Source organism: Blastococcus sp. SYSU DS0539 (genome assembly GCF_054050855.1).
Map to the genome: position 1 here is coordinate 57,672 of NZ_JBJHAF010000006.1, position 56,970 is coordinate 114,641.

Genomic DNA, 56,970 nt, shown 5'->3' on the forward strand with positions numbered 1-56,970 from the left:
CCACGGCCATCTTCGAGAGGCTCGGACTCGTGCCGGAGCTGGAGGCAGCAGGTGCGGTCCCGAACAGCATCGACCTCTGGACCCGGTACGGATGGATCCGACCGCCCGACGAAGGGGTCCACGGTTACAGCATCCGACGCAGCGTCCTGGACCCCATTCTCCGGAAGGCGGCCGCTGGGACGCCGGGAGTCGAGCTCCGGCTCGGTGTCAAGGCGACGCAGCTCATCCGGGAGGGAGGTCGCGTACGGGGTGTCCGGGGCATGGACCACACCGGCGCAGAGCAGGAGTTCAGCAGCCACGTCGTGGTGGGTGCGGACGGGCGGCACTCCCCCGTGGCTTCGTGGGCCGGGGTGCCGGTGAAGGAGAAGAGGCACGGGCGTTTCATCTACTTCGCCTCGTTCGAGGACCTCGGTCTCACCCGCGCCTCACGATCCCTGATGTGGTTCACGGACCCCGACGTCGCATACGTCTTTCCCAATGACGGCGGGATCACCGTCCTCGCCGTCATGCTGACGACGGACAAGCTGGCCGATTTCCGCCGGGACATCGACGGCAGCTTCCGCCGCTTCTTCGCGCACCTTCCGGATGCACCCGATCTGGACCAGGCTCGGCGGGTGTCCGACTACGTCGGTGTTCCGCACTACCCGGACGTGAGCAGGAAAGCGGGAACACCAGGCCTCGCCCTGGTCGGTGACGCTGCCCTCACGACCGACTACCTGTGGGGGGTCGGTTGCGGTTGGGCGCTCGAATCCGCTGCGTGGCTCGCGGACGAGATGGGTCCGGTCCTGAGCCGACCAGCTCCCGGAACCGTGGACGTCGACCGCGCGCTCCAGCGATACGCCCGCAGGCACCACCATGCATTGGCCGCGCACCACTTCTTCATCGCCGATCTCGCGGGCGGACGGGTGCTGAATCCCCTCGAGCGCCTGATGTTCGCCGCCGCCGCGCACGACGAACAGCTGGCGTCGAGCCTGGCCCACTACGGGGGAAGGCTGGTGACGCCCTGGGCAGTTCCTGAGCCCCGCCAATATCGCCCGTAGCCTGCGTGTGCAGATCGGCGCCTCCAGGACGACACGAGCCAGCACCGGCGCCATCCGATAGGGACACGTAGGACCACTCCGGCCCGCCGACGCGCCGCCACGTCGCCGTCACGAGCCGCGCCTCGGAGCACCGGTTGCCGCCTGGGTGTCGTGGCGGGGTTCGGCGGCCAGAACCTCGCTCGGCACCGATTCGCGTGTGCGCTGGTCCGGTCGCTTGGCCGGCCTAGAACTGGACGCGGAATGAGGTGCAGAGCGGTTGCGGGGACGGCGATCCCGCGTGGAGGCTGCTGGTACGTCCACGTGAGAGGGGTGCGCCGTGCCGGCACCGACCGATGCCCAGCTGTTCGACCTCGGAGACCTGCACCTGCAGAGCGGCGCGACCCTGCGGGGGGCGCAACTGGCCTACACGACCTACGGCACGCTCAACGAGGACAAGTCGAACGTCATCGTCCATCCCACCTGGTTCAGTGCCTGGCACGACGCCAACGAGTGGTCGATCGGCCCGGGGCGGGCCTGTGATCCCGACAAGTACTTCATCGTCGTCCCGAACCAGCTCAACAACGGCCTGTCCACGTCACCGAGCAACACCCCACCGCCGTTCGACGGACCGCACTTCCCCGCGGTCACCTTCCACGACCAGATCGAGGCGCAGCACCGGCTGCTCACGCAGAAGTGGGGCATCGAGTCCGTCGAGCTCGTCCTGGGCTCGTCGATGGGAGCAGGTCAGACCTACCAGTGGGCGGTCAGCCACCCGGAGATGGTCAAGCGCGCTGCACCGATCGTCGGGTCGAGCCGGACGAGCGAGCACAATCAGGTCTTCCTGAAGAGCCTGCGCGCCGCGCTCAGCCTCGATCCCGCGTTCCGGGGCGGCAACTACTCCCCCGACGCGCTGCCCACCGAGGGGCTGCGCGCCTTCGCCCGCATCTACGCCGGGTGGGGGCTCTCGCAGGCCTTCTACTGGAATCGGGAGTACCGGGCAATGGGCTACTCCTCGCTCGAGGACTTCCTCGTCGGCTTCTGGGAGGGCTTCTGGCTCGACGACCGGGACCCGAACAACCTGCTGGCCATGCTGTGGACCTGGGAGAACGGCGATGTCGGACGGACGCCGGGGTTCGACGGCGACACCGAAGCCGCCCTGCGCTCCATCCGGTGCCCGGTGGTGGCCATGCCCGCCCGCACGGATCTCTACTTCCCGCCCGAGGACGAGCAGTGGGCCGCCCGGTTCATCCCGCAGGGCGAGGTCCGCGTCATCGACACCACGTGGGGTCACTTCGGCGGCCTGGGCCTCAACCCCGCCGACAACGACTTCATCGACGAGCAGCTGCGGGAGCTGCTCGGCCGGCCGGTGTGACCGGCGAGCCGGCCGGGCACCCGGCCGACGACGTCCGCGCTCAGCCGGACGACGGCGACCGCTCCTCCGCGAGGCGGTCGGCGAACAGCGGCGGCAGGTAGCGCAGCATCAGGGTCGACCACACCACGTGGGTGAGCATCGGCGCCTGGATTCCTCCGGTGATCCTGCGCTGCACCGCGAAGAGCAGGCCCATCGGGACGCTCGCCAGCACGAGCGCCGGGTTGCGGGTGGCCGTGGTGGCCAGGCCGTACACCGCGGTCGACGCCAGCACCGGCCGGTCCGCGCCCGCCGCCGCGTAGAGCGCGCCGCGGAAGAAGACCTCCTCGGCCACGCCGTTGGCCAGCGTGGTGGTGAGCACCAGTGGGTTCGACCCCTGGTCGGCGTAGCGGAGCACCGAGCCGATCGCCCGCTCCATCACCGGGATCCGCCGGGCGACCAGCGCCGCGGCGTAGAAGGCCCCGAAGGCGCCGACCCCCGAGACGACCGGCGTGAGCACCGGCCGGCGCAGCCGGTCCCCGGGCCCGAACATCCGTCCCAGGTGCAACGGCCCGGACGCCAGCCCCCCGACCACCCAGGTGCCGGCAACCCCGAGCGTCAGCCCGTAGAACCGTGGCGAGCCCGGCGGCGTCGACAGCGACACGCCCAGCAGAGACGCACCGGTCACCGCGACGGCGCCGGTGACCCGCCGGCGGCGGCGGAAGGCCGCGTCGCTCTCCCAGTGGTCGCGCGGGACGCTCCGCAGCAGCGGCCCGGCCGCCCGCTCGATCCTCGCCCGCAGCCCCCGGAGCGCGCCGCGGGTCACCGCCGCGCTCCGCGGCTCAGCCATCCGCCGCGCCGCTCCCCGACCTGCTGCCGGCGTTCCCGCGCCCGCTCGACGAGGGCGGTCATGACCATCTCGTCGTAGCCCATGGGCTCGAACGGGACGACCGAGCGGATGGCGTCGTCGGTGACGATGACCTCGATGGCCATCGAGTCGATCAGCGAGCGGCCGGTGGCGACGTCCACGTCGGTGACCAGGGCCAGCCAGCGCGAGGACAGCTGCGGGCTGAGCAGCGGCACGGGGACGACGAACAGGTGCCGGTTCTGGAGGTGGGCCACCCGGGTGAGCATCTGCAGGTAGCTGAGCACCTCCGGTCCGCCCACCTCGAACACCCGCCCCGCGGCCTGCGGTGCGTCGAGGACGCCCACCAGGTACCGGACGACGTCGGCGACCGCGATGGGCTGGGTCCGTGTGCTGACCCACCGGGGAGTGACCATGGCGGGCAGATGGGCCACCAGTTGGCGGGTCATCTCCCACGACACCCCGCCGTGGCCCACCACGATCCCCGCGCGCAGCACCGTCACCGGCAGACCGGTGCCGCCCAGGAGCCGCTCGACCTCGCGGCGGCTGCGCAGGTGCCGCGACAGCCGGTCGTCGTCCCGGCCGAGGCCGCCGAGGTAGACGATCCGGCCGACCCCCGCCGCGGCGGCAGCCCGGGCGAAGGCGCGCGCCGCGTCGGCGTCCTTGCGCTCGAAGTCCCGGTCGCCCAGGGAGTGCACGAGGTAGTAGGCGACCTCGCAGCCCTCGAGCGCCGCCCGCAACGATGCCTCGTCGCCGACGTCGCCCGACACGGGCGTGCCGGCCCGCCGGTAGCTCTCCGGGCGTCGGGTCATCGCCCGGACGTCGTGGCCCGCCTCGTCCAGCGCGGTGGCCAGCCGGCTGCCCACGAACCCCGACGCGCCCGTGACCAGGATCCTCACCGGCCCAGGGTGGCCCGGGGAAGCGGCGGGCGCGACCCGGACGCCGCCGAGGGACCGACGGGCTCCAGCCGCGCTGCACCGCCCGGCGGCCAGGGATGACACGATCGCCGGCGCCCGGGTGGTGGCCGGTGGCGAGCGGGTGCAGGTCGACGGGCTCGGTGGCACGACCTTCTACGCACCGACGCTGTTGGCCGACGTGACGCCGGAGATGCTCATCTCCCGCGAGGAGACCTTCGGCCCCATCGCCGCGGTCACCCCGTTCGACGACGAGGACGAGGTCGTCGCCCGGGCGAGCGACGCCGAGTACGGCCTCGCCGCGTACGTGTACACCAACGACCTGTCGACGGCGATCCGGGTCACCGAGAAGCTGCGCTTCGGGATGGTCGGGATCAACGACATCAACCCCACGTCCGCCGCCGCTCCGTTCGGCGGGGTCAAGGCCAGCGGGCTGGGCCGCGAGGGCGGGTACGAGGGCATCGACGAGTACCTCGACACCAAGCTCGTCGGCATCTCGATCTAGTCACCGCTCCCGGCCGCGGCGCGCTCAGGCCGCGGCGGCCCGCTCCAGGGCGCGTCTCGTGAGGAGCCGGGCCAGGTGCCGCCGGTACTCGGCGTCGGCGTGCATGTCGGCCCCTGGCGACGTCCCCTGGTCGGCGAGCTCGGCGGCCTCGGCGATCGATGCCCCGCCGGCGAGCGCCTCCTCGGTCGCCGTCGCGCGGAGCACGGTGCCCGCCATGTTGGCCAGCGCCACCCGTCCGTCGACCGCGGCCGCTGCCACGATCGGCCAGTCGTTCTCCCGCCGGGTGAACTTCTCGTAGGCCCATCCGGTGGAGCCGGTGCGCGGCACCCTCAGCTCGACGACCATCTCGTCGGGCGACATGGCCGTCTCGAAGAAGCCGGTCCAGAAGTCGGTCAGCGGCACCTCGCGGCGTCCACCGGGACCCTGCAGGACCACGGTGCCACCGAGGGCGAGCAGGGCGGTGGGCAGGTCGGACGCCGGGTCGCTGTGCGCCGTGGTGCCCCCGATCGTGCCGCGGTGCCGGACCTGCGGGTCGCCCACCCGGCCGGCGACGTGCGGCAGGATCGGCACCTCGGCCCGGGCGACGTCGTCGCGCTCCAGCTCGAAGTGGCGGGTGCACGCCCCGATCGCCACCTCGTCGCCCTCGACCCGCACGTAGGACAGGTCGGCGATCTGGCCGATGTCGATCAGCACGCTCGGGACGGCCAGCCGCAGCTTCATGAGCGGCAGCAGCGAGTGGCCACCGGCGAGCAGCTTGGCGTCCTCACCGTGCTCGGCCAGGGCGGCCAGCGCCTCGTCCACCGAGCGGACCTTCACGTAGTCGAACGACGACGGGATCACTCCCCCACCTCCTTGCTGCTCGGCGAGCCCTGAACCCGGGATGCTGCGCTCATCGACGTCGCGGACCCGGTCATGCCTGCGCCTCCTGGGCCTGCGGGACCTGGCCGGCGACCGGACCGGCCTGTGCTGCCACTCGGACGGCGCGGACGATGTTGTGGTAGCCGGTGCAGCGGCAGAGGTTGCCCTCCAGCCCCTCCCGGACCTCCCGGTCAGTGGGGTCGGGGTTGTCGGCCAGCACGCCGACGGCGGCCATCACCATGCCGGAGGTGCAGAAGCCGCACTGCAGCCCGTGCTCGGCCCGGAACGCCGCCTGCACGGGGTGCAGCTCGCCGTCCGGACCGGCCAGCCCCTCCAGGGTCGTGACCTGGGCCCCGTCGGTCTGGGCGGCCAGCACGGTGCAGCTCTTCACCGACAGCCCGTCGACGATGACGGTGCAGGCCCCGCAGGACGTGGTGTCGCAGCCGATGTTGGTGGCTGTCAGCCCGCAGGTCTCCCGGAGGTAGTGCGCGAGGAGCAACCGCGGCTCGACCTCGTCGGTGCGCTGCCTGCCGTTGACGGTGATCGAGACCTGCATCAGTTGCCTCCCTGCTGCGCCTGCTGGATCGCCCGGAACACCCGCATGGGGGTGGTGGGCATGTCGATGTGCCGGACGCCGAGATGGGCCACGGCGTCGATGACGGCGTTCTGCACCGCCGGGGTGGCGCCGATGGTTCCCGCTTCGCCGATGCCCTTGGCCCCCAGCGGGTTCATCGGCGTCGGAGTGGCCATGTCGACCAGCTCGAAGCTGGGCAGCTCGGTGGCCGAGATGAAGGGGTAGTCGGCCAGCGTCGAGGTGGTCGGGTTGCCGTCCTCGTCGTAGAGCACCTCCTCCAGCAGCGCCTGGGCGACGCCCTGGGCGTAGCCGCCGTGCCGCTGGCCCTCCGCGAGCAGCGGGTTGAGGATCGTGCCGGCGTCGTCGACGGCGATCAGCCGCGTGACCTCGGCCTTGCCGGACTCGACGTCCACCTCGGCCACCACCACGTGGGCTCCGAAGGGGAACGTCGGGGCGGCGGCGGTGAACCTCGTCTGCACCAGCAACTGCTCGTCGGCGGCCAGCTCGGCGAAGGTGACCACCGCCCCCGGGGTGCCCCGGACGGCGAGCCCGGCGAGGCCCAGGTCGACGACGAGGTCCGCGGGATCGACTTCCAGCTTCTGCGCGGCCCGCGCCCGGGCCAGGTCGATCAGCTCTCCGGCTGCCTGGTGCACCGCCGCCCCGCCCTGCTGCAGGCTGCGGGAGCCCATGGTGCCGCCGCCCTGCGGGACCCGGTCGGTGTCGCCGTGCACCACGGTGATCTTCTCGACGGGGATGCCGAGCTGGTCGCTGGCGATCATCGCCCACGCGGTGGCGTGCCCCTGGCCGTGCGGCGAGGTGCCGGTGAGGACCGTGGCCGTGCCGTCCGGGTGGACCTCGAGCCCGGCGGCCTCCCCCGTGCCGGCACCGTTGTCGGCCCCGGTGATCTCCACGTAGACCGACATCCCGATGCCCAGCTGGCGCACGTCGCCGCGCTCGCGCCGCCGGGCCTGCTCGGCCCGCAGCTCGGCGTAGCCGGCCGCCTCCAGCGCCTTGTCCAGGGCCACGACGTAGTCGCCGTTGTCGTAGACCGCCCCCATCGGCGTGGTGTGCGGCTCGCTGAAGGCCGGCAGCAGGTTCTTCCGGCGCACCTCGGCGGGGTCCATCCCGATCTCGGCGGCGAACCGGTCGACCGCCCGCTCCAGGGCCGCCGTCGCCTCGGGCCGCCCGGCGCCCCGGTAGGCGCCGATGGAGGTCGTCGTGGTCGCCAGAGCGCGCGCCTGGGCGTGGACCCGCGGGAAGCCGTAGACCCCCGGGGCCATCAGCATGGTGAACCTCGGCAGGGCCGTGCCGATTCGCGGATAGGCGCCGCAGTCCTGCTCCGCCACCAGGCTGTAGGCCTCGATGGTGCCGTCCCGGCGCCCGCCGATGGTGACCACCTGGTCCTGGGCCCGCCCGTGCAGCATGCCGATCAGGTTCTCCGACCGGCTCTCCGACCAGCGGACGGGCCGGCCGACGTGCCGGGCCATCCAGGCGACGAGGGCGTACTCCGGATCGGCACCGATCTTGGCCCCGAAACCGCCGCCGACGTCGGGGGTGATCAGGTGGATCAGGTCCGGGTCCATCTTCAGCCAGTCACCGAACTGACCCCGGGCCTGCTGGGCGCCCTGGTTGGTGCACCAGACGGTGACCCGGCCGTCGTCGCCCCAGGCGGCCGCGGCGGCCCGTGCTTCCAGCGGTACCGGGGCCACCCGCTGGTTGACCATCGGCTGGGTGACGACGACCTCGCAGCCGTCGAAGAAGTCCGCCGGCGCCGGTCCGCCGAAGCTGGCCATCACGTTGGTGCCCGCCTCGGGGAAGAGCAGCACCTCGTCCTTGGCCGCCTCGGCCGTGCCGATCACCGCGGGCAGCGGGTCGATGTCGACGGCGACCAGCTCGGCGGCGTCCTCGCCCTGATAGCGCTCCTCGGTGAGCACGACGGCGATCGGGTCGCCGACGAACCGGACCCGGTCCGACGCGAGCCACGGGCGCGTCATGGCCGGGTTGACGAAGGGGAACGGCGGTGGCAGCGGGATGAGGTCGGCGACGTCCTGCGCCGTCACGACCGCCACCACCCCGGGCGCCTCGAGGGCCGCGGAGGTGTCGACCGACAGCAACCGGCCGTGCGCGACGGTGGACCGCACGAACGTGGCATGGAGCGCTCCGGCGAGCCGCTCGTCGACGAGGTCATCGGTGTAGATCGCGCCCCGGGTGAGGAAGAGCGGATCCTCGGTGCGGACCACCCGGGTCCCCAGAATGCTCATGCGCCAGCCTTCCGTCGTCGCCAACGAGGACACTCAACCAGATCCTGTGGCGGTGACCACACATCTCGCGCCCGATGGAACACGGTCGGTCATGGAGGATGTCCCGCCAGTACGTGACACGGCTCGCGCCGTCGGGATGCCGCGGGCGACCGGAAGGCGGCCCGACACGCGCCACGGCCGCCGACCGGCTACGGCAGGTCCGTGCCGCGAAGCCGCTCCTGCTCGACCACCGCGGGAAGGTCCGCGAGCCGGTCGAGGCCCTGCAGCGGCCGCCGCATGCGGTGGTTGCCGGCCAGCCGGTCGCGGGTCCGGTCGAGGAAGGCCCAGTAGCCCGCGGTGTAGGGGCAGGCGTCCTCGCCGAGCCGCTTCTCCGGGTCGTAGCGGCAGCCGCCGCAGTAGTCGCTCATCCGGTCGATGTAGGCGCCGCCGGACGCGTAGGGCTTGGTGGCGAGCACCCCGCCGTCGGCGTGCAGGCTCATCTCGATGACGTTGGCGACCATCACCCACTCGTAGCCGTCCACGAAACTCTCGTGGAACCAGTCGGCCATCGCCGAGGGATCGATGCCGCGCTGCAGCGCGTAGTTGCCGAGCACCATCAGGCGCGGGATGTGGTGCACCCAGCCGTCCCGGCGCAGGTCGCCCAGGACGTCGGAGAGGCAGGCGGCGTCGACCGCGGTGTCGTCGAGGCCGGCCAGCCAGTCCGGCACCTCGCGGTGGGCGGCCAGGAAGTTCCGCTGCCGGAAGTCGCGGCCGAGGTGCCAGTACATGTGCCAGATGTAATCGCGCCAGCCCATGACCTGCCGGACGAAGCCCTCGACGCTGTTGAGCGGCAGCGGGTCGCCGTCGGCGACGGAGTCGCGGTAGCGCTGCTCGGCCCGGCCGACGACGTCGAGCGGGTCGAGCAGCCCGAGGTTGAGCGCGGGCGACAGCAGGGAGTGGGCCAGCCACCGCGACTCGCGCAACATCGCGTCCTCGTGCGGCCCGAACGCACCGAGGCGGGTGTCCAGGAAGTCGCCCAGCCGGCGCAGCGCCTCCCGGCGGGTCACCGGGAACAGCCGCGGACCGTCGTCCCCGACGAAGGACACGTCGCCGGCGGCCGCCCAGCGGTCCAGGTCGGCGCGCACCTCCGCGTCGATCTCGTCCTCCTCCGGCCACCACGCGGCGGGCGCCGGCGAGCGACCGTCGGCGGGCGGCGGCTGCCGGTTCTCGTCGTCGAGGTTCCAGCGGCCACCGACCGGGTGCGCGCCGTCCATGAGGACGTCGTGGCGCCGTCGGGCGTCGCGGTAGAAGTCCTCCATGAGCAGGCGCTGCCGCCCCCGGCCGGCAGCCCACGCCGCGAAGTCGGCCCGGGAGTTCACGAACCCGCGCGCGGAAGCCCGCGAGCTACGGGTTGCCGGGCCTCGGCGATTCCGGCGCGACAGCGCAGCGACGCCCCGGCTGAGCTCGTCCGACACCGGCCCTGCGCAGCAGGGCGTTGTCAGACGCCGGGAGGCCGGAGCACCATCTCGCTGCGGGGGTCACACGAACCACGTCTCACCCGGAGACACTCATGAAGCAGACCTCGAGCACGACATCCGCCGAGACAGAGGGACAGGCCCGGGCGCAGACGCTCGGGACGCTGACGATGGTGGCCGGAGCCCTGTTCGCTCTCGGCGCTCTGGTCAGCATGGCCGTCGAATGGGCCTGGCTCGCCATCCTCATCGGATTCCTCCTGCTGATCTACGTCGTCCCGCAACTGCACCGTGTGCAGTCGCCGGCCGATGGCTGGGCCGGCAGGGCGGGCAGCCTGCTGGTGGCTGCGGGCGCCGGGCTGGTCGTCGCCTTGGGCGCCGTCTTCCTCGTCCTGGAAGCAGTCGGCGATCCCGGCGAGCCCGCGTGGGCCGACGTGCTGTGGATGATCGGCTTCTTCGCATTCCTCATCGGCATCGTGCTCTTCGCTGTCGGCAGCGCCATCGGGAAGGTGCTCCCTCCCGGCGCCCCGTTGCTCATGCTCATCGGTCTCGTCGCCGCGGTAGCGATCGACATGGCCACCGGTGCCTTCTTCGAGGACGACGCGAGCACCACGGAATGGGGCTTCTACATCGGCGTCCCGTTGTTCGGGCTGGGCCTGGCATGGATGGGCTACGCCCTGAGGGACGCCTCGCCGAGGCCCCAGTCGGCGAACTGACCGACGTCGGGGGCCTGGCGGGTGCCGGTCCGGCAGACGGATTCCGCGGAGCTACCGGTCACGCCTGGCGCTGAGTGCCACGTGCCATCGGACAGCGCGCGCGTGTCCGCGCCGGGCCGACGGGTAGCGGGGGTGGATGCCGTCCGCGCCCGTGCCTCCCTCCGCCCCCGACGAGACCGTCGAGCTCGAGGCGGTGCTCGCCGAGGTCGCCGACCGATCGCGGCACCTCGCCGAGGAGGGCGAGGTCGAGGAGCAGCCCGAGGAGCTGCCCTCGGCCAAGTCCGCCCACTTCGCCCTGGCGCTCGCGGAGCTGGACGGGACGGAGCACGTGACCGGCGACGCCGATGTCGGCTTCGCGGTCCAGAGCGTGGTGAAGGTCTTCGCGCTCACGGCCGCCCTCCAGCTGGTGGGCGAGGACCTGTTCGACCGGGTGGGCCGCGAGCCGTCCGGCGACCCGTTCAACTCGCTGATCCAGCTCGAGCACGAGAAGGGGGTGCCGCGGAACCCGTTCATCAACGCCGGGGCACTGGTCATCTGCGACGTCCTGCTGGACGCAGCGGACGACCCGTTCGGCGCCGTCGCCGGCCTCCTCGGAGACCTGGTCGGCGAGGAGGCGGCGGTGAACAACACCGCGCTGGAGGCCGAGCGGGAGGGCAGTTCCCTCAACCGCGCCATGGGTCATCTGATGAGCTCGTTCGGGAATGTGCACCACCCCGTCGACGACGTCGTGGAGCTCTACGTCCGCCTCTGCTCCCTCACGGTCACCACGCGCACGCTGGCCCGCGCCGCCCGCTTCCTCGCCAACGACGGGGTCAACCCGCGGACCGGCGCGCCGGTGCTCTCCGAGCCCCTCGCCCGCCGGGTCAACGCGCTGATGCTGACCTGCGGCACCTACGACGCCGCGGGCCAGTTCGCCTACGACCTGGGGTTCCCGTGCAAGAGCGGGGTCGCCGGAGCGGTCATGGGCGACGTGACCGGGCGCTTCGGCGTGTGCGCGTGGTCGCCGCCGCTGGACGAAAAGGGCAACTCGCGAGCGGGACGGGCCGCGCTGCACCTGCTGTCGGAACGGCTCGACCTGTCGCTGCTGTGACCAACGGCGTCAGGCGCGTGCGGTGCGCGCCCGACGCCGCCTGCTCCCCCGGAAGACCTCGGGACCGTCAGGTACGCGCCGTCAGGCCCCGCCGCAGCTCGTCCATGGCCTGCGCGAGGCTGACCCGCGGCGCCCAGCCCCACGCCCGCGCGCGGTCGGTGCGGAGCTGCCCGGTCCAGGCCGGCTCGTCGGTCCACTCGGGCGCGACGCCGAGCGCGTCGGTCACCGTTCCGAGGTAGTCGCCCCAGGTCGCGGGCTCCCCCGCCACGATGACCGGCGTCGTGCTCCCGGCCACCGGACCCCGCTGCGGGTCGTCGGCGGTCGCGACGGCGCCCGTGGCGACGTCCGCGATCAAGGTCGCCAGGTCGTCGACGTGCACCCAGGGCCAGGTCTGCGCCGGATTGGCCCGGCGCTCCCCGTTCCGGACGGCCTGCGGTCGCAGCGTGTTCCAGACCGACGTGTCGCCGGCCCCCAGGATCGCCGGCGGGCGGACCAGCACGGTCGTGAGCCCGCCGATCTGCGCCAGCGCGGCGTCGGTGGCGTTCTTGGTGTCGGGGTAGTCGCCACTGCCCTCGGGGAGGAGAGCACCGTCCTCGGCCACGTCGCCGGTGCCGGCCGAGCGGTCGTAGACCCCGGCCGTGGACACGTGCACCAGCCGGGCGACGCCGGCGTCCCGGGCGGCCCGGGCGAGGACCGGTGTCCCCTCGGCGCCCACCCGGTGCTGCACCTCCCGGGGCGAGCCCATCGGGTGGACCGTCGTGACGACCGCGTCCGCGCCCCGGGTGACCGTCCGGGCGAAGTCCTCGTCGGCGAAGTCGCCGACGTGCTCGCTGACCCCGTCGAGCTCGGGCGCGCTGCCGGCGCGGCGGACGACGGCGCGCACCTGCGCCGACCGCTCGGCGAGGGCCCGGCACACCGCGGTGCCCACCAAGCCGTTCGCACCGGTCACCACGACGACGGGAGAGGAAGTGGCCATGCCGCCCACCCTGCCAGCGACCGCACGATGGCGCCCGCTGCGCGGGACCGCGCGGCGGCGGGGCGCTCCGGGGACCACCCGGCCGTGGGCAGGTCCGGGCGCTCGTCCGCGCCGACGCGTTGCGCTCCCAGTCCCTGGTGGAGACACCGGAATCCCGTACGAACCGGTGACGGGAATGCCGCCGCGGCGGCGCGGTGGGACGGTTGCGCCGGTGACGTGCCGCACCCGTCCCTGAGGCCCAGGAGCGTCGGTGGAGCTGCCGCGACTGCTGCTGGAGATGTCCGCGCTGCTCACGGTCGCCGTGCTGATGGGGCTGGTGGCCCGCCGGATGCGGGTGCCGCTGAGCGTCGTCCTCGTGGTGGTCGGCTTCCTGGCCGCCGCCGTGGGCCTCACGCCGGAGATGGGCCGGCTCGAGGGTGAGGCTTTCGAGGAGGTGGTGGTGGTCTTCATCTTCCTGCCGGTGCTGGTGTTCGCGGCCGCGCTGGGTATCGACCTGCGCGCCTTCGTCCGGAACCTCGGCGCCATCGTGGCCCTGGCGACCGTCGCCTTCCTCGAGTCCGCGGTGGTGGTAGGGCTGACCCTGCACTGGCTGCTCGGCACGGCGCTGGCGGTGGCCTTCCTCTTCGGCGCGTTGATCTCGGCCACCGCCCCGGTCGCCGTGGTGGCGGTGTTCCGGGAGGTCGGCGTCCCGCGCCGGCTCCTGGCGCTCGTGGAGGGGAGAGCCTGCTCAACGACGGTGTCGCGATCGTGCTCTTCGCGATCCTCGTCGAGGCGGCGACGGGCGGATCGGTGGGCGTTGCCGCCGGCGTCGTCGACTTCGTCGTCGTCTTCGGCGGCGGGGCGGTGACCGGCATCGTCCTCGGCCTGGCCGCTGCCGCCGTCCTGCCCTGGCTCGGCCGGCTGCCGGCAGCCGGGTTGTCGGTGGCGGCGGCCTACGGCTCCTTCGTCCTGGCCGACGCCGTCCTCGGGTTCCCCGGGGTCATGGTCACCGCGGCAGCCGGGATGGCGCTGGCGGGTCTCGCGCCCAGCCGCGCCTCCGCCGAGGTGCGCGAGATGTGGGAGGAGCTGTGGGAGGCGCTGGACTACGTCGCCAACGCGCTGCTGTTCCTCCTCATCGGCCTGGTCATCGGCCCGGCGCAGCTGCTCGACCACCTCGGCCCGATCGCGCTGGCCGCCGTCGTCGTTCTGGTCGCGCGCGCAGTGGCCGTGGTGCCGCTGGTCTGGCTGCTCGAACGGCTGGCCCACATCCCGCGGCTGGGCTGGCGCAACGAGGCCGTCCTCGTCTGGGGCGGGCTCCGCGGCGGCGTCGCGCTGGCGCTGGCGCTGGCCCTGCCGGAGGAACTGGCCGAGCGGGAGCTCCTCGTCGCCCTGACCGGCGGAGTGGTGCTGGCCACGCTCGTGCTCAACGCCACGTCCATCCGGTGGCTGGTGTCCCGGCTGGGCCTGGACCGGCCCAGCCGCGTGGACCGCTACCTCGTGGCGACCGCCCGCGTCTCGGCCATCGAGGCCGCGCGCAAGGAGATGGACGAGCTCGGGCTGGACCCCGATCCGCGGACCAGCGCCGACCTGGAGAGCCGCGAGCAGGCGGCGCACGAGGAGATGGCCGACCTGCAGGTGGCGGACGAGGAGGAGTACCGCATCATGGTCGGCCGGGGCCTGCACGTCGAACGCCGCACCTACCAGCGGCTCAGCGACGAGGGCCTCCTCCCCCCTGCCGTCACCCGGACGCTGCTGCACGAGGTGGACGACGAGATCGACGACTTGTCGCTGCATGCCGCGGGCCACCGGCTGGGCGCGACCCGCCGGGCTCCGTCCGGCCGCCTGGAGCGGGTCAGCCGGCGGGTGGCAGGCCTGCTCCCCGAACCGGCGGGGAGCGATCCCGACGAGCTCACCTACGCCGAGGCGACGGCCCGTCGGCTGGCGGCCCGCCGCACGGCGGACGCCCTCGAGCTCTTCGACGACCTACCGGCCATCCGGCGGGACACCGTCGCGCACGCGCGACGCACCTTCGCCGAGTGGGAGCAGCAGGCCGTCGCGGAGCTGGACGAGCTGGACACCCGCTCCGGGGAGGACGCCCGGGCCCTCCGCGTCCGGCAGGTGCACAGCCTCGCCACGGCGGCCTCCAGCCGGGAGCTCGTCGAGCTTGGTGGAGACCGGGCTGCTCCCCGAGCAGGTCCTGACCTCGACCGGAACGGCGCAGAGCGACCATCCCCGCTGACGGGTCCGTGTCCGGGAGGGTGGCGGGTCGGTCGAGCACGGGAGGAGGCGGCCCCGGGATCCGGGACCGCCTCCTCGGGCGCGCGATGTGCCGTGCGTCAGTGCGACGAGCAGGTGAGGTGGGCGAAGCCCTCCTGCGCCGCCTCGAACGGGTCGTACGACGGGTCCCCGAAGCGGGGGTCGTGCTCGACGACGTAGTACCGGGTGCTGCCGCCGGCCGCCCGGAAGATCGAGGAGAAGTCGATGTCCCCGCGCCCGACGATCTCGATCCGCCGGTCCAGCGCCTCGTTGAGATCCTTGACGTGGAAGAGCCGGATCCGGTTGCCGTACTGCTGGATGAGCTCGATCGGGTCGGCGCCGGCGAAGACCGCCCAGTACAGGTCGAGCTGCGACACGACGTGCCGCCGCTCGGTGTGCTGCATCAGGATGTCGAAAGCGGTGCGGTCACCGAACGTGGTCTCGAACTCCCAGTTGTGGTTGTGGACCATGAGCCACTGGCCGGCCCGGCGGGCCTGCGCACCGACCATGTCCAGGTACTCCGCGTAGGCGGTCCACTCCGCCTCGGTCGTGAGCTGCGGCGTGCCACCGGAGCCGAAGTACTTGACGCCCAGAACCCGGTTCTCCGCGAGGATCTGCCCGATGTCCGCCGGCTCGGCGTGCGTGCCGACGTCGACGTGCCGGCCCGAGGCCTTGAGCCCGTGCTCCCTGAGCAGCTCGGCGTACCGCTCGGCGGTGAACCCGCTCAGGGTGAACGGCTCGACGTTCCGGTAGCCCATCTCGCTGAGGCGGCGCAGCACCTCCACGTGGCGCGCCTGGGCGGCCGCGTCGGTGCCGAAGCCGATGTACTCGGCGAAGGTCCACAGCTGGATGGACACCGCCCTCGCCGGCACGGGCCGGTCGACGCAGTCGGAACTCCCCTTCCCCTCGGTGGTGGCCGGGGCTGCGCTCGCCGTGCCGACGAGCCCGAGGAACAGCACTGATGACAGGGCAGCGAACAACACGGCCCGCAGCGTGCGGCGCAGGCTTCTCGCCAGCTTCATGGGTTCCCCTCGAGTGGTGTGGCGGCGCGCGTCGTCCCACGCAGATCGCGGCATCGCCGTGCCGCGCGCCGCCACCGGCCGCACAGGCGTGCGGCGGCAGCAGCCCGCTCACCCGCGCTGAAATGCGAGCCAGGCCACAGAAGTTAGCAAGGGTTCCGCCCGTCCGGAAGCCGACGGTTCGTCGCCGACGGACACCCGTTGCGTAGCGGTCGATGACGGCGGTGGCGACCTTGTCCCTGTCGAAGGCGTTGACGTCGTCGAGGTCCGGCACGAGGTTGTCCGGAACGGGCCGCTGGCGCGTGAAGTCCTCGGCCGGAGCGCCCGGGGGCGGGCCGACCGGGGTGCTCCCGTGGATGGTCCGCGTGCCGGCGGTGTGCGTCACGGTTCGCCCTTCCTGCCCGGGCCCGCTCGTGGCTGCTGTGCACCGCGACGACGGGTCGCGGCTGCTCCGTGGTCCGGACGCCGGTGACGGCTCTCGGGGCCGATCGCATCCCGGCGGGTCGGACGGTCGTTCGTTCCGGTGCAGCGGTCGAGGGGCCGGCCCGCGCCCCGGGACCTCCCTCCGTGCGCGACTCCGCAGGACCGGGCGACGGCTCGGGAACCGCCGGACCGGGTGGCGACGTTCTCGAGGAAGCCGGCACACCGCCCTGGACGAGGAGCCCCATGACCACGCCGCTGCCGACCGGTTCCGCCGGCGCCCTGGACCTGCGGGCCGACGACGAGCTGTCGGTGCTGTTCTCGCTGGATCCCACGGTGCTCGCCGTCCTCGGTGGGGTGCTCGTCACGCTGCTGCTCATCGCCGCGCTCGCCGGGTGGCTGGTCCTCCGGCGGGTACGGCGCAGCCCGCTGGTGGCCCGGAGCCGGGAGCTCGCCGCGCGCGGCCGGGAACTGGGCATGCAGGGCGCCACCGCCGTCGCCGCGCGCCGGCTGCCGCCCGGGCAGCGGCGCACCTGCGCGGAGCTCCAGCTCGAGATCGCCCGCGCCCGTGATCGGCTGCGCCGCCAGGTGGCCGGCGCGCAGGCCGCCGGCGCGCACCTCGGTGAGGTACCGGACCTGCTGCCGTCGCTGGACGCCGAGGGCCGGCGGCTCGAGCAGCGCCTGCTGCAGTTCACGCTGGTTCCCGACCCGGACGACCGGGCCGCCCCGGAGCCGGCAGCCCGGGCCTACCTGGACACGGTCGCCGACGTCTGCGACGCGGTGCGCCAGGCGGAACAGGTGGCCGCGGCGGCCGGCACGCCGGTCACCGACGTCGCCGGCGCGGTCACCGCGCTGCGCGCGCACACCACCGCCTACCAGGAGCTCACCGCCCCGCCGGTCGCGCCTCCGCTGCCCTCGGTCCCGTCGCCGGAGGGGCCGGTGCGGCAGAGGACGCAGGGCTGATCGAACAGCCGGTGCGAGCCGCTGATCCGCGCACCGCAGGCTCCGGGATCAGGACTGCCAGCGCGCGCGCACGTCCTCGGCGAAGGCCGCGTACTCCCGGACCGGGAGGACCTCCTCGAGCGTGAGGTGGTGGCTCATCGGCAGGGCGCCCATCACGATCTGGTCCAGCTGGTCGTGCGACTCGACCTCCACGATGCCGATGACCCGGCGCTGCCCGGCGACCTTGTACAGGCTCTTGATGACGCCCGCCTCCATCGCACCGAGCGCCGCCTGGGTCTCCCGCTCCCACTCGTCCCAGAACTCGTCGCGGTCGAGCCGGGTGTGTTCGACGCGGAAGCTGACGTGGAACAGCATCGGGGCGCTCCTGGGGTCCGGCGGCGCCCGGGCCGGCGCCGCTGCAGTCGGGAACGGCCGACAGCGTGCCCGCACGTCGTCCGCCGGACAAGGCGTCGGAGCACCGAGCCGCCGGGCGAGCCGCTCGCGGGCACCGGTGCGGGGGGGGTGCGCGGACGCCGCCGACCTGGGTACGGTTGTGACCTCAGTCACAACGGCGTGTGGAGGTCGGACCATGACCGCGACCGAGCAGCGAACCGCCCCGGACCAGCGCAGCGACCCGTCCCGCCCGCAGCACGTCGATGTCCTCATCGTCGGGGCCGGCGTCTCGGGCATCGGCGCCGCCCACCACCTGCAGGAGCGCTTCCCCGAGAAGTCCTTCGTGCTCCTCGACGCGCAGGACAACCACGGCGGCACGTGGTGGACCCACCGGTACCCGGGCGTGCGGTCCGACAGCGACCTGTTCACCTACGGCTACCGGTTCAAGCCCTGGCGCGGCCCCTCCATCGCGGCGGGCGGGGAGATCCTGAACTACCTCGACGAGGTCATCGCCGAGGACGACCTGGCGCAGCACATCCGCTACCTGCACAAGGTGACCGCGGCCAGCTGGTCGACCGAGGACCGGCGGTGGACGGTGCAGGTCACCCGCACCGACACCGGGGAGGACCTGGAGTTCACCACCGACTTCCTGTGGATGTGCCAGGGCTACTACAACCACACCGAGCCCTACCAGCCCAGCTGGGAGGGCATGGACCGGTTCGAGGGCCGGGTCGTCCACCCCCAGAACTGGCCCGACGACCTCGACCTCACCGGGAAGCGCGTCGTCGTCATCGGCTCCGGCTCCACCGCAGCCACGCTCATCCCCGCCATCGCCCCGCAGGCGGCGCACGTGACCATGCTGCAGCGCTCGCCGTCGTACTTCCTGGCCCCGCCGCTCACGCACGAGCTCGCCATCACGCTGCGGCAGCTGGACATCCCGGAGGACTGGACCCACGAGATCCTCCGCCGCGCCTACACCGCCCAGTTCAACGAGCTGGCCCGGCTGGCGCACGAGGCGCCGGACGAGCTGCACACGTTCCTCATGGAGTCGATGAAGCCGCTGCTCCCGGAGGGCTTCGACGTCGAGAAGCACTTCACCCCGCGCTACCGCCCGTGGCAGCAGCGCATCGCGATCGTCCCGGAGGGCGACCTGTTCGCGGCGCTCCGGGAGGGGAAGGCCTCGATCGTCACCGACACCATCGAGACGTTCACCGAGAAGGGGATCCGGGTCAGCTCCGGGGAGGAGCTCGAGGCCGACGTCGTCGTCACCGCCACGGGCTTCAACCTCTCGGTGTTCGGCGACGTGGCCTTCACCGTGGACGGCGAGCCGGTGGACTTCACCGAACGCGTCACGTGGCGCGGCCTGATGATCACCGGCGTCCCCAACATGGCCTACGTCTTCGGCTACTTCCGGCACAGCTGGACGCTGCGCGTGGACCTCGTCAGCGATCTGGTGATCCGGTTGATGGAGAAGATGCGGCTCGAGGACGCGACCATGGTCGTCCCGGCCCTGCGGGACGAGGACGCCGGCATGCAGCTGCGCCCGTGGTCGGACCCGGAGAACTTCAACGCCGGCTACGTCCTGCGCTCGCAGCACGTGCTGTTCAAGCAGGGCGACCGCGAACCGTGGACGCACATGCTGGAGCACGCCGCGGAGATGGAGAGCCTTCCCAAGGCCGACCTCGACGACGGGTCGCTCCTCTTCCGGTGACGCCGTTCCGCAGTACCCAGCCATCCCCGGCCGGCGCCGTGCCCGCCGGGTCCCGACCAGGTGAGGAGTTCCCATGCCGCAGACGGCCGTCCGGACCGGAGTCACGCTGAACTACGAGATCAGCGGCGAGGGTGACCCGCTGCTGCTGATCATGGGGACGTCGGGGTCGATCCCGCTCTGGGGCGAGCTCGTCCCCCGGCTGGCCGAGCAGTACCGGGTGATCGCCTACGACAACCGGGGGCTGGGCGGCAGCGAGCGCGGCGACGGCGAGATCTCGGTGGCCTCCCTGGCCGAGGACGCCTCGGCGCTGCTCGAGGCGCTCGACGTCCCCCGCGCGCACGTCATGGGCTGGTCGCTCGGCTCCGCGATCCTGCAGGAGCTGGCCCTGGCCCATCCGGAGCAGGTCGCCACCGCGGTCATGTACGCCAGCTGGGGGCGGTGCGATGGTTTCCAGCGCTCGGTCCTCTCCGCGCTGCGGCATCCCTACGTCACGCGCGACATGGAGGCGGCCCTGGCCGCCGCCGGCCTCGCCTTCTCACCCCAGCTGCTCGACCACCCGGACTTCGAGCAGATGCTGGAGCCGATGCTGCCGGCGTTCCCGCAGAACGAGGAGCAGATGCAGGTCACGGTCGAGCAGTGGGACGCCGACCTCGTGCACGACACCCTCGACCGGCTGGGCCAGATCTCCGCACCCACCCTGGTGATCGTGGGCGAGCAGGACCTGCTGACCCCGCCCTGGCAGGCGAAGAAGGTCGCCAACGCGATCCCGGGCGCCCGGTTCGAGCTGCTGACCGGGCCGGGGTCGAGCCACGGGGTGCACATCGAGCGCCCCGAGGACGTCGTGCGCCTGGTGACCGGCTTCCTGAGCGAGCACACGCTGCTGCAGTCGAGCTGACCACCGCGGCGGCCGCGGCGGAACGGTGCGCCGTACGCCCCCGCCGGCCCCGTCGCGCGGGTCCACCGGTCGGTGGAGAGCGTGTCCCGCTCTCCACCGACCGCGCGGCTCAGCGGCTGCCACCACCGATCATGGGGTCGTCGCCGCGATCGACCGTGCCCTTCTCGGCGCCCTCCGTGGACGTTCCCGTGGTGTAGCGACCGGGATCCGACTCGTCGACCACCACGTCGTCCCGGACCTCGTCCGCGGGGGGCTGCGGAACCACGGCGACCCCTTCCGGCGGGCTCGGGCGCGCCTGCTCGTCGGGCCCCTTCTCCCCGCTCTTCGACGCCGCCGCGACGGCGCCCGCGGCAGCGGCCGCGACCCCGGCCACGGCGGCGGCGCCCGCGGCGACCGCCTTGCCCGACGTCCCGGCCTTGCCGCTGTCGCCCCGCGACGGGAAGGCGGCGTTCACCCCGGGCGTGCCGACGTCCTCGCCGGGGTTGATCGTCCCGCGCCATCCGCCGGTGGCGTAGCCCTCGCTCTCCACCAGCTCCTTGAACCGCCGCAGGTCGGACTCGACCTGCCGTTCCACGACGCCCAGCTTGTCGCCGGCCTTCTCCACGAGCCCTTCCGGCTCGTACTCCAGCGACAGGTGCACCAGGGTGGCGCCGGTGCCCACGGGCTGGAAGCGCACCGCCCCGGCGTTCGTCGCGCCTTCCGTCGCGGCCCACGCGACCTTCTGGTCGGGGATCTGCTCCAGGATGGTGGCGTCCCACTCCCGCCGGACGCCGGCGATCTCGGCCACCCAGTGCAGGCGCTGGTCGCCGTGCTGGCGGACCTCCTTGACCCCGCCCATGAAGTGCGGGAAGTCCTCGAACTGGGTCCACTGGTTGTAGGCGGTCGTCACCGGTACGTCGACCTGGATCGACTTCTCAGCCTTCGTCGTCATCGTTCGTCCTCCCATGGTGAGTTGCGTCACTCACCCACCCGCCTACCCGCGCACCGGCGTGCCGACGCGCCGCGGGGGCGAGTGATCCGGAGCGACCGCCAACCCCGGTGCGGCGGGCGGAGGTCAGATCGCGCGCCGGCGCTGCAGGTGGACGAAGGCGACCCAGCCCAGCGGCGCCGGCAGCCAGAAGGTGGCGGTGCGGAAGGCCAGCACCGCGGTGAGCGCCGAGGCCACCGGGACGCCGGTCGCGGTCAGGCCGCCGACCAGCGCCGCCTCCACCGCGCCGAGCCCGCCGGGCGTGGGGGCGACCGACCCCACCGTGGAGGCCACCAGGTAGACGCCGATCACCGTGGGCAGCGCCACCGAGGCGTCGAAGGCGCGCAGGGAGGCATCCAGCGCCAGCACGTACCCGGCGGTCTGCAGCAGGATGCCGCCGACCGCCGTCAGCAGCCGGCGTGGCTCGGTGGCCACCGCGAGCAGTTGCGGCAGCGACTGCCGGAGCAGTGGCTCGAGGCGGTCGCGCAACAGCCGCCGGACCGGCGCGACGGCGATCAGGAGCCCCACGACGGCGAGGGCGCCGAGCAGGACGACCAGCACGTCCCCGCTGGGCACGAGCGACAGCCGGGACGTCGACACACCGCTCGCCCAGCCGACGACGAGCAGCAGCAGGACGGTCACCGCCACCGTCGCCACCTGGCTCACCGCGACGGTGCCCGCGGCGCCCGCCACGGAGAGTCCGGAGCGCTGCAGGAAGCGGATGTTGAGGCCGACATGGCCGACGGTGGGCGGCGTCACGAGCGTCAGCCACGCCGTCGACACCTGCACCAGCGTCGTCCGGACCAGGGACAAGGCCATCGGCACGAACGCGAGCAGGGCGAGGGCCGCCCCGACGTAGGTCACCGCCGAGCCCCCGACCGCGACCAGCAGCCACAGCGGGTCGGCCGACCGCAGCTCGTCGACGATACTCACCCGGGACAGCTGCGAGGCCAGGAGGACGGCGGCGACCGTCGTCGCGATCACCGTGAGGACGGTGCGCACGGAGAAGCGCTCGAGGCGGGGGGCGGCGACCGCGGGGCCGTCCGGTCCGGCGAGTGCGCTGCGCAGGTCGTCGAGGACGTCGGTGCCGCGCACGGTCCTCCGCACCGACGGCGGGACGGCGACCGGCTGGAGCAGGGCCGCCAGCCGGGGCGGCACCGAGCCCCCGGTGTAGGCGGTCCGCAGCGCCGCTGCGGCAGGGCCGGGACCGACGACGGTGGCTCCGCCCACGAGCAGGGCCACGGCGTCCAGGTCGCGCTGCAGCTCGCCGGCCGCCGGCTGCGCCGCCCGCAGGTCGCGGAACCCGGCGCCGCCGTCCGGCCCCACGATGACGCAGTCGGGGGTGATCGCACCGTGCGCCAGCCCGACGTCGTGCAGCCGTCGCAGCGCCCCGAACGCCGCGGCCAGCCCCCGCTCACCCGGATCGCCGACCTCGGGCAGCGCCGTGCCGGACAGCGGGCGCTCCGCCAGCACGAGGGCGGGACCCACCGCCAGCAGCGCGAGGACGCCGGGGACGGGCACCCCGGCGGCGCCGGCCAGCGCCGCGCACGAGGCCTGCCGCTCCAGGTCGCCGCGCTGGCTCAGCGCCGGCCGGCCGACCACCGCGGCGCGGAAACGGAGCAGCCGCCGGGCGCGGCGCGCGAGCGGCACGCCCCGGCCGTCCGGGTCGACGACGGTGACGGAGACGGGACCGGTGGCGTCCGTACCGGTGAGGCGCAGCAGCCCAGCCGCCTGCTCGGTCACCTGCAGGTCGTCGACCGCGATCCCGGCGCGGGCGAGCGCGGCCCGGATCACCCCGTCGGGCGGGCGCGCGGGGGCCACGCCGATCCCCACGCGCACGGCCAGCCCGGCGACCGAGCCGAGCAGCACGGCGGCGGCGGCGCCGGGGAGCGTGAAGTTGTCGAGCGCCACCGCGCACACGAGCACGGTCGCGACGACCCACCGGGCCGGCTGGAGCCAGCGCCGCCGCCGCTGGAGGTCGACCCCCACCAGGAAGGCGAGCGAGGCCACCACCGGCACCAGGGCCGCATCGTCCGGCGGTGCGGTCAGGACGCCGGCGACGGCGCCGCCGGCCGCATCGCCGACCCGCTCCCCCACCGCGGCGAGGACGAGCCCGATCAGGGCGCCCGCGACCCCCTGAAGCAGCGCCGCCCGGCGCTGCCGCGCCGCGTCGACGGCCACCGTGAGGAGCACGCCGAGCAGCCCCAGCGACGCCACCACCGACACGACGGAGAAGACCGGACGGAGGGTGTCGCCGCCGACCGTCGGGAGGACGCCGGCGACGGCACGCACGGCGTCCGGGACCGCGACGGTGGCCAGCACGAGGAGAGCCAGACCGATCGCCCCGGCCCCGAGCCGGACGACGTCGGCCGGGCGGCGCACCCGCGACCCGGGCCCGGACGGCTGCGGCGCCTTTCCGCCGCCTACGATCACCGCGTCATCATCCCCGACCGGTCCGGCGGCACGGAGCAGCGGATCGGCCGGTCCCTCCCGCGGGGCGACGTCCGCTCCGGTCAGGCGCGCACCCGGGTCCACGGCCGCCGGCGGCGCGCGAAGAACCGCTCGACCCGGCGCCACCGGTTCGGCGTCTTCTCCGGGTCCATCGCCTCCGACTCGGCCAGCGCCCGGTCGGCCGGGCCCAGCTCCGGCGGCTCGAAGGGCACCAGCGAGCGGCCGGCCGGCCGGCGCAGCCGCTCGATGCCCTGCACGAGCGAACCGGTGCCGGCGACCGCGGCGGCGACGTCGTCCGGGGTGCAGCCGAGGTGCTCGGCGAGCAGGCGGTCCCGGAAACCGACGATGGTCGTGGCGAGCCGGTCGGCCCCGGGGCGCCCCTCCACCACCTCGATCGCCAGGTCGCACTCGGTGTCCAGGCCCATCGAGCGGTTGTTGAGATTGCCGGAGCCGATGCGCAGCAGGCGGTCGTCGACCACCGTGACCTTGGCGTGCACGTAGATGTGCTCGCGCTGCTCGGTCACCGGTGTGTAGATCCGGAACCGGTCGTGCACGTCGGCCTCCCGGACGATCTCCAGCACCCGGGCCCGCGCGGTGCCCATCGCCTTCTCCGACAGCCAGCCGTCGGCGGTCCACGGGTTGACCACGACCACGTCCGGGCCGTCGGGCTCGCGCAGCCGCTCGGCGATCGCCTCGGCGATCCGGCGGCTGGCGAAGTACTGGCTCTCCACGTAGATCGCGCGACGGGCCGCGGCGATGACGGCCAGCCACAGCAGCTCGATCTCGTGCACCAGCGGCAGACCGCCGTGCTCGGGCCGGGTGCGGGAGATCGCGACGTCGACGTCGGTGAGCAGCGGCTCCACGTCCTCGGGCCAGCACTCCCGCTCCTGACCGATCGGCTCCAGCCGCTCCCCGGTGCCGCTCTCCCACCGCTCGCGAGCGAGCTCGGCGACCGCGCGGGCGGCGGGGCCGGTCATGATGCTGGTCGCGTCGTGCCAGGGCCCGGTCAGCCGGCCCTCGGCGCGTCCGGCCGGCGGACGACGCCGGTGCGGGTTGCCGTCGGCGTGGTCGGAGGTGTCCCAGCGGTCGGCGGTGATGTCGATACCGCCGGCGAAGGCCAGGCAGTCGTCGACGACCACGATCTTCTGGTGGTGCGCACCGCCGACCGGGTGGTGGGTGTCGACGGCGAAGGTGAGCCGGTCGGGCGCGCGCCGGTCGAGGAGCACGATCGGCTTCAGCCCGCGGCCGAGCGCGCGCAGCATGCCGAGGTCCCACTGCAGGACGCCGATCTCCAGCCGCGGGTTCTCCCGCACCGCCCGCTCCAGGACGGCGCCGAGCTGGTCGTCCTCCGGCCGGCCGTCCCCGAGCGGATCGAGCCGGATGCGCGGGTCGAAGTCCCAGCCGATGAACAGCACCCGCTGCTCGGCGCGCAGCACGGCGCGCTTCAGGGTGGCGAAGTAGCCGGCCGCGTCGACGAAGATCGCGAAACGGGTGGCCCGCTCGATCCGCCAGCAGGTCTCGCCGGGGATCAGCAGCGGCGCACCGCGCTCCGGCCGGTCCTCGTCGGATGCCGGGCGCGCTGCGGGCAGCGTGATCCCCGGACCCGTATCGGGCTCCGTCGTGGCCTCGGCGCCGTCCATCACCTCCGCAGTATCCCCGCCGATGCCCCTGCACTCCCAGGGACTCCTGCACTGACGCCCGATCGTGGCAGGCCCGAGCCACCCCGCCCCGGCGGGGACTCCCCCGCCGGGGCGGCCGCGCACCCGGTCATCCGGTGGCGACGGCGATCCCCCCGCCGGCCTCGGCGACGTCGAGCACCAGCGCGGCGATCCGGTCCCGGTGCTCGTCGGCGCTGCCGAGCAGGACGGCGTCGGTGAAGGCGCGCTTGAAGTACAGGTGCGCCTGGTGCTCCCAGGTGAAGCCGATGCCCCCGTGCACCTGCACGGCGTCCTTGGCGATGCGGGTCGCCGCGGCCGAGCACACCGCCTGCGCCATCGACGCGGCCAGCGCGGGGTCGTCGCTGCCGTCCGGCACCGCCCATGCCGCGTGGTACGCGGCGGATCGGGCGTGCTCGACCTCCACCAGCATGTCGGCGAGCCGGTGCTTCACCGCCTGGAAGGAGCCGATCGGGCGGCCGAACTGCAGCCGCTGCGCGGCGTACGCGACGCCGAGGTCGAGCAGGTGCTGCGCGACGCCCACCTGCTCGGCGGCCAGCAGCACGGCGCCGACGGTCAGCGCGTGCGTGACGACCCGCGCGGACTCCTCCGGACCGGCGAGCAGCCGGGCCGGCGCGCCGGTCAGCCCGACCGTCGCCTGGCGTCGGGTCAGGTCCAGGGACGACAGCGGGGTGCGCGCCACACGAGGGGCGGTGGCGTCGACGACGAACAGCGCCGTTCCCCCGGGTGCGGTCGCGAGGACGAGCAGGTCGTCGGCGGTGCCGGCATCGACGACGCGCTCGACGGTCCCCGAGAGGGTCCACTCGTCCCCGGAAGCGACGGCCGCCACCGTGACCGCCTCCGCGGCGAGGCGTCCGGCCCGCTCCGGAACGGCGAACGCCGCGGTCCGGGACCCCGAGATCAGCGGCCCCAGGGTCTCGGTGCGCACCGGCCCGTCCGGTGCGGCGACCAGTGCGGGGATCGACAGCGCGACCGTGCCGTACACCGGCCCGCAGAACAGCGCCGCGCCCAGCTCCTCGACGACGATGGCGGCCTCGACGAGCCCGCCTCCCGCGCCACCGAGCTCCTCGGGCACGCCCAGCCCGAGGACGCCCAGGTCGGCCCCGAGCCGGCCCCACACCCGTGGGTCGACGGGGTGCGCGCTCTCCATGAGCCGCCGGACGGTCGCCTCGTCGGAGTGCTCGGTGCAGAACCGGCGCACGGCGGTGCGCAGTTCGCGGTGCTCGTCGGTGAACACGAACGGGGCGCCCTCGGCGGAGCCCGGTCCGGCCGGTGCGCGGTCAGCCACGGGGCACCTCTCGCCAGGGTCGTCCGGAGTCGGCGCGCAGATCGCCGGGCAGGCCCAGGATCCGCTCGCCGAGGATGTTGCGCAGCACCTCGGAGGTGCCGCCCTCGATGGTGTTGGCGCGGGAGCGCAGGAAGCGCTCCTGCACGGGCCCGCGGAAGTCGTCCTCCGGGGTGGTCGTCCGCAGCGCGTAGTCGCCGTAGAGGAGCCCCTCCGGCCCGAGCACGTCCATGCAGAACTCGTAGACCGCCTGGTTGAGCTCCGCGCCGACGAGCTTTCCGATCGCGCCCTCCGGTCCCGGGCCGCGGACCGTCGCGGTGGCGCGCGCCCGCTCGGAGGTGAGCCGCTGCGCCTCGGCGCGCAGCCACAGCCCGACGAGCCGGTCACGCAGGACCGGCGTGTGCCGGTCGGGACGTTGCGCCCACAGGGTGACGGCGTCGGCGATCGTGCCCGACCCGCGCCGGCTGCCGCTCGCGCCGATCGAGCTGCGCTCGTTCATGAGCGTGGTCATCGCGACCTGCCAGCCGGCCCCGACCGCACCGAGCCGATGGGCGTCGGGGACGTGGACGTCGTTGAGGTAGACCTCGTTGAACTCGGCCTGGCCGGTCATCTGGCGCAGCGGACGGGTCTCCACGCCCGCCGCCCGCATGTCGAGGACGAAGTAGGTGAGGCCCTTGTGCTTGGGCACGTCCGGGTCCGTGCGGGCGAGCAGCAGGGCCCAGTTGGCCCGGTGCGCGAGGCTGGTCCACACCTTCTGCCCGTTGACGATCCAGTCGTCGCCGTCGCGGACGGCGGAGGTGGCCAGCCCGGCCAGGTCGGAGCCGGCACCCGGTTCGGAGAACAGCTGGCACCAGATGTCCTCGGTGGTCGCCAGCGGGCGCAGCCACGCGCGCACGAGTTCCTCGCTCCGGGTGTGCTCGCGCAGCGTCGGGGCCGCCATGCCGTAGCCGATGGGATTGAGCCGGAACGGCGCGGGCGCGCCGGCCTCCTGCAGGATGCCGTCCGCCACGGCCTGCAGGCCCCGGGACACCCCGAGCCCACCCTGTCCCTCGGGGAAGTGGACCCAGGAGAGGCCGGCGTCGAAGACGGCGCCCAGGAGCTCCGTCACCGGGACCCGCCGTGGATCGTGTTCCTCGACGACCCGGCGCGCGGCCTCCGCGACCCGCGCCGAGTCGGCTTCAGCGCCCGAGACGGTTCCCATGCACGCCCCTTCCCCTGTCGTCGTCACCTCCGGGCACAGTAGCGAGCATCCCGGAGAAGCGGGCACCGAACCGCTGCGTGGCGAGCTCGAGGAGCCCGCCGCTCCGCTCAGCGCTCGAGATGAGTACGCGGAAGCGCCGGTCAGGCCAGCCCACCTCGGACCTCCTCCCACGGAGGCAGTTCCGGCGGGACGGCCCGATGGCGCGGCGACGCGGGGCCTCTCCGTCACCCGGGCGCCTGTGTGACGCGTTCCACATCGGAACAACCGCGCCCCGGCGATCGCGGCGAGCGTGGACGTCACCACGCCCGGCCGCCCAGGCCGGACAGCGCGACAGCGCGACAGCCCCAATGAAGGAGTTCCCGAGGTGACCGAGACCCCCACGATCGACCTGGACGCCGTCGTCATCGGTGCCGGCTTCGGCGGCATCTACATGCTCAAGAAGCTCCGCGACGAGCTGGGCCTCCGGGTCCGCGCCTTCGACCGGGCCGGCGGCGTCGGCGGCACCTGGTACTGGAACCGCTACCCCGGCGCGAAGTCGGACACGGAGACCTTCGTCTACCAGTACTCGTTCGACCGCGAGCTGCTGCAGGAGTGGCAGTGGAACACCCGTTACGTGGACCAGCCCGAGATCCTCGACTACCTGGAGCAGGTGGTCGACCGGCACGACCTGCGCAAGGACATCCAGCTGGACACCGGCGTCGACTCCCTCGTGTTCGACGAGGCGGCCGGCGTGTGGACCGTCGGCACGGACGACGGGCGGACCCTGACCGCCCGCTACGTCGTCTGCGCCGTCGGCCTGCTGTCGAAGATCAACGTCCCCGAGATCAAGGGGATCGATTCTTTCCGGGGCACGCTGGCGCACACCGGCGCGTGGCCGCAGGACCTGTCGCTCGAGGGAAAGCGGGTGGGGGTGATCGGCACCGGCTCGACCGGCACCCAATTCATCTGCGCCGCCGCGAAGGTCGCCGAGCACCTCACGGTCTTCCAGCGCTCGCCGCAGTACGTCGTGCCCTCCGGCAACGGCCCGGTCAGCGGGGAGTACGTCGCCGAGGTCAAGCGCGACTACGACCGGATCTGGGACCAGGTCAAGAACTCGATGGTGGCGTTCGGCTTCGAGGAGAGCACCGTGCCCGCGACCAGCGTGTCGGCGGAGGAGCAGCAGCGCGTGTTCCAGGAGAACTGGGACAAGGGCAACGGCTTCCGCTTCATGTTCGGCACGTTCTCCGACATCGCGGTGGACCCGGCGGCGAACGAGGCGGCCGCGGCGTTCATCCGGAGCAAGATCGCCGAGACCGTGGAGGACCCCGAGACCGCCCGCAAGCTGACCCCGACCGACCTCTACGCGAAGCGGCCGCTGTGCAACGAGGACTACTACGAGGTCTACAACCGCGAGAACGTGAGCCTGGTCAGCATCAAGGAGAACCCGATCACGGAGATCACGCCGCACGGGGTGCTCACCGAGGACGGCACGGAGCACGAGCTCGACGTGCTCGTCCTCGCCACCGGGTTCGACGCCGTCGACGGCAACTACGTGCGGATGGACATCCGGGGCCGCGGCGGGGAGACGATCCAGCGGCACTGGAAGGACGGGCCGACCAGCTACCTGGGCATCACCACCTCGTCCTTCCCGAACTTCTTCATGATCCTGGGGCCGAACGGGCCGTTCACCAACCTCCCGCCGAGCATCGAGACCGAGGTCGACTTCATCACCGAGCTGATCGGCGAGGCGGAGCGGCGCGGCGGCCTCGTCGAGCCCGCGCGCGCGGCCGAGGACGCCTGGACGGTGACCTGCCAGGAGATCGCCGACTCGACGCTGTTCCCCAAGGCCGACTCGTGGATCTTCGGCGCCAACGTGCCCGGCAAGAAGAACACCGTCATGTTCTTCATGGCCGGGCTCGGCGCCTACCGGGCGAAGCTGGCCGAGGTCAGGGCCGCCGACTACGACGGCTTCCTGATGCCCGAGACCGCCGCCCTGCCCGCCTGATCATGGGGCCGGGAGGGTCACGTCCCGTCGGGGACGTGACCCTCCCGGCGTCACCCGTCGATGTGGTGCTGCTGCATCTTGCGGTAGAGCGTGGTGCGGCCGATGCCCAGCACCTCCGCCGCCCGGCTGCGGTTCCCCTCGCACCGGCGGAGCGCGGTGAGGATGGCCGCCCGCTCCGCCGACTCCATCATCGACAGCTGCCGGCCGGCGGGGGCCTGCACGCGCGCCGGCAGATCGCCCGGTCGCACGGTGCCGCCCGGGTGCCGGCGGGCGAGGGACTCGACCAGGTGCCGCAGCTCGGCCAGGTTGCCCGGCCACGACCAGCGCATGAGCGCCTGCAGCGCCTCCGAGGAGAACCGGGTCCGCGCCGCCTCCCCCGGCAGCCCGGCCAGGATGCCGGCGACCAGCTCGGGGATCCGGCCGCGCAGTTCCCGCAGCGGCGGCAGCTCGACGACCGTGGCGACCTGCGCGAGCAGGTCCTGCACCGGCTCCGGTGCCGCGGCGAGCTGGACGGTGACCACCAGCGGTGCCGCACCGCCGGCGGCCCGCTCCGCGACCGCCTTGGCCCGGTTGACGTCCTCCGGAGCGAGGTCCTGCAGGTGCCGGAGGACGACGGCACGGCCCGCGTCGAGGGCGACGACGACCGGGCGGAACCACTCCGCCCCCGGCGCGGCCGTGGCGAGGTCGACGACCAGCGGGGCCGACTGCCCCGTCCGGGTGGCGAGCACGGCACGGGCGGTGTGCAGCTTGCCGGCACCCGGCCCGCCGTCGAGAGCGACGACCTCGCCGTGCCGGACGGCGGTGACCAGCTGCCGGTGCACCGCGACCACCGGGTGCACCGGCGCCCCCTCCACGGCCCGCCGCCGACGCCGGGCCGCCGCCTCGTCGGGCGCCTCCGCGGGGGCACCGGGCAGCACCCGGATGCAGTACGCCGCCCCCGCCGACGCCTCCCCGACCGGCTCGAGGACGACGTCGCGCCACCCCGCCTGCAGCGGCACGCGGGTGCGCACCGGACCGCGGGCCGGCGGCGCCTCGCTCAGGTGCGTCCACAGCAGCGCGTGCGACTCCGGCGTCAGGTGCGGCAGACCGGCGGTGTTCGCGAAGACGGTGCGCTCGTTGACCACGATCACCGGCTCGCCGCCGGCCTGGTCGGCGGCGAGGTAGGCGCGGATGAGCTGCTGCTCCCGGGCGCCCAGCATCGCGGTCAGGTTCGCCTCGATCTGCCGGCCGACGTCGCTGGTGATCGCGACCATCAGCGGGCTCGCCTCCTCGGCCTCGCAGGCGAGCGAGAAGCTGCCCAGGATGCGCCGGGTGAACGGCTCGTGGATCGGGGTCCCCGCGCAGGTCACCCGCTGGAGCAGGTCGTTGTAGTGCTCGCTGCCGCGCACCACGATCGCGCGGCGCTCCTCGATGACCGTGCCCAGCGCGTTCGTGCCGACCGAGCCCTCGGAGAAGTCGAAGCCCTCCGCCGCCGAGGCCCGGTCCAGGACGCTGAGCTGCCCGGAGCCGGGCGCGTGGCGCATGGCGATCTCGCCGCGCTCGTTGCTCACGAACATCGCCACCCGCACGTCGGCGAGGTGCTCGCTCAACCGGTCGAGCACCGGCGCCGCGGCCTCGCGCAACCGGGGGTCGAGCTGCACCGCCCCGCTGTAGCGGACGGATCCGGGAGCGGTGGGGACGGCCTCGCCGACACAGCGGCGCCAGCTGCGCTCGATGACCTCCGGAACCCCGCGGGTCGGCTCGGGGTGGGCCAGCAGTCCCTGCGCGAGCAGCTCCTCGCGCGCGGCACGGATCCGGTCGGCGTCCGGCGGTTCGTCACCGGGCCGGCGCCTGCGCGGAGAGCTCATCGGACCACCTCGTCGTGTCCCCGTGAACCTGTCGAGTGAAGCACCGGCGAGGGGCCCGCCGCGAGCGCGGCGGCCCCTCGCCGGCGCCGGGAGGAGGTCGGGCGTCAGCCCCGGTACCACCGGGCGACGGCGGCGATCTCCTCGTCGGCCTCCGGCGCGCGCCCGGCCAGGAACGGGAAGACGTGCTGCATCCCCGCGGCGACCGAGAGCGTCACGTCGACGCCGGCCGCACGGGCCCGGTCGGCCAGCCGGGTGGCGTTGTCCAGCAGCGACTCGGCGCCGCCGGCGTTGACGTAGAGCCGGGGGAAGCCGCTGAGATCGGCGTACAGCGGGTTGGCCAGCGGCGTCGTGGGGTCGACCGAGTCGCCGAGGACGCCGGCGATCATCCCGGCCAGCAGCTCGACGGTGATCAGCGCGTCCGTGGCGTCGTTGGTCTGCAGCGTCTCCCCCTTGTTCTCCATGTCCAGCCACGGGGAGAACGCGATGACCGACCCGGGCACGGGCTTGCCCTGGTCGCGGAGCGCGAGCGGGATGGCGACGGCGAGGTTGCCGCCGGCGGAGTCGCCGATGGTGGTCACGTCCTCCGGGCGGATCCCGCGGTCCAGGAGGGCGTCGAAGACGGCGACGCCGTCCTCCACCTGCGCCGGGTGCGGGTGCTCCGGGGCACGCCGGTAGTCGAGGACGAAGGACGTCACCCCCAGGGCCTTGGCGACGTGGCCGGCCAGCTTGCGGTGGCTGGCCGCCGAGCCGACGGCGAAGCCCCCGCCGTGGGTGTAGAGGAGCACCCGCGAGGTGTCCGCGCCGATCGGCAGCGTCCAGATGCCCGGTACGCCGCCGACGGTCTCCTCGCGGTAGGTGACGTCCTCGGGCTCGACCGTGGGCTGGTGCCACTCGTCGAAGATGGCGCGGAACAGCCGGGTGGTGATCCCCGGCGTCGTCGCCAGGATGCTCGACCAGTCGGCGTAGAGCCCGCGCAGGGCTTCGGCCTCGGTCGACGGCTGGCGGGTCTGGGCGGTGGCGGTCATCTCGGCACTCCTTCGTGCGGACCTCGATCGGGGACGCCGACCGGCCGTACGGCGCGGTGGGTGTGACGCCCCTCACCCTGGTCGGACGTCCCCGGCCGCGGGTGTACCGATCTGGAACAGGACAGGTTGCCACCGTCGCCGGCCGGGCCGCCCAGCCGCCGGTGTGGCCGGTCCGCGCGGCCGAGGGGCCGGGACCGGCTACCCCGCGCGGTGGAGCAGGCGGCGCAGCAGCCCCCGGGAGCGCGGCGGCACCGGGTCCGGGGCCGCGGGCCCGACCGCGGGCGCGGGCTCCCGTGGCGCCGGCCTCGTGGGGCCGGCGGCCGGGTGCGGCGCGGCCGGGTGGGTGAGGCGCTCGTGCGCGAAGTAGTGCTGCAGGACGTCGGGCGGGGACCGGTGGCCGCGGGACGCGACGTCGTGCCGCGCCTCCCACTCGGCCATCCGCTTCTCGGCCTCGGTCATCTGCAGGGGGTCGATGTCCCGCCGCATCCGGCTCGATGCCGACGGGCGCGGGGATCGGCTCTCGGTGCTCATCACGCCTCCTCGAGGCTGCGGTGGCACCCACGATCCCCGCTCCCGTCCCGCGGCGGCAGGGCGCAAGGTCCCGTCGTCCCGGATCCGGCTCAGCGGCTGCGGTACAGCCTCGTGGTCAGCGGGACGAACACCGCGGCCAGCGCGACCGCCACCGCCAGCGACACGCCGATCGCCACGCCGTCGGGCGCCCCGGCCATCAGCGACCGGGACGCGGTGGCCAGGACGGAGATCGGGTTGACGCCGACGAACGCCTCGAGCGGGCCCGGCAGCGTGGCCGGGTCGACGAAGACGTTGGACAGGAACGTCAGCGGGAAGATCGCCATGAAGCCGGCGTTCATCACCGCGTTCGGGGAGCGCATCAGCAGGCCGAGGACCGAGAAGACCCACGACAGGCCGAACGAGAAGACGACGACGAGCGCCAGCGCCGCGACCGCGCCGAGGACGCCGCCGTCCGGCCGGAAGCCCAGGGCGACGCCGACGACGATGATCACCGTCCCGGCGACCACGTAGCGGACGCTGTCGCCGAGCAACGAGCCCACCAGCGGCGCCGGCCGCCAGATCGGCAGGGAGCGGAAGCGGTCGACGACCCCCTTCGTCAGGTCGGTGTTCAGCGCGATCCCGGAGTACACGGTGGTGAACAGCACCGACATGACCAGCAGTCCGGGGAGCGTGTAGTCCAGGTACGCGCTGGTCGATCCAGCGATCGCGCCGCCGAACAGGTACGTGAACATCAGCAGGAACATCACCGGGGTGACCGTCACGTCCAGCAGCTGCTCGGGCACGTGCTTCACCTTCAGCATGCCGCGCCAACCGAACGCGAGCGCGGCCGACAGCGGCCCGGGACGGGACGGCCTCGGGGTGGAGGAGATGGCCCGGCGGACCGCCGCGGTGTCGGCGGAGCCGGGGGCCCTGGTCGTCGTGGTCATGACAGCTGCTCCTGCAGGGTGCCGGCGGACGGCGTCGTCTCCTCGGCGGCGTGGCCGGTGAGCGCCAGGAAGACCTCGTCGAGGCTGGGCTGCTGCAGGGTGAAGTGCGCCAGCCGGATGCCCGCCCGGGTGAGCTCGGCGACGGCGACCGCCGCCCGTCCGGCGTCCGCTCCGGTGGCCGACAGCGCCGCCGGCTCCGCAGCCAGCACGACCTGCCCCACCATGCGTTCCAGCAGCTCGGCGGCCTCGCCGCGCCGCGCGGGGTCGACGAGCCGCACGTGCAGGAACCCGGTGCCGACCGAGGCCTTGAGGTCCCCCGGCGTGCCCTCGGCGATGACCCGGCCTCGGTCGATGACGGCGATGCCGTCGGCGAGCTGGTCGGCCTCCTCGAGGTACTGGGTGCAGAGCAGGATCGTCGTCCCCTCGGCGACCAGCGCCCGCGCGATCTCCCAGACCTGGTTGCGCGACCGCGGGTCCAGGCCGGTCGTCGGCTCGTCGAGGAACATCAGCTGCGGGGTGACGACGATGCTCGCCGCGATGTCCAGCCGGCGGCGCATGCCACCCGAGTAGTGCTTGACCAGTCGCCCGGCGGCCTCGGCGATGTCGAAGGCGTGGAGCAGCTCGTCGGCGCGGTTCCTGGCGGCGGGCCGTGAGTAGCCGAGGAGGCGGCCGAGCAGCACGAGGTTCTCCCGGCCGGTCAGCTCCTCGTCGACCGAGGCCAGCTGGCCGGTGAGGCTGACCAGCTCGCGCACCGCGTCGGCCTCGGACACGATGTCGTGCCCGAGGACACGGGCAGTCCCCGCGTCCGGGGGGATCAGCGTGGCCAGCATGCGGATGGTGGTGGTCTTCCCGGCGCCGTTGGGGCCGAGGACCCCGTAGACGGTGCCGGCCGGCACGGCGAGATCCACCCCCGCGACGGCGCGCGTCCGCCCGAAGGACTTCCCGAGCCCGGTCGCGTCGATCGCGAGCGGGTGCTGAACGGTCATCGGCTTCCTCACGTCAGGGATCTGCACGAGCGTCTCTGCCGGGTCTGACCGAATGTGCGCCGCGGAGTCATCGGGCGCCAGGCATTTTCCGTGCGGGCCCGTCGACCGGTCCGGGTCGCCGGACCCCGGGTCGCCGGATTCCGGGTCGCCGACCGTCGGGGCCGGCGAGGCGTGCGGGTGCCGCCCGGCCGGGCAGGTGCGGTGCCCTGCCCGGCCGGACGGATGCCGTCAGAACGGCTGGTCGCCGGCGGACGACGTGCGCTGACCGGTGAGGTGCTCGGCGTAGGCGGGCAGGTCCAGCTGGCCGTTGCCGGACAGTCCGATGACCAGGACGCCGTCCTCCCCCGTGTCCGCACGCCGGCGCGCCTCGGCGACCGCCGCGGCGATCGCGTGGCAGGACTCCGGCGCCGGCACCAGGCCCTCGGTCCGGGCGAACAGCACGCCGGCGTCGAAGGCCTCCGCCTGCTCCACCGCCTGTGCGGTGATCAGGCCCAGCTCCACCGCGTGGCTGACCATCGGCGCCATGGCGTGGTACCGCAGCCCGCCGGCGTGGATCGGGTCGGGCACGAAGTCCCGGCCCAGGGTGTGCATCTTCATCAGCGGGGTCAGCCCGGCCACGTCACCGTGGTCGTACTCGTAGCGGCCCTGCGTGAGCGACGGGCACGCCGCCGGCTCCACCGCGAGCACTCGCGTCCCGGTACGGCCGGCGAGCTTCTCGCGGAGGAAGGGGAACGCCAGCCCGGCGAGGTTCGACCCGCCCCCGGCGCAGCCGAAGACGACGTCGGCCTGCTCCTCGCCGAACATCTCGAGCTGGCGCAGGGCCTCTTCACCGATGACCGTCTGGTGCAGCAGCACGTGGTTGAGCACGCTGCCCAGCGCGTACCGGGCCTCCGGGTCCGGCACCGCCGACTCCACCGCCTCGCTGACCGCCATGCCGAGGCTGCCGGTGGTGTCCGGGAAGCGCTGCAGGAACCCGCGCCCGGACTCGGTGAGATCCGACGGGCTGGGGTGGACGACCCCGCCGTAGGTCTCCATGAGCATGCGCCGGTAGGGCTTCCCGTCGTAGGAGGCCCGGACCTGCCACACCTCGCACTCGAGGCCGAACATCGTGCAGGCCAGGGAGAGCGCGCTGCCCCACTGCCCGGCCCCGGTCTCGGTGGTCAGCCGGCGGACACCTTCCGCAGCGTTGTAGTAGGCCTGGGCGACGGCGGTGTTCGGCTTGTGGCTGCCGACCGGACTGACGCCCTCGTACTTGTAGTAGATGCGGGCCGGCGTGCCCAGCGCCCGCTCGAGGCGGTGCGCCCGGTACAGCGGCGAGGGCCGCCACAGCCGGTAGACCTCACGGACCGGCTCCGGGATGGGGACGAACCGCTCGGTGGTCATCTCCTGCTCGATGAGCGCCGCGGGGAACAGCGGCGCCATGTCCGCGGCCGCGAGCGGCTGACCGGTGCCGGGGTGCAGGTGGGGCGGCATGGGCACCGGCAGATCGGCGGCCAGGTTGTACCAGTGCGTCGGCATGTCCGCGTCGGTCAGCACGGCCTTGGTCATCGACCCGACGTTCCGGTCGACGTCGGGGACATCGGTGCTCGTCACTTGCCTTCTCCTCGGGAGTACGGCCCACCGGCCGCCCGGGAGTTCCTCGGACCGTCCGGCGGGGTGGACGGTCCGAGCGCGCGTCAGCGAGCCGCGGTCGCCCTCGACGACCACGCCCACCAGCACGTGCCACGGCTCACGGGCGCGACTGTAGCGCGCCGCCACCGCTCTGCCGAGCGCTGCCGGCACGGGCCGCCCGTGCCCATCGGCCGGGGGTGAGGCCCTTCCAGCGCCGGAAGGCGTGCACGAAGCTCGACGCCTCCGCGTAGCCGAGGCGCTCGGCGACCTGCTCCACGCTCAGGCCCGCCGTCAGGAGCAGCTCCTCCGCAAGGTGCTCGCGGGTCTGGTCCAGGACGGCGCGGTAGCTCGTCCCCTCCTCGTCGAGATGGCGCCGGAGCGTCCGCACGCTCAGGTGGAGCGCGGCGGCCACCTCCTCCTGGCCGGGCATCCGCCACGGCTCGCCCAGCAGGACGTCGCGCACCCGGCCGCTGATCCCGTGCCGCGCGTGGCGCCGCTCGAGGAGCTCGCGGCACTGGGCCGCGCAGGAGGCCGCGGTCAGCGGAGCCGCGTGCGGCAGCGGTTCGTCGAGCAGGCCGGCGTCGAAGGCGAGGAGCGAGCGGGGCGCCCCGAAGGTGGGCCGCACGCCGAGGGCCGCCTCGTACGGCGCCGGGTCCGGCGGCGCCGGCATCCGCAGCGCGACGCGCCGGGGCACGACCGGCCGGCCGAGCGTCTCGCGCCAGATCTCCACCGTCGCCGACATGTCCCGCAGCAGCACGAACCGCCGCACCGGCTCGGGCAGGTCCAGGTCGTCGTAGAAGAGCGCCACCTCGCCGTCGCGCTCCTCCGCGCTGATCCGGGTCAGCGCGTACGTCAGGTCGAGGAAGCGCATGCCCACCTCGTGGCTCTCGCGGAACGTGCGGCTCGACAGCAGCGCGAACCCCCAGATCCCGTAGGTCGTCAGCCGGTAGCGGACGCCGGCCGCCAGGCCGAGGTGCTCCGGCAGCTCGGCGGTGATCGTGGCGATGAGGTGCGCCTCCTGGGCCGCGGTGATCTCCGCGGTGGGATCGCCCAGCGCCACCTCGGCGATGCCGGTGCCGTGCAGCGAGCGCGCCGGGGGCAGCCCGTGCTCCGCCGCGAACGCGCAGAGCAGCGCGACGCTGCCGGTGCCCCGGACGGAGGCGTGCACGGGATTGGCCGAATTCCTCAATATGTGACCGATTGTGTCATGGCTCACACAGTTCTGTCGCACCTACCGTCCGCCTCGACGCACACCGCGCAGGGGGAGGTCGGGCCATGACACTGCTGGAGCACGCCGCGACGACGGAGACGGGGACCGAGCACGTCGACGTCCTGATCGTCGGCGCCGGGATCTCGGGGATCGGCGCCGCGCACCACCTGCAGCAACAGTTCCCCGGCAAGTCCTTCGCCATCCTGGACGCGCTGGAGGATCGCGGCGGCACCTGGTGGACCCACCGCTACCCCGGCGTCCGGTCGGACAGCGACCTGTTCACCTTCGGCTACAAGTTCAAGCCGTGGCGCGGGGCGTCGATCGCCACGTCGGAGGAGATCCTCTCCTACCTCGACGAGGTGATCGACGAGGACGGGCTGAAGGAGCGGATCCGCTACCGACACCGGGTCACCGCCGCCAGCTGGTCGTCGGAGGACCGGCGCTGGACCGTCGAGGTCACCCGGGAGGACACCGGGGAGGACCTGCGCCTCACCACCGGCTTCCTCTGGATGTGCCAGGGCTACTACGACCACGGCCGGCCCTACCGGCCGCAGTGGGAGGGGATGGACCGGTTCGGCGGGCTCGTCGTCCACCCGCAGCAGTGGCCCGACGACCTGGATCTTTCCGGCAGGCGCGTGGTCGTGATCGGCTCCGGCGCGACGGCGGCGACGATCGTCCCGGCCATCGCGCAGACCGCCGGGCACGTGACGATGCTGCAGCGCTCGCCGACGTTCTTCTTCGCCCGGCCCAAGACCCACGAGCTGGCGGAGACCCTGCGGCTGCTGGACGTCCCGGACGAGTGGACGCACGAGATCCTGCGCCGGGCCTACATCGCGGAGGGCGACGAGATCACCCGCATGTCGTTCGAGTCCCCGGACGAGCTGCGCACCATGCTCCTCGACGCGATGCGCGAGCAGCTGCCCGAGGGCTTCGACATCGACCGGCACTTCAACCCCAGCTACCGGCCGTGGCAGCAGCGCCTCGCCCTGATCCCCGACGGCGACCTGTTCACCGCGCTGCGCGAGGGGACGGCCTCGGTGGTCACCGACACGATCGACGAGTTCACCGAGACGGGCATCCGGCTGGCCTCCGGCGAGGAGCTCCCCGCGGACGTCGTCGTCACCGCCACCGGCTTCGACCTCAGCGTCTTCGGCGGTGTCGCGTTCACCGTCGACGGCGAGCCGGTCGACTTCTCCGAGCGGGTCACCTGGCGCGGCGTCATGATCAGCGGCGTGCCGAACATGGCCTACGTCTTCGGGTACTTCCGGCACAGCTGGACGCTGCGCGCCGATCTGGTCAGCGAGTTCGTCTGCCGGCTGATGGCGCACGCGGACGAGCAGGGCGCCACCATGGTCGTCCCGGCGCTGCGGCCCGAGGACGCCGACATGCCGCTGCGGCCGTGGGCCGACCCGGAGAACTTCAACCCGGGCTACGTCATGCGCTCGATGCACCTCATGTTCAAGCAGGGCGACCGCGAGCCGTGGACGCACCTGCTCGAGTACGCCCAGGAGCGGACGGCGCTGCCCGCCGCGGACCTGGACGACAAGTCGCTGCTCTACAGCTGAGCCGCGAGCCAGCGTTCCACCGACGGTCCGCACCCGCGGCCCGTCGTCCTCCCTCCCAGACCCAGGAGATCTCCGTGCCGGTCGACCCGCACATCGCCGCGCTGCTGACCATGCTGGACGACGCCGGGATGCCGCCCATGTACGAGGGCAGCCCGGAAGCCGGGCGGGCGCTGTACCTCCAGCTGACCCACGGCGCCCGCACCCCGGAGCAGCTCGTCCCCGTGGCGAGCTCCGAGGACCGCACCGTGCCCGGCGCCACCGGCGACCTGAAGGCCCGCGTCTACCGGCCCGACGGCGAAGGCCCGTTCCCGACCGTCGTCTTCTTCCACGGCGGCGGCTGGGTGATCGGCGACCTCGACACCCACGACAACATGGCCCGGAACATCTGCCGGGGCAGCCGCGCGGTCGTCGTCGCGGTCGACTACCGGCTGGCGCCCGAGCACCCCTTCCCCGCCGCGGCGGACGACTCGCTGGCCGCGGCCCGCTGGGTCGCCGGTCACCTCGGTGAGCTGGGCGGCGACGACCGGCTGGCCGTCGCCGGCGACAGCGCCGGCGGGAACCTGGCCGCCGTCGTGTCCCAGGCGCTGCGCGACGACGGCACTCCCCTGGCCGGCCAGTTCCTCATCTACCCGGCCGTCGACGCCGAGGGCGAGTACCCCTCGCGCGTGGAGAACGCCAAGGGCTACTTCCTCGAGAAGGACACGATGGACTGGTTTTACGGGCACTACGCCGGCGCCTGGGAGGACGCGAAGGACGCGCGCCTCTCCCCGCTGCACGGCTCGGACCTCTCCGGTCTGCCGCCCGCGGTGATCGTCACCGCGGAGTACGACCCGCTGCGGGACGAGGGCGAGGCCTACGGCGAGGCGCTGCGGGCCGCCGGTGTCGAGGCCGACGTGCAGCGGTACGACGGGATGATCCACGGGTTCTTCGACATGGGCACCGTCTCCCCCGCCGCTCAGCAGGCGATCGAGGAGAGCTGCCGGCGGTTCGGCGCGCTGCTGCACGACTGATCGGTCCGCGTCGGGCCCCGTTCCGCCGACCCGGCGGGACGGGGCCGGCGCACGGCAGGGCCCGGCCGGGCGTCAGCCCCCGACGGTCGCCTGCAGGTCGTTGCGCGGGGCCACCCGGAGCGCGCGGAACGGCAGCCCTTCGGCACCGGGCTCGGTCCAGTCCACCTCGACCACCTGGCCCGCCCGGAGCGTCGCGGAGCCGGTCGTGCTGTGCTCGACCACGGCGCCGTCGGCCCAGCACCCGCCCGGCAGCTCCGGGGCCTCGATGATCGCGCCCTCCAGGCCCTCGTCCCACCGGACCACGGTGCCGAAGGTCGTGCCGCCACGAGTCATGCGCTCGAGGCTCCGCCGTCGCGTGGCCGGAAGCAAGCCGACGGCGCGCGGCGGGCGGGATCGACGGAGCCGTTGCGGGCGCCCGCCGCCGGGGGTGGGATGTGGCATGGCTGTGGCCCGGGACGATCGCCCTCCGGTGGGCACCAGGGACCGGCGAAACGGGAGCGGGGGGCACGACGCGGCGTCGCCCCGCGGGATCTCCGCCGCCGGCTGGCGGTCCCTGCTGCGACGGGTCGGCCGCCAACTGCTCAGCGACCGCCTCATGGTGCAGAGCGCCGGAGTGGCGTTCTTCGCCGTCCTGTCGATCGCCCCCGTGCTGGTGACGGCGGTGTCGATCTACGGCGTCGTGAACACCCCCGGGACGGCGCGCCAGCAGCTGACGGACATGGCGGACATGCTGCCCGACGACCTCGAGTCCATCGTGCTCGACCAGCTCACGTCCATCACCGCGGCGTCGGCCCAGGTGCTCACCTTCCGCGGCCTCACCGGCCTCGTCGTGGCGCTGTGGACGGCGACGACCGCGATGACCTACCTGATCGACGGGGTGGGCATCGCCTACCACCAGACGGACACCCGGGGCTTCCTGCGCCGGACGGGGATCGCCCTCGTGTTCGTCCTCGGCGGCGCGATGCTGCTCGCCGGGCTGATCGCTGCCGCGGGGACCGCCGGGGCCGCGCTCGCCGGCGCGCCCGGTCCCGTCCGTGCCGTGGCCTCGGTGCTGTCCTGGGTGGCGCTCGCCACCCTCATGGCCGTGGCGCTGGCCGTCCTCTACCGGTTCGCCCCCGACCGCACGCAGGCGCGGTGGCGGTGGATCTCGACGGGGTCGGTCCTCGCGACGGTCGTCTGGCTGGCGGCGACCATCGGCTTCTTCTCCTACGTGCAGAGCCTGGGGAACTACCAGTCGACCTACGGCTCGCTCGCCGGCGTGGCGATCAGCATGTTCTGGTTGTGGACCACGGTCCTCCTCGTCTTCCTCGGGGCCGCGGTCAACGCGGAGACCGAGCGGCAGACCGAGTGCGACTCGACGGTCGGTCCGGAGCGGCCGGTGGGCGACCGGGGCGCGGTCGTGGCGGACAGCACCCCGCCGTACCTGGGCGACTGACGGCTCCGGCGCTGCCGGCCCGGGGCCTGCCGCCGTCCCGGCTCGTGCCGGTCAGCCTGCGGCCGTCCGGACGACGGCGGCCAGCCGCTGTTCCGCGCCGGCGTCGACAGCGTTGACGAACCAGGCCGACTCGACGAGCGGGTCGGTCGTCGAGCGGTTCGCCTTTCGGTCAGCCCGAAGGACAGCAGCCCGTCGTCGTTGCGGAAGAACACCAGGACCGGGCCGCCGCGGGTGTAGCCGGGCCGGCCGTAGTAGAGCTTGGGCCGCAGCTCGGGGACGGCGTCCATCACCAGCGCGTGCAGTCGCTCGCCGATCCCCCGCTGCTCCTCGGGCCAGGCCGCGATCCTCTCCAGCAGCGCCGCCGCATCGTCCGCCTTCCTCGCCTTCGCCACGGTCGTCCCTCGTCCTCGTGCCGGTGGCCCGCCCGTGTCCCGGTGCCCCCCAGGACCACCCGGGGCGTCGTCGCTTCCCGGATCCTGACCGAGCCGACCGCTCCGCGGTAGCCTCCGGGCGCCGTTCGGCCACGACGTCGTCCGGGAGGGCAGCCGGCCCACCCGAACGTCCGGCATCTGCGAACGCGGGGACGGCACCGTCGAGGCCGGCGTCCACCAGGTGGTCCGGGACCCCCGCGGGGCCGTCCTGGACATCGCGGACGCCCGCCACGTCCACCCCCTTCGACGGGGACCTCGTGCGCCGCATGGACGTCGAGCCCTGGCCCCGGCCGCGTCGGTACCTGCGGGGGGCGGCACCGGCCCGGACGGGAAGGTGGTGGAGAGTCTGTCCGCACCGGAGACCGGACGGACGGCACGCGCGTGGCGTCCCCGAGCAGATGGCGAGCGGACCATGCACGAGACGGTGCCCACTGCCCCGGCGGGCGCGGCACGGCCGGGGACGAACTGGGCAGGGAACGTCGCCTACCGGGCGGCGCGGCTGCACCGGCCGACCGGCGTCGCCCAGCTCCAGGAGATCGTGGCCGGGAGCCGGCGGGTCAAGGTGCTCGGTTCCCGGCACTGCTTCAACGACATCGCCGACACCACCGCCGACCTGGTGACCCTCGACGGGCTCCCCCGGGACGTGGAGATCGAACGGTCCCCGGACGGGGTGGCCGGGATCGCCTGGGTGTCCGGGGGCGCGCGGTACAGCGAGCTGGTGCCGCGGCTGGCCGAGCGCGGCTGCGCCCTGCACAACCTCGCCTCGCTGCCGCACATCACGATCGCCGGCGCCACGGCCACCGGCACGCACGGTTCCGGCAACCGCAACGGCTCGCTGAGCACCGCCGTGGTAGGCCTGGAGATGGTCCGGTCCGACGGCGAGCTCGTGACCCTCGCGGCTGGGGACCCGGACCTTCCCGGCGCCGTCGTCCACCTCGGCGCGCTCGGTGCCGTGACCAGGATCGGCCTGCGGTTCCAGCCTGCCTTCCAGGTCCGGACCAACGTCTACGTCGGCCTCACCTGGAACCGGCTGTTCGCCGACTTCGACGAGGTGGCGGACGCGGCCTACAGCGTGAGCGTGTTCACCGACTGGCGCGAGGTGACCCAGGTGTGGGTCAAGGCGCGCACCGACGAGCACGACGTCGCGCCCGAGGATTTCTTCGGGGCCCGCTCCGCGACGGTGCCGACGCACATGCTGCCGGGCACGCCGGTCGAGAACCTCACCGACCAGCTGGGCCTGCCGGGCGAGTGGCACGAGCGGCTGCCGCACTTCCGCGCCGAGTTCACGCCCAGCAACGGTGACGAGCTGCAGAGCGAGTACTTCGTCCCCCGCCGGCACGCCCGGCACGCCTGTGACGCGCTGCGCGCCCTCGCGCCGAGGATCTCCCCGCTGCTCCGGGTCAGCGAGCTGCGCACCGTGGCAGCGGACGAGCTGTGGCTGAGCCCGGCGTACGGCGGCGACGTCCTGGCGCTGCACTTCACCTGGCTCCCGGAGGAGGCGCAGGTGCGCGCGCTGCTCCCCGAGATCGAAGCGGCGCTGCGTCCGTACGGCGGCCGGCCGCACTGGGGCAAGCTGTTCACCACCGGCGCCGGTGAGCTCGCCGAGCTCTACCCCCGGATGCCGGACTTCCGGGAGCTCGTCCGCCGGTCCGATCCGCGCGGGGCCTTCCGCAACGACTTCCTCGACCGGAGCATCGCCGCCTTCGGCTGACCGTGCCGGGCCAGCGCGATCACCGCCGGGCCAGGGGCGAGGTCTCCTCGGGGGGAGCCGCGCGCCGCTGCGGGGCCGCCGGCAGGAGCGCATCGATCAACCGGTCGTCGAGCATGCCGCGGTCGCCCGGGACGACGACGGTCGCCGTCCACTCCGACAGACCCGTGCCGCGGTACTCCTCGCCCGGCGCGGGACCCTCGACCCGCAACGTCGACCAGTCCGGATCGGCGCCGGCGGCCGCGGCCATCACCCGGAGCTGCCTCCGGAGACCGGCGGTGACCCGGGTCCGGTCGTCCGAGGGCAGGGCGGCTGCGGCGCGGTACATCACAAGATCGGCGGGTGCCCGGTCCGGCGGCGGGCTACACGGCCGCCGCCCCGTCGTGACCCGATCGGGTCATTCTCCCGGCCGGTCAGCCGGTGGACCGGTCCCGCGCGACCCCGAGGTGGTGCGCCGTGGCCTCGCCCAGGGAGACGGCGTCCACGGCGACCGTGACGATCGTGGCGCCCTCGGCGGCGTAGCCGGCCGCCTCCTCGCCGCTTCGGGCGTGCACTCCGACCGGCACCCCGGCCGCGCAGGCCCGCTCGATGATCGAGGAGAGGACGCCGCGCAGCTCGGCGCGGTGGCCGGCGCCGGTCAGCTGGAGGGACAGCGCGAGATCGGCCGGGCCGACGTAGACCCCGTCCAGCCGCTCCACGGACAGCATGGCGTCGAGATCGGCGAGCATGGCCGCCGACTCCACCATCACCACGATCAGCGGCTCGTCCGCTCCGCCGGTGAGCCGGCCGATGGACCGTCCACCACCGGGCGCGTACCGGCCGGCGGCGACGACCTCGCGGGCGTGGTCGGCGTCCCGGACGTTGGGCACGATGACGCCGCAGGCGCCCAGGTCCAGCGGCCGGCCGATGTCGGGGAAGAGTGCGCTCCGGGTGCGGACCAGCGGCACCGAGCCCCCGGCCGTGATGGCCGCCGCCACACCCGGCAGCTCGGCCTCCGCCGTGGACCCGTGCTGCAGGTCGACCACGACGAAGTCGGCGCCGGCGCGCGCCAGCACCTCGCCGGTCACCGCGCCGGGCAGCATGTTCCACAGCCCGTGGCACGGCTCGCCCTGCGCCCACCGCTGCCGCAGCCCGGCCTCACCGATCGCCATCCCGACCACCTCTCCGCCGACTGCCCACTGCAGCCCCTCCGATCCTGCGCGGACGGTGCTCCTACCGCGACGCGAGCGCGTCGGTCAGCAGGGTGACGAGCGCCTCCAGCTGCACGTCGGACGACGAGCCGATCTCCTCGTCGGACCCGTCGAGCGCCCGGGCGGCGAGCCCGGCCTTGCTGTCGATCAGCTCGGCGATCCGCGCGTCGATGGTCTGCGCGGCGATGATCCGCCAGGCGGTGACCGGCTCGGTCTGACCGATGCGGTGGCTGCGGTCGATCGCCTGGGTCTGCTCGGCGTCGGTCCAGGACAGCTCGGCGAGCACCAGGTTGGAGGCGACCTGAAGGTTCAGGCCCACGCCGGCCGCGGTCAGCGAGCACACCGCGACGGCGACGTCCGGATCCCTGACGAAGGCGTCGATGTTCTTCTGCCGCACCGACGGTGTCTGGTCGCCCCGGATCGAGGAGAACCGCACGCCCTGCCGGGTGAAGGTCTCCTCCGCGGCGTCCATGACGTCGACGTGCTTGGCGAAGAAGACGACCTTGCCAGCGCTGCGGGCCAGCTGCGCCGCGTAGTCCGCGGCGAGGCCGGCCTTGGCCCGGCCGATCCGCCGCATCATGCCGAAGACGTTCTCGCCGGCCGTGGCGCTGGTCGCCTCCTTCAGCTCCCAGCGGGCCACCTGGCGCACCAGGTCGGCGTCGATGCCCTCGACGACGGCGTCGGCCGAGCGGTTGGCCAGCGCGGTCTCGTAGCGCGCCACCATCCGGCGGGCGAGCTCCTGCTCCGCCGCCCGGATCGACCGGCCGGCCGCGCCGTCCAGCTCGACGGGGAGGTCGGCGATGCGCCGGGCGGGGATGTCGGCGGCCACGTCGACCTTGCGCCGGCGGACGATGCCCATGTCGACGACGCACCGGCGCGCGGTGGGGTAGAAGCCGGGGTCGGCGGGGGTCAGGCCGGCGTCCTCGAGCGCCTCCAGCAGCTCGCCGCGCGGCCCGGTCTCGTCGATCCAGCCGAGGAACTGCCAGCTGGCCCGGAAGTCGTCGATGTCGTTGATCAGCGGCGTGCCGGTGAGCGCCATGAGCAGCGGGCGCACGGTGCGGGACCGCAGGCGCTCGGCCAGCTCGAGCACGTTCCGCGACCGCTGCGAGGACTTGTTCTTGATGAAGTGCGCCTCGTCGACGACCATCCCGCGGAACCCGAAGTCGGCGATCCAGCCGGCGTGGCGGTCGAGCACCTCGTAGTTGACGACGACGATGTCGGCGAAGCCGTCGATCGTCTCGCCGTCGCCCTGCACGACGGTGGCCGGGCGGTGCGGGGTCCAGAGCCCGGCCTCCCGCGCCCAGTTGGTCTTGACGACGCTCGGCACCACCACCAGCAGCGGATAGGCGTCGGCTGCCTCGGCGGCGAGCAGCGCCTGCGCTGTCTTGCCCAGGCCGGGCTCGTCGGCGAGCAGGAACGTCCGGTGCCCGGCGGCGGCCGCGGCGACGAGCTGCGCCTGGTGCGGCATCAACTCCAGGCCCTTCGGCACGGGCAGCCAGGACGGCGTGGGCAGCGGCATGCACGCGGCGTCGCCGCTGCCGGCGCGCTCGAAGGAGCTGAGCAGCGGGCCGAGCAGCTCCCAGCCGGCCAGCCGGCGGGGCCGGGCGACGCGCTGCGGAGCGGCGGAGAAGTCGGGCGCCAGGAACGGGTTGGCCAGCTGCCGGGAGACCACCGACTGCGGCACGACCCGGCGCTCGGGAACGGCCGGCGCGAGGGCCTCGGGCTCCGGCGGCGGTGCCTCCTCGGGGGCCGGTTCGATGCCGGCGTCCTTCAGCAGCTCCCGACGGAGCGCCCGGGCCGCGTCGGTGGTGACGGCGTCCTCGGACAGCAGCGCCAGCAGCCCCGCCTCCCGCACGGCGGTCGTGGCCAGGATGGTGGCGACGCCGTCCAGGCGCTTGAGCTGCTCGGTCCGGTGCGCCTCGCTGCCGGTCGTCTCGTCCCGGACCCGGGCGCGCTCCTCGCGCAGCAGCAGGGCCACGGCCTGGAACTTCGTCCGCACGGACGGCGTCACGCGGCCGCGCTGGGCGGCGGCCTCCACCTCCCGGACGGTGCGGGCCAGCACGCCGATGACGTCACCGTCCCGGACGCGTCGCTGGCTCCGCGGCGCGGAACGGCGGGCTCCGGCCCCGGACTGGCCTCGTCGAGCCACGAACTCCTCCTTCACGTGCCGGCGCGGTCGCCACGGCCGGCCGCCCCTCGCGCTCCGCGGGGGCGCAGTCGAGATCTCGAGGAGAGCCAGGGTGGCCGCTCCGAGACGCGGGCCGGCCCCGCGGACCTGCACGGGACAGACATCCCGGGATCCGACGGGCCGCCCCGATGGTCGGCAGGCAGCCCCGGGCGGGGCGCCGGCCGCACCCACGACGCTACTCGACGTCGTCCACTCCCCGCCGCCCGCTCCGGCCCCGGAGCGTCGCACCCGGCGGCGGGGAGCCGCCCGGGCGGTGGAAAACTCCCGGCATGACCAGCGACGACGCCGTGACGACCTTCATCGAGCGAGTGCCCAAGTGCGAGCTCCACCTGCACATCGAGGGCACCCTGGAGGGCGAGCAGGTCTTCGACCTCGCCCGGCGCAACGGCATCGAGATGCCCTTCGCCGACGCCGCGGAGATGAAGCGGGAGAGCCCGTTCCACGACCTGACCAGCTTCCTGGTCGGCTACTACCGGAACATGCAGGTACTGGGTCACCGAGCAGGACTTCTACGACCTGGCGACCGCCTACTTCACCCGGGCCGCCGCCCAGAACGTCCGCTACGCGGAGATCTTCTTCGACCCGCAGGCGCACACCTCGCGCGGGGTGGAGTTCGGCACGGTCGTCCGCGGGCTGCGCCGGGCGATCGTGGACGCCCGCCGCACCCTGGACCTGCACGCCGAGCTGGTCATGTGCTTCCTGCGCGACTTCTCCGCTGAGTACGCGATGGCCACCCTGATGGAGTCGCTGCCGTACCGGGACTGGATCATCGGCGTCGGCCTCGACTCCGACGAGCGCGGCAACCCCCCGATCAAGTTCGACAAGGTCTTCGCCCGGGCCCGCGCCGAGGGCTACCTGTTGACCATGCACTGCGACCTGGACCAGCCGGGCACGCTGGACCACATCCGGCAGGCGCTGGACGTCATCGGGGTCGACCGGATCGACCACGGGGTCAACATCCTGGAGGACCCGGCGCTGCTCGCCGAGGTCGTGCAGCGCGGCATCGGCCTCACCGTCTGCCCCATCTCCAACGGGTTCGTCCGCGGCTCGGCCTGGGACGGCGCCACCAAGCGGCTGCTCGACGCCGGCGTCCAGGTCAGCGTGCACTCCGACGACCCGGCCTACTTCGACGGCTACGTCGCCGAGTGCTTCCGGCGGGTGCACCAGGAAACGCCGCTGACCCTGGACGAGGTGCGGACGCTGGCCCGCAACGCCTTCCTGACCGCCTGGCTGCCCGCCACCCTGCGCGCGCAGTTCCTCGCGGAGGTCGACGCCGCCCTCCCCGGCTGAGGCCGGCCGGCCGGCGACGCCGGAACAGCGACCGTCCGGGCTGCGCTGCAGCCGTCGTGACCGACGCGCAGCTCTCCCTGCTGGACCGGACCCGCACCCGGGCCGGGGAGCCCGACGCCGCGGCGCTCGACGGCGCCCTCGCCCGCGCCGTCGACACCGAGCGGCTGGGGTTCGACCGGTTCTGGGTGGCCGAGCACCACGGCGTGCCCGGGATCGCCGGCGCCGCCCCGGCGGTGCTGCTGGCCGCCGTCGCCGGCCGGACGGCGACCATCCGGCTCGGCTCGGCCGGCGTGATGCTGCCGCACCACCAGCCGCTCGTGGTCGCCGAGCAGTTCGCCACCCTGTCCGCCTTCGCGCCCGGCCGGGTCGACCTCGGGCTGGGCCGCTCCCCCGGCTTCACCGCGCCGATGCGCCGCGCGCTGCGGGAGACCGAGCGCGACTTCGCCGCCGACCTGGCCGAGCTGCGCGCGTTCCTCACCGGGACGGCGGAGATCACCGTCCGCCCGCAGCCGGCCGGCCCGGTACCGATGCACGTGCTGGCCACCGGGCGCGGCCTGGAGGTGGCCGCCGGGCTGGGGCTGCCGGTGATCGTCGGTGGCCCGCTGCTGGGCGTGGCCGGCGATCCCGAACCCGGGCTCGCCGCCCTGGCCGGCTACCGGCGCGGCTTCCGGCCGTCGGCGCAGCAGCCGGAGCCGCGGGTGGCGATCAGCCTGGACGTGCTCGTCGCCGACACGGCCGCCGAGGCCGCCGACCTGCTGCTGCCCGAGGCGTGGGCGATGGCCCGGGCCCGCACCACCGGGGCGTTCCCGGCCCTGGAGCCGGTCGCCGCCGTGCGGGCCGCCGACCGCACGCCGCGCCAGCAGCAGTACCTCGACCGGACCGCCGCCGCCGCGATCGCGGGCACCCCGGCGCAGGTGGCCGCGCGCCTCGCCGAGCTGCTCGACCGCACCGGGGCCGCGGAGCTGGTGGCCAGCAGCAGCACTTTCGACCGGGCGGCCCTGGCCGCCTCCGACGCGGCGCTGGCCGCGCTGTTCGGCCGCGCCACCGGCGACCTCGCGGCGACGGCGTCGTCGTCGGCCCGGCCCTGATCATGCCTCGCGCCGCTGGGTGGCCTCGATCCACTCGTCGATGGTCTGCCACCAGGAGTACAGCCACTCGGTCCGCTCGGCCTCGCCGCGCGGGACCTCGGCGGCCGGGACGAACCACCAGCGCAGGTGCAGGGTCTTGTCCACCGGCAGGTGCCGCCACAGGTCCCGCACGGTGCTCAGGTGCTCCAGCCCGGTGTGCGCGACGAAGACGACGTCGGCGTGCGGAGCCGCGCGCAGCGCCGCGGCCACCCCGGCCGGCCGCGGCGGCAGGACGTGCTGCATCGCCTCCGCCCGGCGCACCGCGTGCAGCAGCCCGCGGTCGCGCAGCCGCTGGATGGCCCGCACCCGGCGGCGGGGGGTGGAGTTCGCCCCCTCAGGGAAGATGAGCAGCGCGTCCTCCTCCCCCAGGTCTCGGGCGAGGTCCGCGATCGCCTCGGTCGCACCGGCTCCGGCGGTCACGAAGTGGTTGGGCAGCCGGTTGAGGTAGACGTCGACGAGCGGGTCCAGCTGCAGCACGTCCTTGAGCACGATCCGCGGCCGGCGCAGGTGGTCGCGGTCCATCAGCGTGTGGACCAGCAGGAACGAGTCACCGGGTCCGGCGTGCCGGGACAGCACCACCATCGCGTTCGTCGAGCCGGGCAGCCCGTCGTCCAGCGGCGACCACGACGCACCGTCGGTGACCAGCCGCAGCGCGAACAGCCGCCGCGCCGCGCGCATCAGCGCGTCCAGCAGCAGCCGCAGCACGGTGTAGTGGGCCGCCCGGTACGCCGCGGTGTGCGACCGGCGACCGAAACCGGCGAGCACCCACAGCGCGCCGGCGGCCGCGAGCCCGGCCACCTGCAGCGCCAGGTACACCAGCGCGAAGCAGAGCAGCCGCAGCGCCTGCCAGCGCCCCGGCAACCACGCGGAGGCGACGGCCGCCGCGAGGACGAGCACCGGCAGCAGCGCCACCGCCGCCACCAGGGCGGCGACGAGCAGGGGTCCGGTGAACCGGCGCACGCGCCGCGGTGGCAGCACCTCAGGCCCCGTTCCCGGGCGTGCCGACCCGGTCCAGGTGGTGCGCGGCCGCGGCGTACGCGCGGTCGATCCGGTCGGTCACCCCGGAGAAGTCGCGGTAGCGCAGGCTCCGCAGGTCACCGGCCGACGGCGCGGCCTGCTCGCCCGAGGGCAGCACGTGCACGGCCACGCCCTCGGGCAGCGCGGCGAGGTCAGCGGCGAACCGGTGCCGCCGCGCGATCTCGAAGGCGACCAGCGCGACCTCCCACGGCCTGGTCGGCGGACGCAGCGGGCGGTCGATCCGCCCGACGTGCAGCACGTAGATCGTGCCGGCTCCCAGCGCCACCGCCCGGCCGACCGGGATGCTGTGCACCAGCCCGCCGTCGAGGTAGTGCTCACCGTCGAGCTCCACCGGCGGCAGCAGCCCGGGCACCGCGCAGGACGCGAGCACCGCCTCGACCAGGCCCCCGTCGGTGAACCAGTGCTCCGCCGCCCGCTCGATGCTGGCGGCCACGCACTGGAAGGGCACCTGCAGCTCGCCGAAGGTGTGCACCGGCAGGTGCTCGGTGAGCAGGTCCCGCAGCGGCTCGCGGGCATGGACGTGCGTCCGCGTCCGCACCAGCGTGCCGACGCGGGTCAGCATCGACCCGGCGAACACGCCCCGGGAGGTGAGGTCCGCCCACACCGCACCGAGCCGCTCGACCCCGGCCGGCGTCGGATCGGCGGCGACGAGCGCCCCGTTGATGGCGCCGACCGACGTGCCCACGACCAGGTCCGGCCGGATCCCGCGCTCGAGCAGCGCCCGCAGCATGCCGACCTCGGCCGCGCCGAGCACTCCCCCGCCCCCGAGGACGAACGCCGTACCGCCGCGCCCGCCCGGCACTCCTGTCGCCGCCATGGGGTCATCGTGCCAACCCGCAGCCGCACGCGAGACGCTGCGCCGGGGACGCCGCGCTGGTTGACTGCCCGGATGGTCGAACCACTGCCGGAGCCCGCCCCGGAGATCGATCCGGACCAGCCGATCCCCGACGATCCCGGCGAGCTGCTGCCCGACACCCCCGAGACGCTCCCGCCCCCGCCCATCGAACCCACCCCGGACGATCCCGGCGGCGATCCGGGCGGCGTGCCCGAGCCGGCCTGACCCGGCGCCGGCGCACCGACGAGACAGGAGACGACACGCATGTGGGCCCAGCGGCTGAGCGGACCCTTCAGCTTCGAGCAGGTGGAGATCGACGCGCCGCGCGCCGACCAGCTCGCCGACGGCCAGGTGCTGCTCGCGCCCCGGGCCGGTGGCATCTGCGGCAGCGACCTGCCCTTCTTCAAGGGCGCGCCGTTCCTGCACGCCGCCAGCCGGGGGACCCCGACCTCGCCGGCCCCCGGCTTCCCGCTGCACGAGGTGGTCGGCGAGGTCGTCGGCAGCCGGCACCCGGCCCACGCGGCGGGCGACCTCGTCGTCGGCTGGGCGTCGTCGTTCGACGGGCTGGCCGAGCTGGTGGTGACCGACGGCGAGGGCCTGGCCGGCTACGACACCTCGATGGCGCCGACCACCGCGGTCATGCTGCAGCCGCTGGCCTGCGTGCTCTACGCCGTCGAGCAGCTCGGCGACGTGCGGGACCGGACCGTCGCGGTCATCGGGCAGGGGCCCATCGGGCTGCTGTTCAGCCATGCGCTCAAGCAGCGCGGCGCCCGGCACGTCATCGGGGTGGACCGGGTCGACCGCAGCGGCGCCGCGTCGACCTTCGGCGTGGACGAGACCGTCACCGCGAGCGCCAACCTGTGGGCGGCGACGCTGACCGAGGCCGACCGCCCCTCCGTCGTCGTCGAGGCCGTGGGCCACCAGGTGACGACGCTCCAGGACTGCCTGGAGTGCGCCGCCCCGGGCGGGCAGGTGCTCTATTTCGGCATCCCGGACGACCCGGTCTACCCGTTCGACATGCTGACGTTCCTGCGGAAGAACCTGGTGCTGCGGACGGGGATCACGCTCCAACGGCGCCGGGTGCTCCGGGACGCCGGCAGCTACCTCGCGGAGCACCCGGCCCTGCACGAGGCGTACGTGACCGACGTGCACCCGGTCGGCGACGTGCAGGCCGCGTTCGCCGCCGCCGTCCAGCCCCGGCCCGGCCAGTACAAGATCGCCCTCGACCTGGCCTGACCGCCGTCGGCGCCGCCGGGGCTCAGGCGGCGCCGACGTCCACGGTCGCGACCTCGATCCGGCCCGCACGCGGGCCCGGGCGCCAGCTCGGCGCCGTGCACACGAACAGCGTCCGGCCGTCGTCCCCGCCGAGCGCGCAGGCGTAGGACAGCGACCCGGTGCCCACGGCGACCCGGCCGGTCACCTCCCCGCCGTCCCGGACCCGGAGCACCTCGGGCGTGCGGGCGGTGGCGACCCACACCTGGCCCTCGGCGTCCAGGCAGATCCCGTCGGGGGCGATGCCGGGGAGCTCGGCGAAGACCCGCCGGCCGGAGAGCGCGCCGTCCGTGGCGACGTCGAAGGCGGTGAGCCGGGCCGCGTAGGTCTCGGCGACCACGAGGGTGCGGCCGTCCGGGCTCAGCACCATCCCGTTGGGGAAGACCACGTCCTCGGCGGCCACGGCGACCGAGCCGTCGGGATCCACCCGCAGCAGGGCCGTCGGCTCCGGCGCGGCGCCGGCCTCGAGGTCGAAGCCGAAGCTGCTGACGTAGGCCCGCCCGGCGGCGTCCACCAGCAGGTCGTTGGCCCGGAAGCGGGTCGACCCGGTGAGGTCGCCGTGCAGCCGGGGCCCGCCCTCGCCCACCCGCAGCAGGGCCCGCCGCACCATCGAGACCACCAGCAGGTCGCCGCCGGGCAGCCAGCCCAGCCCGGACGGGCTGTCGTCCAGCTCGAGGGCCACGTCCAGCTCGCCGTCCGGCGTGAGCCGGCGCACCACGCGGTCGTGGAAGTCGGAGAACCACAGCCGCCCCTCGTGCCAGCGGGGGCCTTCCGGGAAGCCGAGGTCGTCGGCGAGGACGGTGGTCGTCGTCAGAGCGGTCACCGGCCGGACGGTAACGCCGGGCTCACCCGGCGGGGGTGTCCCGGGCCGGCTCGGCGGGCCGGGACAGCCGCCCCATCAGGAAGAACTCCGGGTTGGGGGTGATCGCCGCGAAGTGCGCCAGCCGGTTGGACAGGGCGAAGAACGAGGTGATCATCCCGACGTCCCAGACATCGTCCTCGGTGAGGCCGTGCTCGGCCAGCCCGGCCAGGTCCTCCTGGGTGACGGCGGCCGGGTCGGCGGCCAGCCGGGTGGCGACCGCGAGCACCGCGTGCATGCGCGGCGAGAGCGGGGCCTTGCGCCAGTCGACGGCGACGTGGTCGGCGATGTGCGGATCCTTCGTGCGGATGCGCGCGACCGCACCGTGCGCGACGACGCAGTACAGGCAGTCGTTGCCGGCGCTGGTCGCGACCACGATCAGTTCCCGGTCGGCCTTCGACAGCCCCGGGGTCTCCTTGTCCATCAGCGCGTCGTGCATCGCGAAGAACGCCCGGGCCTCGTCCGGCCGCCAGGCCAGCGCGGCGAAGACGTTGGGCAGGAAGCCGGACTTCTCCTGGACCTCCGCGTAGCGCTCGGCGAGGTCGGCCGGCAGCTCGCCCGCCGGCCGGAGGGGGAAGCGGCTGATCGGTGTCTCGGTCACCGCCCCACTCTCGCAGCGGCGCCCCCGGCGCGCACCGTCCCGTCGCGCCCCGACGTGCGGGCACCTCCCGCCCGTGGTGACCTTGACGGCAGGAGCGGCACCCCGCACCGGCCTCGCGCCCGGGGCGCCGGCGGACCGGGGGGGTGGCGTGCGACGGGTCCATCTGGTGGCGACGGGCGGCACCATCGCCAGCCGGCGCAGCCCCGACGGCCTCGCGGCCACGACGCCCGCGGCCGAGCTGCTCGCCGCGGCGGGCTGCCCCGACGGGGTCGAGGTCACGGTCGGCGACCTGACCACCGTCGGCAGCTACGCGCTGTCGGGAGCCGACCTCCGGCAGCTGGTCGCGGAGGTGCGCCGGTGCCTGACCGACGACGTCGACGGCGTCGTCGTCACGCACGGCACCGACACCATGGAGGAGTCGGCGTACCTGGCCGATCTGGTCCACGACGATCCGCGGCCGGTGGTGTTCACCGGTGCCCAGCGCCCGTTCGACTCCCCCGCTCCGGACGGCCCCGGCAACCTGGACGCCGCCCTGCGCGTGGCCGCCGCCCCGGCCGCCCGGGACCTGGGCGTGCTGCTCTGCTTCGACGGGGTGGTCTTCCCCGCCCGCGGGGTGCGCAAGGTCGAGACGCTGCGCAGCGCCGCCTTCGCGGCACCGGGCAGGGGGCCGGTGCTGCAGGTGACCGACGCGTCCGTGGTCCCGCTGGCGCGCCCGGTCCGGCCGGCGCCGCTCCCGCTGGACCTCGACCGGGAGCTGCCGCGGGTGGACGTCGTCGCGTGCTACCTGGGCGCGGACGCCGCGCTGCTGCGCGCCGCGGTCGCGGCCGGCGCCCGGGGCGTGGTGCTCGAGGCGTTCGGCGCGGGCAACGTCCCGCCCGGCATCACGGCGGAGGCCGGCCGGCTCGTCGCCCACGGCATCCCGGTGCTGGTGTGCTCGCGGGTGCCGTCGGGACCGGTGGCCCCCCTCTACGCCGGCGGCGGCGCCGGTCTGGCCCGGGCCGGGGCCCTGTTCGCCGGTGACCTGAGCCCGTGGCAGGGCCGGCTGCTGCTGGCCGCCGCGCTCTCCCTCGACCCCCGGGAGCCGCACCGGCTGCTGGCCGACCGGCTCCCCCTCGGCACCGACCCGTCCACGCCCGAGGCCGCGCGCGGCCGCCCGGAGAGGAACGCACAGGCATGACCAAGGAGATCTACGTGGCCTTCGGCGTCGACATCGACGCGGTGGCCGGCTGGCTCGGCTCCTACGGCGGGGAGGATTCGCCCGACGACATCTCCCGCGGGCTCTTCGCCGGCGAGGTCGGCGTACCGCGCATCCTGGAGCTGTTCCGGCGCTACGGGCTGACCCAGACGTTCTTCTGGCCGGGCCACTCCATCGAGACCTTTCCGGAGCAGTTCGACGCCTGTGTCGCGGCCGGGCACGAGATCGGGGTGCACGGCTACAGCCACGAGAACCCGATCGCGATGAGCCGGGAGCAGGAGCAGGCAGTGCTCGACCGCTGCATCGAGCTCATCGAGCAGCGCACCGGCCGCCGCCCGACCGGCTACGTGGCGCCGTGGTGGGAGTTCAGCCCGGTGACCAACGAACTGCTGCTCGAGCGCGGCATCACCTACGACCACTCGCTGATGCACCGGGACTTCGAGCCGTACTACGTGCGGGTCGGGGACAGCTGGACGAAGATCGACTACTCGTCCTCGGCGGAGAGCTGGATGCAGCCGCTGGTGCGCGGCGAGGAGACCGACCTCGTCGAGATCCCGGCGAACTGGTACCTCGACGACCTGCCGCCGATGATGTTCATCAAGTCCAGCCCCAACAGCCACGGCTTCGTCAGCCCCCGGGAGATCGAACAGTCGTGGCGGGACCAGTTCGATTGGGTCTACCGCGAGCAGGACTACGCCGTCTACACGATGACCATCCACCCCGACGTCGCCGGCCGGCCCCAGGTGCTCCTGGCGCTGGAGCGGCTCATCGAGCACATCAACTCCCACGAGGGCGTCACCTGGGCGACGTTCGACCAGATCGCCCAGGACTTCATGCGCCGCCGTCCCCGGCCCACCGGCGGCGCGTGAGCCCGCGGCGGCGCTGATGTGCGGCGGCTGCGGCAGCGGAGCGGCGGGCGCACCGCCAGAGGACCTGCTCGCCGGCGCCGGGCCGGCCCAGCGGGCCGCCCGTGCGGCGGCGGCGAACCGGCTGCTGGCCGGTCGGCGGGTGCGGGTCACCGCCTGGCGAGGCGGTTACCTGCTGACGGCCGCGACCGGGCGGGCCCGGGTCGCGGCGTCCCTCGCGGAGGTCTGGGACGCCGCCGGCCTCCCGCGCGGGGCACCCGGTGCGGCGCCGGAGTGGGCGTGGGCGGCGCCGCCGACGGGCTGGGACGTCCAGGCCGGGGTGGTCTGGCTCTCCGCGGCGGCTCGGAGCGGCGAGGTGACCGAGGCGGTCCTCCCCGCGGGGGCGGCCGGCCGGGTCGGCGTCCTCGGGCCCGAGCCCGACCGGGCGCTCGCCCGCCTGTTCGCCTTCGCCGGCGGCGGCGGCCGCCG

The 56,970-nt window shown here is 74.1% G+C and carries 48 protein-coding genes and 3 pseudogenes (2 of these 51 running past the window's edge); 22 read left to right on the plus strand and 29 right to left on the minus strand.

Features of this window, described 5'->3' with window-relative positions; genetic code table 11:
• Together ACI790_RS09435 and ACI790_RS09440 are read left to right on the plus strand one after the other, a co-directional pair.
• Positions 1-1,040 carry the 3' portion of an NAD(P)/FAD-dependent oxidoreductase gene (locus tag ACI790_RS09435; RefSeq protein WP_456569523.1) on the plus strand. It extends 160 nt beyond the left edge of the window, so only the last 1,040 of its 1,200 coding nucleotides appear in the window; its start codon lies beyond the left edge, outside the window; it ends in the stop codon at positions 1,038-1,040.
• A 316-nt stretch (positions 1,041-1,356) separates the two neighbouring features.
• The gene (locus ACI790_RS09440; RefSeq protein WP_456569524.1) at positions 1,357-2,391 is read left to right on the plus strand and encodes an alpha/beta fold hydrolase; all 1,035 of its coding nucleotides are present in this window, start codon (positions 1,357-1,359) and stop codon (positions 2,389-2,391) included.
• A 40-nt stretch (positions 2,392-2,431) separates the two neighbouring features.
• Here the strand turns inward: ACI790_RS09440 and ACI790_RS09445 are convergent, their stop codons facing one another.
• Both ACI790_RS09445 and ACI790_RS09450 read right to left on the minus strand, forming a co-directional pair.
• Positions 2,432-3,217, minus strand: coding sequence for a CPBP family intramembrane glutamic endopeptidase (locus ACI790_RS09445; RefSeq protein ID WP_456569525.1), 786 nt, complete (start codon positions 3,215-3,217; stop codon positions 2,432-2,434).
• Positions 3,190-4,131 (minus strand): NAD(P)H-binding protein, encoded by a 942-nt coding sequence (locus tag ACI790_RS09450; RefSeq protein WP_456569526.1) that lies wholly within the window; start codon positions 4,129-4,131, stop codon positions 3,190-3,192. The genes ACI790_RS09445 and ACI790_RS09450 overlap by 28 nt, the downstream gene beginning before the upstream one ends.
• Before the next feature lie 118 nt (positions 4,132-4,249).
• Between ACI790_RS09450 and ACI790_RS09455 the strand changes: the two genes are divergently transcribed.
• Positions 4,250-4,651: an aldehyde dehydrogenase family protein gene (locus tag ACI790_RS09455; RefSeq protein WP_456569527.1), complete on the plus strand. Its 402-nt coding sequence runs from the start codon at positions 4,250-4,252 to the stop codon at positions 4,649-4,651.
• A gap of 24 nt (positions 4,652-4,675) precedes the next feature.
• Here the strand turns inward: ACI790_RS09455 and ACI790_RS09460 are convergent, their stop codons facing one another.
• From ACI790_RS09460 to ACI790_RS09475, 4 genes are all read right to left on the minus strand, one after another.
• Positions 4,676-5,491, minus strand: a complete 816-nt coding sequence (locus tag ACI790_RS09460; protein ID WP_456569528.1) for an FAD binding domain-containing protein — start codon at positions 5,489-5,491, stop codon at positions 4,676-4,678.
• 70 nt (positions 5,492-5,561) lie between these two features.
• Entirely contained in the window at positions 5,562-6,065 is a 504-nt protein-coding gene (locus tag ACI790_RS09465; protein ID WP_456569529.1) for a (2Fe-2S)-binding protein, read from the minus strand.
• Positions 6,065-8,344, minus strand: a complete 2,280-nt coding sequence (locus tag ACI790_RS09470) for a xanthine dehydrogenase family protein molybdopterin-binding subunit (RefSeq protein ID WP_456569530.1) — start codon at positions 8,342-8,344, stop codon at positions 6,065-6,067. The genes ACI790_RS09465 and ACI790_RS09470 overlap by 1 nt, the downstream gene beginning before the upstream one ends.
• 188 nt (positions 8,345-8,532) lie before the next feature.
• Positions 8,533-9,798, minus strand: a complete 1,266-nt coding sequence (locus ACI790_RS09475; RefSeq protein ID WP_456569531.1) for a cryptochrome/photolyase family protein — start codon at positions 9,796-9,798, stop codon at positions 8,533-8,535.
• Positions 9,799-9,893: 95 nt separating this feature from the next.
• On the opposite strand from ACI790_RS09475, the gene ACI790_RS09480 reads away from it, so the two are divergent.
• Both ACI790_RS09480 and glsA read left to right on the plus strand, forming a co-directional pair.
• Complete coding sequence (locus tag ACI790_RS09480; RefSeq protein ID WP_456569532.1) at positions 9,894-10,511, plus strand: hypothetical protein; 618 nt, start codon at positions 9,894-9,896, stop codon at positions 10,509-10,511.
• 151 nt (positions 10,512-10,662) lie between these two features.
• The gene (gene glsA, locus ACI790_RS09485; RefSeq protein WP_456569533.1) at positions 10,663-11,601 is read left to right on the plus strand and encodes a glutaminase A; all 939 of its coding nucleotides are present in this window, start codon (positions 10,663-10,665) and stop codon (positions 11,599-11,601) included.
• 67 nt (positions 11,602-11,668) lie between these two features.
• On the opposite strand, the gene ACI790_RS09490 is transcribed toward glsA, so the two are convergent.
• Positions 11,669-12,577, minus strand: a complete 909-nt coding sequence (locus ACI790_RS09490) for an NAD-dependent epimerase/dehydratase family protein (RefSeq protein ID WP_456569534.1) — start codon at positions 12,575-12,577, stop codon at positions 11,669-11,671.
• Between the two features lie 328 nt (positions 12,578-12,905).
• Between ACI790_RS09490 and ACI790_RS09495 the strand changes: the two are divergent.
• A pseudogene (locus ACI790_RS09495) lies at positions 12,906-14,992 on the plus strand (cation:proton antiporter).
• On the opposite strand, the gene ACI790_RS09500 reads toward ACI790_RS09495, so the two are convergent.
• Positions 14,893-15,795, minus strand: coding sequence for a sugar phosphate isomerase/epimerase family protein (locus ACI790_RS09500; RefSeq protein ID WP_456569535.1), 903 nt, complete (start codon positions 15,793-15,795; stop codon positions 14,893-14,895). The pseudogene ACI790_RS09495 and the gene ACI790_RS09500 overlap by 100 nt on opposite strands.
• Before the next feature lie 702 nt (positions 15,796-16,497).
• On the opposite strand from ACI790_RS09500, the gene ACI790_RS09505 reads away from it, so the two are divergent.
• Entirely contained in the window at positions 16,498-17,214 is a 717-nt protein-coding gene (locus tag ACI790_RS09505; protein WP_456569536.1) for a hypothetical protein, read from the plus strand.
• 48 nt (positions 17,215-17,262) lie between these two features.
• Here ACI790_RS09505 and ACI790_RS09510 read toward each other — a convergent pair whose 3' ends face one another.
• A complete protein-coding gene (locus tag ACI790_RS09510) occupies positions 17,263-17,568 on the minus strand; it encodes a muconolactone Delta-isomerase family protein (protein ID WP_456569537.1) in 306 nt (101 codons plus the stop codon).
• Positions 17,569-17,782: 214 nt separating this feature from the next.
• Between ACI790_RS09510 and ACI790_RS09515 the strand changes: the two genes are divergently transcribed.
• Together ACI790_RS09515 and ACI790_RS09520 are read left to right on the plus strand one after the other, a co-directional pair.
• Complete coding sequence (locus tag ACI790_RS09515; RefSeq protein WP_456569538.1) at positions 17,783-19,297, plus strand: flavin-containing monooxygenase; 1,515 nt, start codon at positions 17,783-17,785, stop codon at positions 19,295-19,297.
• Between the two features lie 73 nt (positions 19,298-19,370).
• Complete coding sequence (locus tag ACI790_RS09520) at positions 19,371-20,192, plus strand: alpha/beta fold hydrolase (protein WP_456569539.1); 822 nt, start codon at positions 19,371-19,373, stop codon at positions 20,190-20,192.
• A 109-nt stretch (positions 20,193-20,301) separates the two neighbouring features.
• Here the strand turns inward: ACI790_RS09520 and ACI790_RS09525 are convergent, their stop codons facing one another.
• From ACI790_RS09525 to ACI790_RS09545, 5 genes are all read right to left on the minus strand, one after another.
• Positions 20,302-21,123, minus strand: a complete 822-nt coding sequence (locus tag ACI790_RS09525; protein WP_456569540.1) for an SRPBCC family protein — start codon at positions 21,121-21,123, stop codon at positions 20,302-20,304.
• A 123-nt stretch (positions 21,124-21,246) separates the two neighbouring features.
• Positions 21,247-23,592 carry a lysylphosphatidylglycerol synthase domain-containing protein gene (locus ACI790_RS09530; RefSeq protein ID WP_456569541.1) on the minus strand — a complete coding sequence of 782 codons (2,346 nt, stop codon included), beginning with the start codon at positions 23,590-23,592 and terminating at the stop codon, positions 21,247-21,249.
• A gap of 80 nt (positions 23,593-23,672) precedes the next feature.
• Positions 23,673-25,250, minus strand: coding sequence for a phospholipase D-like domain-containing protein (locus ACI790_RS09535; RefSeq protein ID WP_456569542.1), 1,578 nt, complete (start codon positions 25,248-25,250; stop codon positions 23,673-23,675).
• A gap of 127 nt (positions 25,251-25,377) precedes the next feature.
• Positions 25,378-26,574, minus strand: a complete 1,197-nt coding sequence (locus tag ACI790_RS09540; RefSeq protein ID WP_456569543.1) for an acyl-CoA dehydrogenase family protein — start codon at positions 26,572-26,574, stop codon at positions 25,378-25,380.
• Positions 26,567-27,772, minus strand: a complete 1,206-nt coding sequence (locus tag ACI790_RS09545; protein WP_456569544.1) for an acyl-CoA dehydrogenase family protein — start codon at positions 27,770-27,772, stop codon at positions 26,567-26,569. Before ACI790_RS09545 ends, ACI790_RS09540 begins: the two co-directional genes overlap by 8 nt.
• A gap of 364 nt (positions 27,773-28,136) precedes the next feature.
• Here ACI790_RS09545 and ACI790_RS09550 point away from each other — a divergent pair, with 364 nt between their 5' ends.
• Positions 28,137-29,756: a flavin-containing monooxygenase gene (locus ACI790_RS09550; protein ID WP_456569545.1), complete on the plus strand. Its 1,620-nt coding sequence runs from the start codon at positions 28,137-28,139 to the stop codon at positions 29,754-29,756.
• A gap of 50 nt (positions 29,757-29,806) precedes the next feature.
• Here ACI790_RS09550 and ACI790_RS09555 read toward each other — a convergent pair whose 3' ends face one another.
• The 7 genes from ACI790_RS09555 to ACI790_RS09585 all read right to left on the minus strand — a co-directional run bounded on the left by ACI790_RS09555 (position 29,807) and on the right by ACI790_RS09585 (position 37,850).
• On the minus strand, positions 29,807-31,603 hold the full coding sequence (locus ACI790_RS09555) for a sigma-54-dependent Fis family transcriptional regulator (RefSeq protein WP_456569546.1): 1,797 nt from the start codon (positions 31,601-31,603) through the stop codon (positions 29,807-29,809).
• A 104-nt stretch (positions 31,604-31,707) separates the two neighbouring features.
• Positions 31,708-32,628, minus strand: a complete 921-nt coding sequence (locus tag ACI790_RS09560; RefSeq protein ID WP_456569547.1) for an alpha/beta hydrolase — start codon at positions 32,626-32,628, stop codon at positions 31,708-31,710.
• A gap of 198 nt (positions 32,629-32,826) precedes the next feature.
• Complete coding sequence (locus tag ACI790_RS09565; protein ID WP_456569548.1) at positions 32,827-33,159, minus strand: hypothetical protein; 333 nt, start codon at positions 33,157-33,159, stop codon at positions 32,827-32,829.
• 89 nt (positions 33,160-33,248) lie between these two features.
• Positions 33,249-34,085, minus strand: coding sequence for an ABC transporter permease (locus tag ACI790_RS09570; protein ID WP_456569549.1), 837 nt, complete (start codon positions 34,083-34,085; stop codon positions 33,249-33,251).
• The gene (locus ACI790_RS09575) at positions 34,082-35,071 is read right to left on the minus strand and encodes an ATP-binding cassette domain-containing protein (RefSeq protein WP_456569550.1); all 990 of its coding nucleotides are present in this window, start codon (positions 35,069-35,071) and stop codon (positions 34,082-34,084) included. The genes ACI790_RS09570 and ACI790_RS09575 overlap by 4 nt, the downstream gene beginning before the upstream one ends.
• A 228-nt stretch (positions 35,072-35,299) precedes the next feature.
• On the minus strand, positions 35,300-36,664 hold the full coding sequence (locus ACI790_RS09580) for a TrpB-like pyridoxal phosphate-dependent enzyme (protein ID WP_456569551.1): 1,365 nt from the start codon (positions 36,662-36,664) through the stop codon (positions 35,300-35,302).
• A 136-nt stretch (positions 36,665-36,800) separates the two neighbouring features.
• A complete protein-coding gene (locus ACI790_RS09585; RefSeq protein ID WP_456569552.1) occupies positions 36,801-37,850 on the minus strand; it encodes an AraC family transcriptional regulator in 1,050 nt (349 codons plus the stop codon).
• A gap of 107 nt (positions 37,851-37,957) precedes the next feature.
• On the opposite strand from ACI790_RS09585, the gene ACI790_RS09590 reads away from it, so the two are divergent.
• Both ACI790_RS09590 and ACI790_RS09595 read left to right on the plus strand, forming a co-directional pair.
• Complete coding sequence (locus ACI790_RS09590; RefSeq protein ID WP_456569553.1) at positions 37,958-39,457, plus strand: flavin-containing monooxygenase; 1,500 nt, start codon at positions 37,958-37,960, stop codon at positions 39,455-39,457.
• A 74-nt stretch (positions 39,458-39,531) separates the two neighbouring features.
• Entirely contained in the window at positions 39,532-40,467 is a 936-nt protein-coding gene (locus ACI790_RS09595) for an alpha/beta hydrolase (protein ID WP_456569554.1), read from the plus strand.
• 72 nt (positions 40,468-40,539) lie between these two features.
• Here the strand turns inward: ACI790_RS09595 and ACI790_RS09600 are convergent, their stop codons facing one another.
• Positions 40,540-40,800, minus strand: a complete 261-nt coding sequence (locus ACI790_RS09600; RefSeq protein ID WP_456569555.1) for a hypothetical protein — start codon at positions 40,798-40,800, stop codon at positions 40,540-40,542.
• 106 nt (positions 40,801-40,906) lie between these two features.
• Here ACI790_RS09600 and ACI790_RS09605 point away from each other — a divergent pair, with 106 nt between their 5' ends.
• Both ACI790_RS09605 and ACI790_RS09610 read left to right on the plus strand, forming a co-directional pair.
• Positions 40,907-41,902, plus strand: a complete 996-nt coding sequence (locus tag ACI790_RS09605) for a YihY/virulence factor BrkB family protein (protein ID WP_456569556.1) — start codon at positions 40,907-40,909, stop codon at positions 41,900-41,902.
• Between the two features lie 855 nt (positions 41,903-42,757).
• The gene (locus ACI790_RS09610; protein ID WP_456569557.1) at positions 42,758-44,044 is read left to right on the plus strand and encodes a D-arabinono-1,4-lactone oxidase; all 1,287 of its coding nucleotides are present in this window, start codon (positions 42,758-42,760) and stop codon (positions 44,042-44,044) included.
• A 19-nt stretch (positions 44,045-44,063) separates the two neighbouring features.
• Here ACI790_RS09610 and ACI790_RS09615 read toward each other — a convergent pair whose 3' ends face one another.
• From ACI790_RS09615 to ACI790_RS09625, 3 genes are all read right to left on the minus strand, one after another.
• Positions 44,064-44,369: a hypothetical protein gene (locus ACI790_RS09615; protein WP_456569558.1), complete on the minus strand. Its 306-nt coding sequence runs from the start codon at positions 44,367-44,369 to the stop codon at positions 44,064-44,066.
• An 85-nt stretch (positions 44,370-44,454) separates the two neighbouring features.
• On the minus strand, positions 44,455-45,192 hold the full coding sequence (locus ACI790_RS09620) for an HpcH/HpaI aldolase family protein (RefSeq protein WP_456569559.1): 738 nt from the start codon (positions 45,190-45,192) through the stop codon (positions 44,455-44,457).
• 61 nt (positions 45,193-45,253) lie between these two features.
• Positions 45,254-47,380, minus strand: coding sequence for a DEAD/DEAH box helicase (locus ACI790_RS09625; RefSeq protein ID WP_456569560.1), 2,127 nt, complete (start codon positions 47,378-47,380; stop codon positions 45,254-45,256).
• A gap of 308 nt (positions 47,381-47,688) precedes the next feature.
• Between ACI790_RS09625 and ACI790_RS09630 the strand changes: the two are divergent.
• The 3 genes and pseudogenes from ACI790_RS09630 to ACI790_RS09640 all read left to right on the plus strand — a co-directional run.
• Positions 47,689-47,901: pseudogene (locus ACI790_RS09630) on the plus strand (hypothetical protein); the annotation flags it as partial.
• Between the two features lie 22 nt (positions 47,902-47,923).
• Positions 47,924-48,709 (plus strand): annotated as a pseudogene (gene add, locus ACI790_RS09635) (adenosine deaminase); the annotation flags it as partial.
• 56 nt (positions 48,710-48,765) lie between these two features.
• A complete protein-coding gene (locus ACI790_RS09640; RefSeq protein WP_456569561.1) occupies positions 48,766-49,797 on the plus strand; it encodes an MsnO8 family LLM class oxidoreductase in 1,032 nt (343 codons plus the stop codon).
• On the opposite strand, the gene ACI790_RS09645 is transcribed toward ACI790_RS09640, so the two are convergent.
• The gene (locus ACI790_RS09645; protein WP_456569562.1) at positions 49,798-50,814 is read right to left on the minus strand and encodes a 1-acyl-sn-glycerol-3-phosphate acyltransferase; all 1,017 of its coding nucleotides are present in this window, start codon (positions 50,812-50,814) and stop codon (positions 49,798-49,800) included.
• Between the two features lies 1 nt (position 50,815).
• Positions 50,816-51,691 carry a patatin-like phospholipase family protein gene (locus tag ACI790_RS09650; RefSeq protein WP_456569563.1) on the minus strand — a complete coding sequence of 292 codons (876 nt, stop codon included), beginning with the start codon at positions 51,689-51,691 and terminating at the stop codon, positions 50,816-50,818.
• 72 nt (positions 51,692-51,763) lie between these two features.
• On the opposite strand from ACI790_RS09650, the gene ACI790_RS09655 reads away from it, so the two are divergent.
• Together ACI790_RS09655 and ACI790_RS09660 are read left to right on the plus strand one after the other, a co-directional pair.
• Positions 51,764-51,934, plus strand: coding sequence for a hypothetical protein (locus ACI790_RS09655; RefSeq protein WP_456569564.1), 171 nt, complete (start codon positions 51,764-51,766; stop codon positions 51,932-51,934).
• A gap of 39 nt (positions 51,935-51,973) precedes the next feature.
• On the plus strand, positions 51,974-52,945 hold the full coding sequence (locus tag ACI790_RS09660; RefSeq protein ID WP_456569565.1) for a zinc-binding dehydrogenase: 972 nt from the start codon (positions 51,974-51,976) through the stop codon (positions 52,943-52,945).
• A 22-nt stretch (positions 52,946-52,967) separates the two neighbouring features.
• Here ACI790_RS09660 and ACI790_RS09665 read toward each other — a convergent pair whose 3' ends face one another.
• A complete protein-coding gene (locus ACI790_RS09665) occupies positions 52,968-53,804 on the minus strand; it encodes an SMP-30/gluconolactonase/LRE family protein (protein ID WP_456569566.1) in 837 nt (278 codons plus the stop codon).
• 22 nt (positions 53,805-53,826) lie between these two features.
• Positions 53,827-54,441 (minus strand): peroxidase-related enzyme, encoded by a 615-nt coding sequence (locus tag ACI790_RS09670; protein WP_456569567.1) that lies wholly within the window; start codon positions 54,439-54,441, stop codon positions 53,827-53,829.
• A gap of 148 nt (positions 54,442-54,589) precedes the next feature.
• Here ACI790_RS09670 and ACI790_RS09675 point away from each other — a divergent pair, with 148 nt between their 5' ends.
• The 3 genes in view from ACI790_RS09675 to ACI790_RS09685 are tightly spaced (at most 16 nt apart) and all read left to right on the plus strand, a layout consistent with a single transcriptional unit that may run on beyond the window.
• Positions 54,590-55,618, plus strand: a complete 1,029-nt coding sequence (locus tag ACI790_RS09675; protein ID WP_456569568.1) for an asparaginase — start codon at positions 54,590-54,592, stop codon at positions 55,616-55,618.
• Positions 55,615-56,505 carry a polysaccharide deacetylase family protein gene (locus tag ACI790_RS09680; RefSeq protein WP_456569569.1) on the plus strand — a complete coding sequence of 297 codons (891 nt, stop codon included), beginning with the start codon at positions 55,615-55,617 and terminating at the stop codon, positions 56,503-56,505. The genes ACI790_RS09675 and ACI790_RS09680 overlap by 4 nt, the downstream gene beginning before the upstream one ends.
• Positions 56,506-56,521: 16 nt before the next feature.
• Positions 56,522-56,970: the 5' portion of a hypothetical protein gene (locus ACI790_RS09685; RefSeq protein WP_456569570.1), read on the plus strand. 46 nt of this gene lie beyond the right edge of the window; the window shows 449 of its 495 coding nt (coding positions 1-449); the start codon lies at positions 56,522-56,524; its stop codon lies beyond the right edge, outside the window.

What these genes read in the sequence shown, in the direction of transcription:
- ACI790_RS09505 (WP_456569536.1), top strand. Translation starts at nt 16,498, where the DNA reads ATGACCACGCCGCTGCCGACCGGTTCCGCCGGCGCCCTGGACCTGCGG.
- ACI790_RS09480 (WP_456569532.1), top strand. Translation starts at nt 9,894, where the DNA reads ATGAAGCAGACCTCGAGCACGACATCCGCCGAGACAGAGGGACAGGCC.
- ACI790_RS09680 (WP_456569569.1), top strand. Translation starts at nt 55,615, where the DNA reads ATGACCAAGGAGATCTACGTGGCCTTCGGCGTCGACATCGACGCGGTG.
- ACI790_RS09620 (WP_456569559.1), bottom strand. Translation starts at nt 45,192, where the DNA reads ATGGCGATCGGTGAGGCCGGGCTGCGGCAGCGGTGGGCGCAGGGCGAG.
- ACI790_RS09590 (WP_456569553.1), top strand. Translation starts at nt 37,958, where the DNA reads ATGACACTGCTGGAGCACGCCGCGACGACGGAGACGGGGACCGAGCAC.
- ACI790_RS09470 (WP_456569530.1), bottom strand. Translation starts at nt 8,344, where the DNA reads ATGAGCATTCTGGGGACCCGGGTGGTCCGCACCGAGGATCCGCTCTTC.
- ACI790_RS09565 (WP_456569548.1), bottom strand. Translation starts at nt 33,159, where the DNA reads ATGAGCACCGAGAGCCGATCCCCGCGCCCGTCGGCATCGAGCCGGATG.
- ACI790_RS09560 (WP_456569547.1), bottom strand. Translation starts at nt 32,628, where the DNA reads ATGACCGCCACCGCCCAGACCCGCCAGCCGTCGACCGAGGCCGAAGCC.
- ACI790_RS09650 (WP_456569563.1), bottom strand. Translation starts at nt 51,691, where the DNA reads ATGGCGGCGACAGGAGTGCCGGGCGGGCGCGGCGGTACGGCGTTCGTC.
- ACI790_RS09655 (WP_456569564.1), top strand. Translation starts at nt 51,764, where the DNA reads ATGGTCGAACCACTGCCGGAGCCCGCCCCGGAGATCGATCCGGACCAG.
- ACI790_RS09570 (WP_456569549.1), bottom strand. Translation starts at nt 34,085, where the DNA reads ATGACCACGACGACCAGGGCCCCCGGCTCCGCCGACACCGCGGCGGTC.
- ACI790_RS09465 (WP_456569529.1), bottom strand. Translation starts at nt 6,065, where the DNA reads ATGCAGGTCTCGATCACCGTCAACGGCAGGCAGCGCACCGACGAGGTC.
- ACI790_RS09515 (WP_456569538.1), top strand. Translation starts at nt 17,783, where the DNA reads ATGACCGCGACCGAGCAGCGAACCGCCCCGGACCAGCGCAGCGACCCG.
- ACI790_RS09545 (WP_456569544.1), bottom strand. Translation starts at nt 27,772, where the DNA reads ATGGGAACCGTCTCGGGCGCTGAAGCCGACTCGGCGCGGGTCGCGGAG.
- ACI790_RS09535 (WP_456569542.1), bottom strand. Translation starts at nt 25,250, where the DNA reads ATGGACGGCGCCGAGGCCACGACGGAGCCCGATACGGGTCCGGGGATC.
- ACI790_RS09660 (WP_456569565.1), top strand. Translation starts at nt 51,974, where the DNA reads ATGTGGGCCCAGCGGCTGAGCGGACCCTTCAGCTTCGAGCAGGTGGAG.
- ACI790_RS09615 (WP_456569558.1), bottom strand. Translation starts at nt 44,369, where the DNA reads ATGTACCGCGCCGCAGCCGCCCTGCCCTCGGACGACCGGACCCGGGTC.
- ACI790_RS09510 (WP_456569537.1), bottom strand. Translation starts at nt 17,568, where the DNA reads ATGCTGTTCCACGTCAGCTTCCGCGTCGAACACACCCGGCTCGACCGC.
- ACI790_RS09525 (WP_456569540.1), bottom strand. Translation starts at nt 21,123, where the DNA reads ATGACGACGAAGGCTGAGAAGTCGATCCAGGTCGACGTACCGGTGACG.
- ACI790_RS09575 (WP_456569550.1), bottom strand. Translation starts at nt 35,071, where the DNA reads ATGACCGTTCAGCACCCGCTCGCGATCGACGCGACCGGGCTCGGGAAG.
- ACI790_RS09520 (WP_456569539.1), top strand. Translation starts at nt 19,371, where the DNA reads ATGCCGCAGACGGCCGTCCGGACCGGAGTCACGCTGAACTACGAGATC.
- ACI790_RS09605 (WP_456569556.1), top strand. Translation starts at nt 40,907, where the DNA reads ATGGCTGTGGCCCGGGACGATCGCCCTCCGGTGGGCACCAGGGACCGG.
- ACI790_RS09445 (WP_456569525.1), bottom strand. Translation starts at nt 3,217, where the DNA reads ATGGCTGAGCCGCGGAGCGCGGCGGTGACCCGCGGCGCGCTCCGGGGG.
- ACI790_RS09600 (WP_456569555.1), bottom strand. Translation starts at nt 40,800, where the DNA reads ATGACTCGTGGCGGCACGACCTTCGGCACCGTGGTCCGGTGGGACGAG.
- ACI790_RS09555 (WP_456569546.1), bottom strand. Translation starts at nt 31,603, where the DNA reads ATGAGCTCTCCGCGCAGGCGCCGGCCCGGTGACGAACCGCCGGACGCC.
- ACI790_RS09490 (WP_456569534.1), bottom strand. Translation starts at nt 12,577, where the DNA reads ATGGCCACTTCCTCTCCCGTCGTCGTGGTGACCGGTGCGAACGGCTTG.